This window comes from Sphingomonas sp. UYEF23 (genome assembly GCF_040546165.1).
In the GTDB taxonomy this organism is placed as follows: Bacteria; Pseudomonadota; Alphaproteobacteria; order Sphingomonadales; family Sphingomonadaceae; genus Sphingomonas; species Sphingomonas glacialis.
On the sequence record NZ_JBEPNG010000010.1, the window covers coordinates 55,102 to 112,772 of the forward strand.

The following is a 57,671-nucleotide window of genomic DNA, read 5'->3' on the forward strand; positions in this document are numbered from 1 at the left end:
GAAGGAAGAGCGCGGCAACAAGGGTGCCGCGCTGACGACCTATCTGTCGCTCGCCGGCCGCTATTGCGTGCTGATGCCCAACACGTCGCATGGCGGCGGGATCAGCCGCAAGATTTCGAACGCGGGCGATCGCAAGCGTCTGAAGTCGATCATGGCCGACATGAAGCTGCCCCCGTCGATGGGCTGCATCGTGCGCACCGCCGGCCTCCAGCGCACGCGCCAGGAGATCAAGCGCGACTTCGATTATCTCGCCCGGCTGTGGGACGGGATCCGCGAGACCACGCTCACCTCGTCGGCGCCTGCGCTCGTCTATGGCGACAGCGACCTGATGAAGCGCGCGATCCGCGACATCTACAACAAGGAGATCGACGAGGTCATCGTCGAGGGCACCGAGGGCTATCAGCACGCCCGCGAGTTCATGAAGCTCCTGATGCCGAGCCATGCGCGCAAGGTGAAGCATTACAGCGACCCCGTGCCGCTGTTCCAGCGCGCCGGCGTCGAGGAGCAGCTTTCGGCGATGTACCACCCGGTGGTGCAGCTCAAGTCGGGCGGCTATCTCGTCATCAACCCGACCGAAGCGCTGGTGTCGATCGACATCAACTCGGGCCGTTCGACGCGCGAGCATTCGATCGAGCAGACTGCGACCGCGACCAACCTCGAGGCTGCCGCCGAAATCGCCCGCCAGCTGCGCTTGCGCGACATGGCCGGGCTCGTCGTCATCGACTTTATCGACATGGACAATGGGTCCAATGTCCGGAAGGTCGAGAAGGCGATGAAGGAAGCGCTCAAGAACGATCGTGCGCGCATCCAGATCGGCCGCATCTCGTCGTTCGGGCTGATGGAAATGAGCCGCCAGCGCTTGCGCACCGGCGTGCTCGAAGCCTCGACCCGGCCGTGCCCGCATTGCGAAGGGACGGGCTTCGTCCGCACCGCGTCGTCGTCGGGCATCGCTGCATTGCGCATGCTCGAGGATGAAGCCGCGCAGGGTCGCGGGTCGCAGCTGCTGCTGCGCGCCAGCCAGGAAGCGGCGTTCTACCTGCTCAACCGCAAGCGCGGCGAGCTGGCCGAGATCGAGGAGCGCTACGGCGTGATGATCGAGATCGCGCCTGACGGCGAGCAGGAAGGCGCCCGCGTTTCGGTCGAGGTCTCGGGTCCGCCGCCGGCCTACACGCCGCGCTTCGATGCGCCGATCGAGGAAGTTGAGGACGATTTCGTCGAGGAAGAGATCGAAGACGAGATCGAGGAAGAGGAAGAGGAACAGCCCAAGGCCGCCCGCGAGCCACGCGAGCCGCGGGCTCCGCGCGAGCGTAGCGAAGCGGCGGCTGGCGAGGACGAGGCCGGTTCGCGCCGTCGTCGTCGTCGTCGCGGGCGTCGCGGTCGCGCGCGTCCCGAGGGTGAGGCTGCCGCCGAGGGCGAGGCGCTTGGCGAGGGCGAACTGTCCGACGCCGACGATTCGGTCGAGGCCGAAGCCGAGCTCGAGACGGCCGAGCAGGACGAGGGTGCCGAGGCGGCATTCGCGGCCGACGGTGAAGCCGCGGGCGAAGGCGCCGGTGGCGAAGGTGGGCGTCGTCGTCGCGGACGTCGCGGTCGTCGCGGCGGACGTCGCGCAGAGGGCGAGCAGGTCGCGAGCGAAACCGGCGCGCCCGACGCCGAGGACGCGGTAGCGAGCGAAACCGTCGAAGCCGAGGCACCCGTTGCCGAAGCGCCGATGGTCGAAGCCGAAGCCGAGGCCGAAGCCCCGAAAAAGGGTCGCCGCCGTCCCAAGGCACGCGATGCCGAGGTCAAGGCCAAGCCCGCCAAGGCCAAGCCTGCGGCTGCCCCCGTGGTCGAGGCTCCGGCGGAGGTCGCGGCTGAAGCGCCGGTCGACGCCGACGCCAAGCCGAAGCGCACGCGTCGCAAGAAGGCGGTCGAGCCGGTAGCTGCCGAAGCGGCGCCCGCGGACGAGACCAGCGCGACGATGGACGTGCCGGTCTCGCAGGAGCCCGCGCCGAAGCCCAAGCGCACGCGCAAGCCCAAGGCAGCGGCTGTCGACACCGCGACGCCCGAAGCGGCAGCGCCCGAAGCCGAAGCACCGGCGGTCGTGCTGGCCGATGGCCTCGACGGCGCCGCACCGGCTGATGACGCCGCGGTTGGTCCCGACGGCGGGATCGATCCCGATCCGGGCGAAGCCGGCAGCCCGCGTCGCGGCTGGTGGCAGCGCACGTTCGGCGCATGATGAACGGGCCGCAGTCCCTTCCAGGTGAAGGGACTGCGGCCGCGTCATTCTAGATTTTCACTTTCGTCACCCCGGGCTCGTCCCGGGGGCCACCGGGAAGGCAGTCGGTTGCGTGGCGTACGCGCGGCACGGTGGACCCCGGAACAAGCCCGGGGTGACGGTTGTAGGTACTCGCGGCACTTTGGCCAGCGGCCGGCCCGGTCGATGGGCAAGGCGTCGGTAGGGATGGCGGTCTATGATCCGCCATCCCCCCCAGCCTCAAACCACGCGGTTCGCCACCAGATCATCGACCACCGCCGGATCGGCGAGCGTGCTCGTATCCCCCAGGCTCGACACGTCGCCCTCGGCGATCTTGCGCAGGATGCGGCGCATGATCTTGCCCGAGCGCGTCTTGGGCAGGCCGGCTGCGAAATGCACCTTGTCGGGCGCGGCAATCGGGCCGATTTCCTTGCGCACCCAGCCGACCAGCTCCTTGCGCAGATCGTCGGACGGATCCTGCCCCGAATTGAGCGTCACGTACGCGTAGATGCCCTGGCCCTTGATCTCGTGCGGCATCCCGACGACCGCCGCCTCGGCGACATGCGGATGCAGCACCAGCGCGCTCTCGACTTCGGCCGTCCCCATGCGGTGCCCCGACACGTTGATCACGTCATCGACGCGGCCCGTGATCCAGTAATAGCCGTCCTCGTCGCGCCGCGCGCCGTCGCCCGTCGTATATTTCCCTGGATAGGTGGTGAAATAGGTCTGGAAGAAGCGATCGCTATCGCCCCACACGCCGCGCATCTGGCCGGGCCAGCTCCGCGCGATGACGAGATTGCCCGAGGTCGCGCCGCCCAGCACGACACCCTCGGGATCGAGCAGTTGCGGGTCGATTCCCGGCAGCGGCTTGGTCGCCGAACCGGGTTTCAGCGCGGTGGCGCCGGGCAGCGGCGCGATCATCGCACCGCCCGTCTCGGTCTGCCACCAGGTGTCGATGATCGGGCAGCGCCCTTCGCCGACCACGTCGTGATACCAGCGCCACGCCTCGGGGTTGATCGGTTCGCCGACGGTGCCGAGCAGCTTCAGCGAGCTGCGATCGGTCGCGGTGACGAAGCGGTCGCCTTCCTTCATCAGCGCGCGCAGCGCAGTCGGCGCGGTGTAAAGCGTAGTGACCTTGTGGCGATCGACGATCTGCCACATCCGGCTCGCGTCGGGCCAGGTCGGCAGCCCCTCGAACATCAGCGTCGTCGCGCCGTTGGCGAGCGGGCCGTAGAGGATATAGGTGTGGCCCGTCACCCAGCCGATATCGGCGGCGCACCACCACACATCGCCGGGGCGATAGTCGAAGGCGAGCTCGTGCGTCAGGCTCGCCCACAGCAGATAGCCGCCGCTGGTATGGAGCACGCCCTTGGGCTGCCCCGTGCTGCCCGACGTATAGAGGATGAAGAGCGGGTCCTCGGCACCCATCGGCTCGGGCGGGCAGGTGGCGGCGACACCCTCGGCCGCCTCGTGATACCAGACGTCGCGCTCGTCGTGCATCGTCACCGCGCCGCCAGTCGCCTTGACGACGATGACGGTGGCGAGGCTCGGCGCGTTCGCTGCGGCGGCATCGACATTGGCTTTCAGCGGCACGCGCTTGCCGCCGCGGCGGCCCTCGTCGGCGGTGATGACGATCGTCGACCCGCAATCCTCGATCCGCCCCGCGAGCGCCTCGGGCGAGAAGCCGCCGAACACCACCGAATGGATCGCGCCGACCCGCGCGCAAGCGAGCACTGCGAACGCCGCCTCGGGGATCATCGGCATGTAGATCGTGACGCGGTTGCCCTTCACCACGCCCTGCGCTTTCAGCACGTTGGCGAAGCGGCAGACTTCGGCGTGCAGCTCGGCATAGGTGAAGCGGCGCGGGTCTTCGCTTGGTTCGTCGGGTTCCCAGATCAACGCGGTCTCGCCGCCGCGCTTGGCGAGATGCCTGTCGAGGCAATTGGCCGACACGTTGAGCTTGCCGTCGGCGAACCAGCGGATGTGGAAGTCGCTCTTGTCGAACGACCAGTCGCCCGCGATCTCGGGGCGCTTGATCCAGTCGAGCCGCTTGGCCTGGTCGAGCCAGAAGCTGCCGGGATCGGCGAGCGAGCGCCCGTACATCTGATCGTAGCCCGCGCCATCGACGCCCGCATGCGCGGCCCATTCGGGGGGGACGGGGTAGAGATCCTGATCGGCCATTGCGCGCTCTCCTGCGCGCGCCATGTGCGACGGGAGCGGGCGGCTTGGCAAGGTCAAGTCGCTTTGCGTGCAACACGTTTCGATCTACAACTGATCGCCAGGCAGAGGTGGAGCGCGCGATGACGAAGACGGTCCTGGTTACCGGTGGCAGCGGTTATATTGCAGGCTTCCTGATCCGCCAGCTCGTCGCGCGCGGGTGGCACGTCAACACCACGGTGCGATCGCTCGCGCGCGAGGCCGAGGTCCGCGCGACGCTTGGCGTGGCGCCCGACGCGCTGACGTTTTTCGCCGCCGATCTGCTGAGCGATGCCGGTTGGGCCGAGGCGGTCGCCGGGTGCAGCCATGTCGCGCATGTCGCCTCGCCCTTTCCGGCGGGCGCGCCGAGGAACGACGACGACCTGATCGTCCCGGCGCGCGACGGTGCGCTGCGCGCGCTGCACTTCGCGCAGGCGGCGGGGGTTTCGCGCTTCGTGCTCACCTCGTCGGTCGCGGCGATTGCCTACGGGCACAGCGGCGATGCGCGGCGCTACACCGAAGCTGACTGGACCGATCCGACCGCGCCCGGCGTCGGCGCCTATATCAAGTCGAAGACGATCGCCGAGCGCGCCGCGCGCGACTGGATCGCGGCGCACGGCACGGGGATGGAGTTCTGCTCGGTCAATCCGTCGGCGGTGCTGGGGCCACTGCTCAGCGACGATTTCTCGAGCTCGATCCAGTTCGTCCAGCGGCTGCTCGACGGGTCGGTGCCGGGGACGCCGCGGCTCGGCTTCGCGGTGGTCGATGTGCGCGATCTTGCCGATCTGCATGTGCTCGCGCTCGAGACGCCGGGGCTCGACGGCGAACGCTTCATCGGCGCAGGCCCGTTCCTGTGGATGAACGAGGTCGGCGCGATCCTGCGCGATGGCCTCGGCCTGCAAGCGCGCAAGGTGCCGAAGCACGGCATCCCCGATTTCGTCGTACGCTTGCTCGCTCTGTTCGATCCGACGATCCGCCAGGTCACCGGCGAGCTCGGCCGGACGCGTGCGCTCGATGCCGGCCACGCGCTCGCGCGGCTCGGGTGGCAGACGCGCGATGCGCGCACGACGATTCTCGATACCGCGCACAGCTTGCTCGAGCGCGGGATCGTCCGAGTTTGAGCGCGGCGGCAGGCGCGAAATCCTCGCTGTTGCGTCGCGGACGCTAAGATTGCGGCTTTCCGCGCCGCGCTCATCTGATAGCAGGGGCGCATGATGTATCGCTCTGCTCTTCCTGCCCCTGCGCGTACCGCATTGCCGGAGTCGAACCGTGGCCACTGATACCCCGCTCGATCGTTTCAAGGCGGTGCTCGGCGGCACTGCGCGCGCGGTCGCGCACGAGCCCGAGATCGAGCTCGCCTTCACCGCCGACGCGCCCGCGCAGAGCGGCAAGCACATCAAGGTGCCAATGCCCGCGCGCACGCTCCCGCCCGAGCAAGTCGCCGAGGCGCGTGGGTTCGCCGATGGCTTCGCGCTGCGGCTGCGGCACCACGACACCGCGCTCCACGCCAAGACCGCGCCCGGCGAGGCGGTCGCGCGCGCGGTGTTCGACGCGGTGGAGACCGCGCGGGTCGAGGCGCTCGGCAGCCGCGGCTATGCCGGGATCACCGCCAATCTCGACCGCGCGCTCGAGACGCGGCTGCGCGCCGATCCGATCACGCGCGCACGAAACCGCGACGAAGTCCCGCTGTCGACCGCGCTCGCGCTGATGGTGCGCGAGCGGCTAACGGGTGCGGCGCCGCCCGAGGGCACGGTCGCGGGGCTCGACTTGGTGCGCGACTGGATCGAGCAGAAGGCGGGGCGCGACCTCGATGCGCTTGGCCTTGCGATCGACGATCAGCGCGCCTTTGCGGGCCTTGCCACCAAGCTGCTCGAGGATCTCGAGCTGATCGAAGGCGACATGATCCCCGACGAGGCCGATGAAGGCGGATCGGAGGAAGAGGGCAGCGAAGACCAGCAGGACGATCAGGGCGACGAGGGCGAGGACGAAGGCGAACAGGGCCAGGGCGAGATCGAGGCGCGCGGCTCGGAGAGCGAGGCCGATAGCGAAGAGGGCGAGGGCACCGAGCAGGGCGACGATTCGTTCGACGACATGGATGGCGAACCCGGTGACGAAGGCGAGGAGGGGATGCTCCCCGTCCGCCCCAACCGCCCGCTGTCCGATCCGTCGTCGCAGTTCGAGTATAAGGCGTGGACGACCGCCTATGACGAAGTGATCGCGGCGACCGACCTGTGCGACGCCGACGAGCTCGCGCGGTTGCGCTCGTATCTCGACCAGCAGCTCGTCCATCTCCAGGGCGCGGTGACCAAGCTCGCCAACCGGCTGCAGCGCCGGCTGATGGCGCAGCAGAATCGCAGCTGGGACTTCGACCAGGAGGAGGGCATCCTCGACGCGGCGCGGCTCGCGCGGATCATCGTCAACCCGACGCTGTCGCTGAGCTACAAGATCGAGCGCGAGACCGATTTCCGCGACACCGTCGTCACGCTGCTGATCGACAATTCGGGCTCGATGCGCGGGCGGCCGATCTCGATCGCGGCGATCAGCGCCGACATCCTCGCGCGCACGCTCGAGCGCTGCGGCGTCAAGACCGAGATCCTCGGCTTCACCACGCGCGCCTGGAAGGGCGGGCAAAGCCGCGAGACCTGGCTCGCCGCGGGGCGCCCGCCGCAGCCGGGGCGGCTCAACGACGTGCGCCACATCGTCTACAAGAAGGCCGACGAGCCGTGGCGCCGCGCGCGCCCATCGCTCGGGCTGATGATGCGCGAGGGTCTGCTCAAGGAGAATATCGACGGTGAGGCGCTGCTCTGGGCGCATTCGCGGCTAATCGCGCGGCCCGAGGAGCGCAAGATCCTGATGGTCATCTCGGACGGCGCGCCGGTCGACGATTCGACGCTGTCGGTCAACTCGGGGTCGTATCTCGAGCGCCATCTGCGCCAGGTGATCGGCTGGATCGAGTCGAAATCGCCGGTCGAGCTGGCGGCGATCGGGATCGGGCACGACGTGACGCGCTATTATGCGCGCGCAGTGACGATCATGGATGCCGAGCAGTTGGGCGGGACGATCATCGAGCAGTTGGCGGCGCTGTTCGATACGCCTTGATCCCGCCCGATTTGGCACGGACACCCGGGCATCCAGACGCCGATCGCGATCCCGCTCGTATCGCAGGCGTTTGACCATAGGGAGTTTTGGATGATCCGTGCCGGACAGCGCTATCGCAACCGCAAGGTCGCCCGCGGCGCAAGCGTCATCGCGCTTGCCATCCTTGCGATCGGCGCTGGGGCACCTGAAACCAGCCTCGATGCCGCCTTCACCGGACGATGGCGGATCGACACCATGTCGATCACCGGTGATGTCAAACCGAGCGTCTTTCGGGTGGGGACAGGGGTCTTCAAGCGCGACGACAACGCCCCTGTGAAAGCCGATCGCCAACCCCATCCCATCCCCAGCGATGGCTATGTGGACGAGCAGTCGATCACGATCGAGAACGATCACGTCGTCAAGGAGATCGACAAGATCCGCGGGAAGCTTGCGTATACGGTCGCCTATGTCGTTTCGCCTGATGGCAATACGCTGACGTGGCACGTCGCGAGCTACACCAACCCGAGCGGCCAGGCCGTTACGGGTGAAACGGTGCAGCGCCGTGTCGGGGCACCGGTTAAAGATGCGCATCTGCTGTCTGGCACATGGGTGCGCGTCAGCATTACGTCCGATTCAAAGAACGATACGATCCTCAAGCTAGACGGCAAGCGCTTCAGTTCGCGGACCGACACCGGAAGCGGTTTCGACGCCATCATCGGTGGCCCGCCGGTCAAGTTCGACGGCGATAACTCGGGCGTCCGCGCGCAAATCACCAGACCGCGGCCCGACCTGATTGTCGAGACCGATCTGTCGGTCCGCGGCACCGTCGACGACGTGTTCTCGATGCAGATGATGCCCGACAAGCGGACGATTCACGCGACCGGCGTATACGGCCCTGAGAAACGCTCGACGAGCTTCTACATGCACAAGCAGGGCGGATGACCGTAACCCAACCCGCCGCCGGCTTCATCGGCCCGGTCAAACGCTCGGTGACGATCGCGGGCCATGCCACGTCGATCAGTCTCGAGCCCGTATTCTGGCACGTCCTTGAAGCCGCGGCGGCGCGGCGCGGGCTGCCGCTCAATGCGCTCATCGCGCAGATCGACGCGCTGCGGATCGTTGCCGAGGATCCGCCCAACCTGGCAAGCGCGCTGCGAAGCTGGATCCTTTCCGACCTCCAAGCAATCACTAGTGATACTCATTCGCAACAAGGTTGACAGTGCGAGTGACTCGCAATAGCGGTGTTCCCACAAGGGGAAACCGCTTTGACACCTTCTGCCGTCCGTAAGCCCGTCTATCTCGCTCTCTCGTGCGTCGGCGCGTTCGCTAGCCATCCGGCGTTCGCCGAGGATGCGCCGCCCGCCGCGGCGAACGACATGGATCCCGACGCCAAGCTCGACATCGTCGTCCAGGGCCAGCGCCGCACCGACCCCAAGCAAGTCGCGCCGCTGCTCGACACGCCGAAATCGATCCTCGTGCTCAACAAGGACACGATCGCGCAGACCGGATCGAACAGCCTCGCCGATGCGCTGCGCACCGTCCCCGGCATCACCTTCGGCGCGGCCGAGGGCGGCAACCCGATCGGCGACCGCCCGTTCATCCGCGGGTTCGACAGCCAGGGCAGCCTCTACGTCGACGGCGTGCGCGATCTCGCCTCGCAGAGCCGCGAAGTGTTCGCGGTCGATTCGGTGCAGATCGTGCGCGGCTCGGACTCGACGCTCGGCGGCCGCGGGAGCGCCGGCGGCACGATCAACATCCTCTCGAAGCTCCCACAAGCGAGCAGCTTCGGATCGGCGAGCGTCTCGTACGGCAATGCCGATTACAAGCGCGTCACCGCCGATGTGAACCTGCGCGTCAGCGACACCGCGGCGTTCCGGATCGAGGGCGTGTGGCACGACCAGAACGTCGCCGGGCGCGACGCGGTCTCCGCGCGGCGCTGGGGCATCGCGCCGAGCGTCACCTTCGGGTTCGGCACGCCGACGCGGCTGACAGTCGGCTTCTACCGGCTCGAGAGCCATGAGCTCCCCGACAGCGGTATTCCCTATCTCAACGTCTGCACGGCCACCAATTGCGCGCTGCCCGCGGGCACTGTCTTCACGACGCCCGCGATCGGCACCGTCACGACGCGCGGCGGCCAGACCGGTACGATCTCGCGCAACACCTTCTACGGTCTCAAGAACCGCGACTTCCGCGATGCGACGACCAACCAGGCGACGCTGCGGGTCGAGCATGACTTCGGCGGCGGGATCACGCTGCGCAACACCGCGCGCTTCAACCATGACACGCAGGCCTATATCTTCCTGCTGCCCGACGACAGCACGGGCAACGTCTTCGGCACGACGACGACCAACACTGGCGGCAATCTGACGAGCGGCGGCTATGTCTGGCGGCGCGCGAATACGCGCTATGGCTATAGCAAGGCGCTGATCAACCAGACCGATCTCAGCGGCAGCTTCACGACCGGCAGCATCAAGCACAGCTTCGCGGTCGGCACCGAGCTCGCGTGGGAGAAGACGCGGCGCGGCACCTATGTCGTCGCCTCGGGCTCGACGCTGACGCCGCGCTGCACGACCGCGACGCTCGCCCGCTATTATTGCACGAGCCTGTTCAACCCCAACCCCAACGACCCCTTCGTCAACTACACCAGCGACACGTCGAGCGTGCAGACGCCGATCGTTCGCGGCGCGAGCAACACCGAGACGCAGAACGACGCGCAGACGATCGCGCTCTATGGCTTCGACTCGATCACGCTGCTCCCGCAACTGATCCTCAATGTCGGTGCGCGCTTCGATCGCTTCAAATCGACCGTGACGCTGCCCTTCGCGGTCGGCGCGGTGCCGCTGCGCGTGTCGCGCACCGACGAACTGTTCAACTGGCAGGCCGGCCTCGTGTTCAAGCCGACCAAGGAAACCAGCCTCTACGCCAGCTACGCCACCGCCGCGACGCCGCCCAACAGCCTGCTCGGCGAGGGTCGCGAGGACAATGCGCTGCCGACGACGGTTGCCACGCTTTCGGTGCTCGACTCGCTCAAGGTGCAGAAGACCAAGTCGTACGAGCTCGGCGCGAAGGCGAGCGTGTTCCACGAAAAGCTCGCGCTCGCAGCAGCCGTGTTCCAGACCGACATCCAGAACGCGCGCGTCACCGCCGATGGCGGCAGCGTCGCCTTTATCGGCCGCACGCGGATCCGCGGGCTCGAGCTCACCGCATCGGGCGCGGTGCTGCCGGGATGGACGGTGTTCGGCGGTTACACCTATCTCGATGCCAAGGTGGTCGATGGCGGTCGGAGCGCGCTTGCCGTGGCGGCGAATGGCGCTGCGCCGGCGACCACGGTCTATGTCGCCTCGGCCAATACCGGTCGGCAAGTGCCGCAGATCGCGAAACACAGCTTCACCGCGACGACCAATTACGAAGTCACCAAGCGCTTCCAGCTCGGCGGCAGCGCGATCTACTCGAGCCGCATCTATGGCGGCTATGCCGACAATCGCAGCGCGACGCAGACCGCGGCGGGCGTGGTGACGGTCGCCCCCGCGACGGTCCAGTTCGCGCGCGGCGTCCCCGCCTATTGGCGCTTCGATGCCCGCGCGAGCTATCAGCTGACGCCGAACCTCCAGCTCTCGGTCAACGCGCAGAACCTGACCGACAAGGTCTATTTCAACCAGACCTATACCAACCATTACGCGTCGATCGCCCCCGGGCGCACCGTGTTCGGCACGCTCACGGCAAAGTTCTGATGGAGGATGTCACGGCGCTGTCGCGCGACGAGATCGCCGCGCGGCTGGCGGCACCACCGGCGGAGCGCGCGGCGTTCATCCGCGCCTGTGCCGAGGCAGGCGAGGCCGAGGCGCAGGCGGTGTTCGGACAGATGCTGCTCGACGGGATCGACGTCGCCACGGATCCGCGCGCCGCGCTCGGCTGGTTCACGCGCGCGGCAGCGCAGCATCACCTGATGGCGATCAACATGGTCGGGCGGTGCTACGATCTCGGCTGGGGCACGCCGCCCGACAAGCGCCGCGCGGCGGATTGCTACCGCATCGCGGCCGAGCGTGGGCTCGACTGGGGGATGTACAATTACGCCACCCTGCTCGCGCTCGGCGACGGCGTGGCCGAGGACAGGCCGGCGGCGCTGGCGTGGTTCCGCAAGGCAGCGGCGCTCGGCAGAAATTTGGCAGGGGCCAAGGCGATTAACTTCGTCGGCAGCTTCCACGAGGATGGCTGGGTGGTCGAGCGCGACATGGCAGCGGCAGCGCTCTGTTATGCCCGCGCGGCGCAGGGCGGCGATTTTCGTGGGTGCTTCAACCATGCGCGGATGCTCGGCGCAGCGGGGCGGATCGAAGATGCGATCGGCTGGCTCAAGCGCGCCGGCGCGAGCGCGACGCCGGCGTTCGTCGAGAAAGCCGCGGCGTGGCTTGCGGCCTCCGACATCGGTGCCTTCCGCGTGCGCGGCGTCCAGGCGATCCGGGGGGCCGCATGCTGACGGTCATCCCGGATCTGCTCGACGCAGCGCAGGTCGCCACGCTCCGCGCGATGATCGATGCGGGCGACTGGATCGACGGCAACGCCACGTCGGGGCACCAGTCCGCGCTCGCCAAGCACAATGCGCAACTGCCCGAGGATTCGCAGGCTGCGCGCGCTGGTGGGGCGATCGTGCTCGATGCGCTCGCCGCCTCGCCACTGTTCGTGGCGGCGGCGCTTCCGCTCAAGGTGTTTCCGCCGCTGTTCAACCGCTACGCAGCCGGTGACGGGTTCGGCGCGCATGTCGACAGCGCGATCCGCATCCGCCGCGGCAGCGACTATCGCATCCGCAGCGATCTGTCGGCGACGCTCTTCCTCGCCGATCCCGACAGCTATGTCGGCGGCGAGCTCGTCATCCAGACGCAGTTCGGCGAGCAAAGCGTCAAGCTGCCCGCGGGTCAGTTGGTGCTCTATCCGGCGTCGAGCCTGCACCACGTCGCGCCGGTGACGCGCGGCGTGCGCGTCGCATCCTTTTTCTGGATCCAGTCGATGGTCCGCGACACTGATTCGCGCGCGATGCTGTTCGAGCTCGACACCGCGATCCAGTCGCTCGGCGCGCGTGTCGGGCAGGGGGATGCCGAGATCGTCCGGCTGACCGGCGTTTATCACAATTTGTTGCGCCGCTGGGCGGAGGTTTGAGTGAGCAAGATCGGAATGCGCAACGCCTGGTTCCAGGTGCACAAATGGATCGGCTTGATCCTGGCGGTGGCGATCATCCCGCTGTCGGTGACCGGTGCCGCCCTGGTGTGGGACGATGCGCTCGACCATGCGCTCAACCCGCAGCGCTACGCGACGAGCGGCGACGGGCTGCAGCCGATGCAGCGCTATGTCGCAGCGGCGCGCGGCCTGCTCGCGCCGGGCGACCGGATCGCCTCGGTCGCGCTCCCATCCGCGCCGGGTGAGCCCGTCATCGTGGTGGCGAGCACCGCGTCGACCGCCAAGCGTACCGCCGCCCCGCCGCCCCGCAAGACCGTCTGGATCGATCCGGCGACCGCGCATGTGCTCGACAGCGCGGGTAGCGGCGGCGGGCTGATCCGCACCTTCCACATGATCCACGGATCGCTGCTGATTCCCGGCGTCGGGCGGCAAGTGGTCGGCTGGATCGGGGTGGCGATGCTGTTGTCGAGCGTGTCGGGGCTGTGGCTGTGGTGGCCGACCGTCGGGCGCTGGGCGCGTGGGCTTCGCTGGCGGCGGCATCGCAACACCGATACCAATCTGCATCACCTGCTCGGCTTCTGGATCGCGCTGCCGCTGTTCGTGCTGTCGCTGACGGGGGCTTGGATCTCGTTCCCGCAAGTGTTCGGCGGCGCGCAGGGTGGGGCGGGCGGCAAGCCCGGTGCGCGGGCGGGTGGCCAGCGGCCGCTGCCGCTTGCGACGCCCAAGCTCGCACTCGACGCGGTGATCGCGCGCGGCAATGCCGTGTCGCCGGGTGCCATCACCAAGGTCGATTGGCCGACCGATCAAAAGCCGTCGTGGACGCTCGGCATCGCGCACGATGCCCGCGCCGTGACGGTCGCCGACGGCGATGGTGCCGCAAAGGTCGTGCCCGAGCCACGCGAACAACTCGCGCGGACGATGCGGCGGATCCACGACGGCACCCGGATGGGGATCGTCTGGCAGATCGTGATCTTCCTCGGCGGGCTGTTGCCCGCGATCCTCGCGGTTACCGGGATCATCATGTGGTGGCGGTCGCGCGGCTGGCGCGCGCAGCTCAAGGCGCGCCAGCGCGCCCGAGGTGAAGCTGTTGTCCTAAGCTGATCTGGCTGGCCTACTTCTTAACCGTCACCCCGGGCCCGTCCCGGGGTCCACCGTGCCGCATGAACTGCCGAGGCAGGGCGCGCATCCCGGTGGACCCCGGAACAGGTCCGGGGTGACGGTTGTGGAGGGCTGCTACCGGCCCAGCAGAACGCGCGCCTGGCCCGCAATCTGCGCGAGCATCGCGGCGTTGGGCGCCGGCGCGAGCCGCGCGCGATCGATCACCGCCTTGAACTGCGCGACGCGGCCGGCATTCTCCGCCAGCCAGCCTTCGACCAGCGCCTGCGGATCGCTCCCGTTCCCGTTCGCGCCGCGACCGAGGAACTCGAGCCGCAGCTGCTGGAAATCGCGCGCCAGCCCTGCGATCAGCAACCGCTCCCACGGGTCGCTCGAGGCGATCCGCGCGGCATTGGCCTGCGCCCAGTCGAGACCCAGCGCTTGCCCCAGCCGCGTGAACGCGCGCGTCAGCACCGCCTCGTCGATCCCGAGCCGCTCGCCGAGATCGGCCAGCCCGACCGCGCCATCGAGCTCGAACAGCCGCACGACCTTCTGCACCAATTTGCCCGGCGCGCCTGCGGTCTCGAGCGTCGCGGCGATCCGCGCGCTCTGCGCACTCGCTTCCTCGAGCAGCAGCGCCTTGGTCTGCTTGTCGAGTTCGCGAATGCCCTTCGACAGCCGCGCGAGCACGTCACCCGGACGACTGCCGCCGCGCGTGACGCGCAACAGATCGGCGATCTGCGAGCGCGTCGCCACCGCGACCTCGTCGAACAGCGCGATCCGCGCCGCTTCGGGCATCTCGGCGGTCTCGATCTCGCGCCACAATTCGGGCAGGTCGAACAGCCGTTCGGCGACGACGAAGTTCGCCGCGATGTCGCTCATCGCCGCGCCCTCTTCCTCGGCGAGCTCGAAGGGATAGAGCACGCCCATCCGGTTGACGATCCGGTTGGCAAGCTTGGTCGCGATGATCTCGCCGCGGAGGCGATGCTGGTCGATTGCGCTCGCGAACTTCTTGCGCATCGCCGGCGGGAAGGCGGCGTGGAGATCGGGCAGGAGTTCGGCATCCGCCCCCAGATCCGACCGCTCGATCGCGGCCTGCAGCGCGAGCTTGGCGGTTGCCAGCAGCACGGCGAGCTCGGGCCGCGTCAGCCCGCGCCCTTCGGCCGAGCGGCGCAGCAGATCGTCATTGCCCGCCAGCCCTTCGACGACGCGGTCGAGCGAACCGCTCGCCTCGAAGATCTCGATCAGCCGGACATAGCTTGGCACGTCGCGCGCGCCGTCAGCCTCGGCGATCGACAAAGCGAGCGTCTGCAGGCGATTGTCCTCGAGCACGATGTGCGCGACGTCGTCGGTCATGCTGGCGAGGAAGGTGTTGCGCTTCTCGTAGCCGAGCCGGCCTTCGATCATCTCGCGGTTGAGCGCGATCTTGATGTTGACCTCGTTATCCGAGCAATCGACGCCGGCCGAATTGTCGATGAAGTCGGTGTTGATCCGCCCGCCACGCGCCGAAAAGGCGATGCGCGCGGCCTGCGTGACGCCCAGGTTCGCGCCTTCGCCGATCGCGGTGGCGCGCAGATCCTCGGCGTCGACGCGCAAGCGGTCGTTCGCCGGATCGCCGACCGCGATGTTGTTCTCGGCGCGCGCCTTCACATAGGTGCCGATGCCGCCGAACCAGATCAGGTCGACCGGGGCCTTGAGAATCAGCGAAATCAGCGCACCGGGCTCGATCTCGCTCGCCTCGATACCGAGCGCGGCGCGGATCTGCTTCGACAGCTTGATCACCTTGTCGGTGCGCGCGAACACGCCGCCGCCCTTCGAGATGACCGACGTGTCGTAATCCGCCCACGACGAGCGGGGGAGGGCGAACATGCGCGCTCGCTCGGCCCAGCTTGCCGCGGGATCGGGATCGGGGTCGAGGAAGATGTGGCGATGGTCGAACGCCGCGACGATCTTGAGCGTCTGGCTGAGCAACATGCCGTTGCCGAACACGTCGCCCGACATGTCGCCGCACCCGACGACGCGGATCGGTTGCGTCTGCACGTCGACCCCGCGCTCGGCGAAGTGGCGCTGGACGCTGACCCAAGCGCCCTTGGCAGTGATCCCCATCGCCTTGTGATCGTAGCCGACCGATCCACCACTCGCGAACGCATCGCCGAGCCAGAAATTATGCTCGAGCGCGATCGCATTGGCGACGTCGGAGAAGGTCGCGGTGCCCTTGTCGGCGGCGACGACGAAATAGGGATCGTCGCCGTCATGGATCACGACGTCGGCGGGGTGCACCACCGCGCCCTCGACGATATTGTCGGTGATCGACAGCAGCGTGCGAATGAACACGCGGTAGCTCTCGGTCCCCTCGGCGAGCCACGCATCGCGGTTCGACGCCGACGGGAGCTGCTTGGGGTAGAAGCCGCCCTTCGCGCCGGTCGGCACGATCACGGCGTTCTTGACGCGCTGCGCCTTCATCAGCCCGAGAATTTCCGTCCTGAAATCGTCGCGCCGGTCGGACCAGCGCAGGCCCCCGCGCGCGACTGGGCCGGCGCGCAAATGGATGCCCTCGACGCGCGGTGAATAGACCCAGATCTCGCGCCACGGCACGGGGGCGGGGAGGCCGGGGATGAGGTGGCTGTCGAGCTTGAACGCGAGCGCGATCTGCCCGGCTGAGGCAAACGCGTTCGTGCGCAGCGTCGCTGCGATCACGCTGCGCAAGCTGCGCAGGATGCGATCGTCGTCGATCGCCGAGACCGCGTCGAGCCCGGTGTCGATCGCCGCATCGGCGGCCTCGACGCCTGAGCGCGCGCGCGCCGGATCGTGCGCAGCGGCGAAACGCTCGATCAGCGCCGCGGCGACCTTCGGCGCACGCCGCAGCGCATCGACCACGGTGACGAGACCATAGGTCAGCCCGGCCTGGCGCAGATAGCGGAACCACGCGCGGAACAGCAGCACCGACGCCGGCGCCATCGCGGCATCGACGATCAGCCGGTTGAACGCGTCATTCTCCGCCTTGCCCTCGAGCACCGCCTGGATCGCATCCTCGAGCACCGTCGTATCGGCCGAAAGCCGCACGCCCGCCGCCTCGACGAGGAATTCATGCACGAAGCCCTGCTCGTCATCGGCAAGCGCGGTCGGCAGTTCCTCGATCACGCGGAAGCCGAAATTCTCGAGCACCGGGACCGCGTCGGACAGTGCCAGCGCGCCGCCCTGGCGGTAGATCTTCAACCGCGCCGCGCCGTGTGCGTCGCGGTACATCCGCACCGACCGGTCCTCGGCGTTCTCGAGCCGCGCGAGGCGGATGATGTCCTGCGCGGCTTCCTCGGCGGTGTTGGCGGCGCGATAGCCCGCCGGGAAGGTGGTTGCATGGCGCAACGCAAGCCGCGTGGCGCGCGCCGGCTCGACCAAATCGGCAAGCGCAGCCTCAACCGCAGGCACCCAGCCGCGCACCATCCGCGCGATCCGCGCATCGAGCGTCGCCGTATCGGGCATCACCCCGCCGCCGCGCACGTCGATCGTGAAACGGATGAGCGCGGTGACGTCGTCCATCGCGATCGCCCAGTTGAGCAGCCCGCCATGCGCCGCCTCGACCAGCATGTCCCCGATCGCGATGCGCCGCGCGGTGGTCAGGTCGTCGCGCGGCAGCCAGACGAAGGCGAACAGATGCCGCCCGAGCACGCTGCGCACCAGGACCAATTTCGGCCGCGGGCGGTCCGCCAGCGACATCGCGGTGAGCGCGACCTCTTCGAGCGCTTCGGGGGTGAAGGCGGTGATAAGATCATGCGGCAGCGCGGCGAGCGCGTGCGTCAGCGCCTTGCCGGTATGCCCCTTGGGATCGAAGCCGAACTTCTGCTCGAGCGCGGCCAGATGCTTGCGCAGCACGGGCACATCCTGCGGCGCGGCGTTGAGCGCGCTGCTGGTCCACAGCCCGGCATGGATCGAAACGCCCACGATCTTCTTCTTCTCGCGCACCGGCACGACGGCAAGATCGAGCGGGAGATGGCGATGGACGCTCGAGATGAGATTGGACTTGAGCAGCAGCGGCGCCTCGCCACCCTTTTCGAACCACTGGATCGCGAGTGTGCGCGATGCTTCGGCAAGCATCGGCACCGGCTGCGGATTGCGCGCGAGGCCGAGCGTCGTCTCGGTCGTGCCGCGCCACAGTTCGTGGCCAAGCAAGGTGAAGTTGCGATCGAGCAACCAGGCGAGCATCTCGGCGCCTTCGCCCGCCGGGAGCGTCGCGATGTCGGCTGCCATCGCGTCCTGCAGCGCCTGCCAGTCCTGCACCGCGGCGCGGACATCGGCGAGATTGCGCTCGAGCTCGGCCACCAGATCGCGCCGCTCGCGCGCATCGGCGCGTTCGAGCTCGATATAGATCATCGATTCGGCAGGCCCCGAATCGTCGACGTCGACCAACTGGCCGTCGGCGTCGCGAATCACACCGAGCACGGGGTGGATGATCCGGTCGATCGAAATGTCGTGCGCCCCGATCGTCGCGGCGATCGAATCGACGAGGAAGGGCATGTCGTCATTGACGATCGCCAGCCGCATCCGGCGGCGCGGGTCGGTACCGGGCAGCGGCTCGAGCGCGATCCTGGCGGTGCCGGGACTGCGCCGCTCGGCAGTCGCGGCGACGAACGCGGCAGCGTCGATTCGCTCGGTCTTGCCGAACCCCTGTATTTCGCCCGGAAGAGCACCCTTGGTCAGTCGGGCAGCAAGCGCGTCCGACAGCGATTTCAGCGTGGTTTTAGCCATGCGGGCCCCTATGCGCCCGACGCTGCGCGACCTCAAGACTTGTGGCGGTGCACAATTTTTCGAGGTCGTGCCGCGCGGTGCGCGCGTCAGACCGCGCTGCGCATCGCTCGCTCGGTCAGCGCCGTGTCGTCTCCAAGCGTCGCGACGATGTCGAGCATTCCGCCATCGTTGGCGCGCGCCAGCAACACGACATAGGCGCCGCGCTCGAGCGGGGTTTCGATCGCCACGCTGGCGAGCGTCGGGCGCGAGGCGAGCAAGCCCGCGCTGCTCGCGCGCGGTTTGGCGACGGGCGTCCTTGCGGCGCGTTCGGCTTTGACGATCCCCTTGATGCCACCCTCGAAGCCTTCGAGGAAATCGCCGAGCTGTCCGGTCGCGACGTCGATCCGGCGCGCGTAGGACAGCACCGCGGCATATTCGGTCAACCGCGTCTTGTCGTAATCGGACCCGAAGACGAGCTTGACCACTGGCGTCATAGGCGCGCGGAGCTGGACGACGATCCCGGCCGATTCGAGCAACGCGCGGTAGCTCTGCGGATCGGCATCGGCGGCGGCGGCGAAATCATGCGCCCGCCCGAGCGCACGATAGAGCGTCGCGCGGCCACGGACGTCTGCAGCGCGCACCGCGGCAGCGGTTTGCTGCGCAAGCATCAACTGATCGGCGAGATTGCCGCTGGTAGCCGCGGCGGCCGCATCATCGATGTCATCGGCTTCCGCCGAATCGAATCCAGCACTCGGCCCATCGGCCCAGATCGGTGCTGCCGGCGGCGCCATCGGCGCACTGCTGACCGCCGCTGCGATTTCGGCGTGAAGCTTGGCCTGCGTCTCGGCGTCGACCAGCTCCTTCCAGTTGATCACGCCATAGATGAAGTCGATCGATTCGTCGTCCGACGAGAAGGGCATCAAGATGCCGCGATACAGCGTGTTGTGGCCACGCACGCCGACGAATTCGGCCTCGAAGCCGATCGGCGAGCGATTCGCGATGATCTGCAGATAATGGTCGGTCAGCCGCGACAGCAGCGAGCGGCTGGGCACTTGCGAGATGTGCGTCACCGACGAATCGAGGCTGCACTCCTCGCGCAGCGCGCGGCCGAGATAGGCGATCGCCGGGTTTTCGATCCCGAGCGAGAAATCGAGCAGGACGCTGTGCGGGCCGAAATCGGCGATATTGGCGGGATCGAGATCCTCGATCGAGGGATAGGCGCGACCGCCAAGCAGCGACACCCAATGGTTATAGGCGCGAACGTGCATGCGGCGCTCGTCGGTGCCGACGTCGATCTGTGTCTCGGCAACGCCGTTTCCCGCGCTGTCGACGGGCGTGTCGTCGATCTCGTCGCCCTCGACTTCGCTGTCGAAGCGACCGTCCCCGAATCCGCGAACACTGTCCATTGCACAACCGTCCTATTTGGCCCGCCCCGCCGATCGGGCGACTGTCCTAACCGGCTTGTGCACCGCGCGTGGTAAACGCGGAGTAAAGCCTCGCTTTTTTGCGCGCCATCGCGCCTGGCGCGGCGAAGCGGCTTGTCAGCACGAAAACCACCTGTTAAGCGCCCGCCCTCGCACCCGTTCACCCGAACGGCGCGACGCCGCTTTAGCTCAGTTGGTAGAGCATCGCATTCGTAATGCGGGGGTCACAGGTTCGAGTCCTGTAAGCGGCACCATAGCCTTCCAAGGGCTTGAATACCTTCAGAAACCCCAGAAATGCGTGACTTCGGTGTCCCATCGCGTACATAGCGAGGGTACAAAGTCGCCGATGGGGATCACAGTGCAGCATATCCTCAAACACGGTACCGGGCGCGTAAGCTTCCGGCGTGCCTACCCTGCCGCGCTCCGCCCATACATTGCCGGGGAGCCTGTGCAGCTAAAGGTTTCGCTCGGGATGGAAGGGTCACCGGGTTTCCTTTCTCGCTATGAGGAGGCCGCGGGTCAGTACCGCGATACGGTGGCGATGGCGCAGCGCAAGGCATCGGGGGCTTTCGATCCACTCGACTCCGCGACGATCGCCTATTTAGCCGAAACCTTCCGGGTCCAGCTCCTACAGGCTGATGATGATGCCCGATGGGATACGGAGGAGCGCGAGCTTTACCGTAGTGTCACACAGGACCTTGAGCGCCAGGGCGTGCCTGTTGTGGCGACGTGGAGGGGCCGCGAGGCGCAGCGGTTTGCCGATAAGGCCCGGGCTCGCCTTGCGGAGACCTTGCCGCTCTATCGGGGGCTGAGGGGCGCTGGGGACCTCGACGGCATCATGGTGGTCTGGATGGAGGATGCGCTCGACTTGATCGAGGGGCTGGGGCTGGCTGTCGCGCCCGATGCCCTCGCGCCCTTCAAGCTGTTGTGCAGGGCTTTGAACGATGCGGCCATCTCGGCAGGCGATGCCATGCTGAGGCGCTTGGAGGGCCTTGAGGTCCCTACGCCCGAGGTCCCCCCGGCGCTGGTAGTTCGTCCCGAGCCGGTCCCCGTGGCCGAAGTGGTGCCGACTGTTCCGTTGCTCGCGACCTTTGACAGCTACGCCAAGGCTCAGGGAATGACGCCGGGGGTGCGCGATGAATGGCGGAACTACGTGAGGCTCCTTATCGAGTTTCTCGGGCACGATGACGCGGCGAAGCTAACGGCCACCGATCTGATGGGGTGGCGCGATAAGCTGCTGACTGAGCCGTCGCGCCATGGGGCCGTTCGGAAGCCTATCACCGTCCGAGACAAGTATATCGTCTCCGTAAAGGCGATGCTCGCGTGGGCGGTGGAGGAGCGCAAGCTTCCCGAGAATGTAGCTATCGGCGTGAAGGTTCGGGTACCCCGTGAGGCCAAGCTCAGGGAGTCCGCGTTCACCCCAGAGGAGGCCCGGGCAATCCTTGCGGCGACCTTGGCCCCGGCCGGTTCGCGAATGGCCCCCGGTCACGCTCTGGCGAGGAGGTGGATACCGTGGCTGTGTGCCTACAGCGGCGCTCGGGTGAACGAAATCAGCCAGCTTCGCAAAGAGGATGTGCAGTCGGTCGATGGCGTGTGGGTCCTGCGGATCACACCGGAAGCGGGTACTGTGAAGAGCAAGGCCGCAAGGCTTGTCCCATTGCACTCCCACATCATCGAACAAGGGTTCCTGTCGGTGGTCCATCGGCGGGCCGAGGGGCCGCTCTTCTTTGATCGGTCGCGAACACGGGTTCAGTCGGAGAGCAATCGTCACTTCAAAAAGGTCGGCGAGCGTCTCGCGGCGTGGGTGCGGGCCGATGTAGGCATTACCGATCCGAGCCTCCAGCCTAACCATGGCTGGCGCCACCTATTCAAGGCCCTGTCCTATGAGGCTGGCATAGAGGAGCGGATGGCTGACGCAATACAGGGGCACGCCCCGACCACTACCGGAAGGTCCTACGGCGGGCCCTCAGTCGTCGCAAAGGCCGAGGCGATCGAAAAGCTTCCGCGGTTCGTTGTAGCTGGTAGTTGATCTACAGTTGGCAACTTTCGCTGATTGAGGAATTACTATTTAATTCCGCGGTTTGTATTGCATTGCACCTGAAATAGACTAATCAGGCTTGGCCGATGGGGTCCGGGGGGGGTAGCATGATGAATATCCACTTGAGTGATGGCGAAGCTGCGGACATGGGCGAAGGGTCGTTCGTCGTCATGCAACGCGACGAGTACGGGAAGGCGCAATCGGTGTTCATTACCGCAGAGGATCGGGCGCGGATGGATGCCGTTGACCGGGGGCGGGGTGTGGCAGGCGCATAGGCCGTAGGGGCTCTGTAAGCCCTGTACAGCGCTTCGGGGCCTGTGGGGCGGCAGAGGTGCGGAAAGGGCCGCAAAGGCCTGTGGTGACTCTCAACGGAGTCTGGCGGGGCTATCCGCTGCTTGAGGCGATAAAATGCCCCCGAGGCAACCCGTATGGGGCCTTGGGGGCGATAGTTTGACTAGTGGAGGGAGCCTATCCTTATTTCACTTCCTCCACCGTCCACCCGGCTGCGACGGGCTTAGCGCGGGTCGATGGAGGCGCTGAGCGCTTACGCTGCGCATATCCGCAGCTGCGAGTCATTGGTAGACGGGGTGGGGCTTTGAACTCGCAAGCCGCGCAAGCGTGGGTCCGTGGAAGAGCGTACCATGCCGTTGTGCAAATACTGCGGACATAGCTTCCTAATATATTCGCTTCGATCTATCGTGGGCTATCTAAGGAGAGGATGAAGGATGGGCCTCTATAAGTTCATGCATTTTGCGGATCGGCCGAAAGTTGAGGCCGGTTCATTAAGGTTTGGCCGTATCCGTTATTATCAGCTCTTGGAAGCTATGACAGGCGACAGCCACATCGGGGACAGGGGTGAGGGCAAATCTACAAACTTCGTTCGTCCAATGACATTGAAATCCGATAGCCCTTCAGAGGTTATAGAGCGTCTTAGTGGAATTTTTAGCCTCGGCCCCAATTCAAGTGGAAATTCCATAACAATAACAGGGGGTCTTGAGATACAGCAGCAGGATGACGCCTATGTCTTCAGTATGGCGGAAGGTGATCTGCCTACTCTTGTTTCATCAATGTGCCATGAAGATCGGGCATCCTATGCCTATGATGGGTGCGTAGAGGTGATAGATAGGGCGCGTCTCGTGTCGTTGATACGCGGAACTAAAATTGCCGGTTTGAACGTCGCTGATCACTTCCATGTGGCTATTGATCGCGTGCATTATACAGATGCTGTCGGTGATCATATTTATCAGCCGTTGTTGCCGTCGGTATTCAGGAAGTCCACCACGTATAGTTATCAGTCAGAAGTCAGAATTGCACTACAGCCCAAAACAGGCCTGCATCCGGCCCTGGATAAGGATGCTCTTATTATTCAGGTCAATCCTGAGGGACTGTTTGTCACCCGCGATATTGATGTTTCAGCAGCCAGCCATGTGCCTAAAACTGAGGAAAATTTGGAAGAGGCGCTTGAAATATTGCGTAGCAACTCTTGGCCCGCTCGGTCGGACTGTACCCCGGAGGAGCGGTTGTTGATACGGAATGCTTACTGGGCCCTACGTCAGGCCGGAAAATTCCAAGACGATGAACTGGATAGGGCGTTCTTGGACGACATGCCACCATTTTTCCTGTTTAATCGCCTGTTCTTTGGACTTAAAGCGGCAAAGCTCCATCACGAGTCTTGATAGGGCATCAGGCTCTTTTTGTTTTCAGTGCGTTTTCATCGGAAGCGAGGCTGGAGGCGGAGTCCGAGTTGCCGGAAATTTGGGGCAGCGAACCCGTTAATCCCGAGCCCCGATTTTCTAGGCGATGGCGGTATAATACCAAGCCGGGGAGGGGACCCGCTGGAAAGGCATTGCCATTCATTCGACAGGGCGGCGGCAGCGGGCGATCGGGGGCGGTGGGATCGTGCGGTGCCGGTGGAGGCTGACTGGAAGTGGTCGGGGCTTGGCGGGACATTAGGGCGCCGTGGGGGCGTGTCGGTCCCGCATGGTAACATTAGGCCTGGTTGCCCAAAGGCGCTCAGTTGCCTCATCCCCGTCGACCTCACGATCGCGGAAGCCTGACTTGGCTAGCAATGGGAATTTATTCGTGTGGGGACGCACGATTAGCGATATAAAAATCCACGTTCAAGCCTCTGGGTTCCATGAAGGGTGCCCAATCTTTGAAAGTTCGAGTGCGTTACATCGCTAATCGATAGGGACTGTCTCGACCATCATCGTAGCCTTTTCGATGCGATACCACGAACTAATTCGTCTTGGTGATTTCTTAAATTGGAAGCAACCTCAGAAGCGAATCGTGCCATTGATCTATCGGAAAATTCCCATTCCGCGAGTACGTTGATGGCATGCAGTGGATGTTCTATTGATTCATTGGACTCTGCTGCGATACGCACGCATTTCAATCGTTCATAAGGAGTCAGCGGTCGCACCGGCATTCCCTTTTTGATCCGAGATAAAATTCGGTCGGCCTTGGAACGCGGCACCGCAAGATAATCCATCAAAAAAGATTCTTGTCGTCCCATTTCATCAACGGGAACAAAAGCATTCTCGTGAATCTCAAAAAATATGTATTCTCTATCGCGCAGAAAAATAGCAGCCGCTAAAGATCCTTCTTTTGATGCGCCCATCATGGATTCGTAAATTATAACGGGTCTGTATTTTTTAATGGTCGAATCAGCTCCTAGAAGAACTTTATGATCGTGCCCTTCTACGTCAATCTTTATAACAACATCACCGCGGAGTCGACTAGGTGGCGTTAAGTTCGACATTTCCATCAGCATATCGAGTCTATATCCAGCGACCATCGCTGATGAAGGAACTTTACTTATTGAAGCCCAAGGACCAGAGCTAACAAAATAAAGGACCCTATCTTTATCCGTAACTGCTGCCTGAGTGACGTACAAGTTTGGTAATTTATTTATATAGCGTCCGATCGACAGCTTTATACAATTCTCAGGATGCATCTCGAACGAAAAAACTCTGGTACCTAATTGAGCAACTGGTATTGAGACCGTACCAATATGAGCGCCAACATCAATAAGGTTTCCAGAACCCCTTAGTATTAATTGGATAACGTAAGCTACTACAGATGTGGGGCGCTCTTTATAAAGCCAATTTTCAAATGAATTACGTTTATTGTCAACTATCACGAAGAAGGGCGATCCCTTTCGGTCACGTAGCTCCAATTTTTCATACAATTCGGAAATATCAGGCGATTGTGATAATTTCGGCTTAGCTTTTAATAGATACATGGCTATCTATTACCCCTGTTGCCTACCATAAATGCTTAATTCCACCCCCGGTCATAATCTATGACAAGATCGTCCGGCGCGGCGAGCCCCTCAAATCGGAGGACCGATCTCACCATGTCGCGCAGCGGCGTACTATCGTGGCAACGGTACCTATTGGAAAGGCCATACATTCATGTGATCGGGGCCTAGGAGCTCCGGGAAATGGAGGGAACCGGCTGCCGCGAAAGAACGCCCGCTGCTGAAATGGAACCCATTATTTAAGAAGGCCGGAAATCTGAGCGAAGCGTGGCTGAAGGCGGGGTCCGAGCTAGCGCAAGATTGTTGCAGCGAACCCCGACAATCTGGATCGAGTTTCCACCAATTTCTCAGGTATAATACCCGCTGATAGACCGGAGTCCCTGGGGGCATTGCCATTCATCAAGTGCGGGTGGCGGGGGGCAGGCCATCGGTGGCGCTGGGGTCGTCAGGGCCGTGCGGTGCCGGTGAGTGCTGACGGGAAGCGGTCGGGGATTGGGGGACATTGCGAGCCATAGGGCTCTGTTGCCGTCCCTGCGGCGACATTAGCCCGCTTCGCTAGTCGATCCCTTCGACAATCCTTTCCTTACCAATATATGTGTGGTCTTTCCATGTGGGACCTGTGACAACCGCGTGGTTCAACAGGGAGATGATAAATGAAAATCTCAGTAATCGGTGCGTTAACGCTTTCGCTCATCGCCGCGCCGGCTTTCGCGCAAGGGACGGTCAACGTGCGGGGCCATGTAACTCGCGAAGGCGTCTATGTGCCGCCGAGTGTCCGCACTGCCCCGAACTCCACGACGACGGATAATTGGTCCTCCAAGCCAAATGTGAACCCATATACTGGCAAGGTCGGTACGGTTGATCCCTATGCGCCTAAGCCGCTTCCGAAGCCCAGGGGCTGGTAAGGGCGGAGCGGGGCTGAAGGCGTGGGGGCTCGGAAGGGCGTTATGACCCAGAGGCTCTAGCCCCGTCAGGCCGTCCGGTGCCGGTGGCCTTTGCTTGCAGCCCCCCCCCGGATAGACCCGATTGACGAGTCATACAAATCCGCCTAACGAACGTCAGAGGGATTTGTAGGGACCTAACGATGACCGAGCGGGCTGTGGCTTACTATCGCGTTTCAACGGCTCGGCAGGGTGCGTCCGGCCTTGGGCTCGATGCGCAGCGGGCCGCCGTTGAGGGCCTTTGTGCTGCTCGGGGATGGGAGCTAATCGCTCCACCATTCCAAGAGATTGAGAGCGGAAAGCGGGTGGACCGCCCTGAGTTGCTCAAGGCCTTGGACCGGGCGAAGCTCACAGGGGCCCGCCTGGTGATCGCAAAGCTAGACCGGCTGTCCCGCGATGCCGTGTTCCTGCTGACGTTGCAGAACAGCGGGGTCCGGTTCGTCGCGGCTGACATGCCCGATGCCAATGAGTTGACGGTCGGGATTATGGCGCTGGTGGCCCAGTCCGAGCGCAAGGCAATCTCTACGCGGACCCGTGAGGCCCTTTCGGCGGCTAAGGCCCGCGGGCAGCGGCTGGGCAACCCTAACGGCGCTGCGACCTTCAAGCGGGCCGGGAAGGGCAACACAGCGGCCCTGGAGGCCGTGACGGCCAACGCCACCGCACGGGCTGCTGAGATGGGCCCCACGGTGGAGCGGTTGCGGTCGGCGGGCGTCGTGTCGCTGGGGGGCATCGCTGCGGCCTTGAATGATGACGGCATACTGACGGCGCGGGGCGGGCGGTGGCACGCTTCGTCGGTGCGGAACCTGTTGGCGCGGATCGACGCTAAGAGCGGGGCGGCGGCGTGATCGTTCAGAAATATGCGGGCGTCGTCCGTCAGCTTTCGCGGACGCTTTCAGTGTGTTGTCGTGATAACTCACCTGTGGCACAATTCGATATACGAACACTGGTGCATTGCCCGAACGGAGGCCAAGAGGGACAGTCAGGCACCTTACGGTTTCTGAGGGGACCCTGCCGCCGATTTAGCGGGCGCACTGTGGGGGGCTTGTGATGGATCATGCATGGAAGCCGCAACGCCTAGCCGTGAAGTCCGTTCGGGAGCGTGAGAGCCTCCAGATGCGTGCGGGGCCGTTAGCGCCTCTCCACATCAATGCGCTGGCGGGGGCCATGCTGGGCGGCCAGGAAGTCCCGCCGATTAAAGTCGCACGCATCGGTAAGGCCCTCTTTGTTGTCGATGGTTTCCACCGGCTGGCGGCGGCCCGGAGCCTGGGGCGCGAAGGCATTGAGGCCCTTGTAGCCCCGATGGGTCTGGAGGCTGCTGAAGCCTTTGCGCGGGTGGCAAACGTGGGGCACGGGCGGAACTTGACGCGGCACGACAAGCAGAGGTCGTGGGAGAGTTACGTGAAGGCCGGGGCGCACCTGGACAGCTTGGGGGCCGTCAAGAGCAGCAGGGCAATCGCGGCGGAGCTTCGGGGGATGTACGGCCATGCGACCGTCATGCGGAAGCTTAGGGAGGCAGGCTTCGCGCCGAACCGGGCTCTTGATGCGGCGGAGGGGTCGAAGTGGAGCGGTCGGTACGACAACGATGATGGGGGGGAGGATATTGATGATCTGGCTGACGGGGCGACAGGGCCGCTAGATGCTGAGGGAGTCGTAGAGGCCCTTGGGCACTTGCAGGCCGTAGAGACGCTCTACTTCGGGTCTGGCGATTGGGGCCGGTCGGAGACGCTGGGGGCGGTTCGGAAGCTTCTGGGGCGCTTGGAGGCGAACGTGACCCCAGCAGTCCCCGAGGAGACGGAGATGGATATATGAGAATGAATAGATCGGTGCTTTGAGTGACCAGCTGAGACCCTGAGAAACCGACGGACTTCAGGGCTTTAAGGCTTACAGTCTGTCTCAATGAGACAGTAGGGGAGGATGGCTACCAAAGAGGTTGATCCGCCGCGTCGATAGGGTACAAAGGGGAGGTCAGAAACGAGCGAAACGGGACTCGAAAGTAACGCATTTCCGCCATTTCTGAAGGTAGAGGTCGCATCCTGTAAGCGGCACCAGTACATAAAGAGAACATGCTGGAAAACCGCAGAAATCTGCGGTATATTGCCTGTCGGCGGTCCCATGATTTCTCACTTTGTTCCGCTAAGGCCCGGCAAAAAGGGGCCACGAATCATGGGACCACGAACTTTGCAGAAGGCGTGGCCCCATGCTTACCGTGGTTCAGATCAAGGCACTCAAACCAGCAGAACGACCCTTCAAGGTCTCCGACTCAGACGGTCTTTACGTTCTGGTCCAGCCGTCCGGCGCGCTGCTCTGGCGTTTTCGCTACCGAAGCTCTGGTATTGAGCGCAAACTCTCGCTTGGCAGTTTCCCAGAGGTCTCGCTGGCCCAAGCCCGCCGCAAGCGCGACGAGGCCAAGGCAGAGCTTGAGGACGGTATCGATCCCGTCGAGGAGAAGCGTCAGTCTCGGCTGAAGGCCGAGCTAGCGGCACAGACCACCTTCGGCCTCGTGGCCGAGGAATATATCCAGAAGATGGAGCGCGAAGGCCGCTCGCCGGCCACCATCAAGAAAGCGCGCTGGTTCCTCGAGCTCCTTGCCGGCATTGCCAATCGTCCAATCGCATTGGTGACGCCACACGAGCTTCTCGACGTGCTCAAGCGGGTGGAGCGGCGTGGACATCACGAGACCGCGCTCAGGCTGCGATCGTTTGCGGGCCGGGTTTTTCGCTATGGTTTTGCCACGTTGCGGACCGAGCGTAATCCCGCTGACATTCTGCGGGGCGCGTTGACGGTCCCGAAGGTTAAGCATCACGCTGCCATCATCGAGCCGAAGAAAGTCGGCGAGCTGCTGCGAGCGATCGAGGACTATAGAGGGCGACCCGAAACCCTTCATGCGCTGAGGATTGCGCCGCATGTGTTTCTGCGCCCAGGCGAACTGCGGCAGGCCAAGTGGGATGAGATCGACTTCGCCGAGAAGGTCTGGCGGGTGCCTGCCGAGCGCATGAAGATGAAGCAGCCGCATGCCGTCCCGCTGTCCCGCCAGTCGCTGTTCATTCTCCAGGACCTGCGCTCGCTTGCCCGAACGAGCGAGTATCTGTTTCCGGCGCTCCACACGACGAAGCGGCCGCTTTCCGACAATACGCTGAACGTGGCGCTCCGGCGCCTGGGCTTTGAGAATGACGAGATGACCAGCCATGGGTTCCGGGCCATGGCCAGTACCTTGCTCAACGAGTCAGGGCTTTGGCATCCTGATGCTATCGAGCGCGCTCTCGCGCACGGTCAGAAGGACAGGGTGCGGGCCGCCTATCATCGCGGCGCTCATTGGGCAGAGCGCGTTCGCATGGCGCAATGGTGGTCGGATTATCTCGATCAGCTTCGCATTGGCGGAGAGGTCGTAAAGGGCAGATTTCGGAGCCGAGCATAAGGATGCGGCGGCATTACTAGCGGTGGTCTCACCTGGTACGGCAGCACGCGGTTTGCTGGAACGTCTTTTTGCGCAGCGTGACTGCGTAATTTCGTTGATTTGTGAACTGGATATTAGTTTATGAATCGTATATAATGCTTAGTATGGTTGAGCGTTTGACAGGAAAACTAAATCGGCTGCAGCGTTTGCCCGAGCAAGTACTGGTTGATGCCGCATGGCTAGAGCGCCACGGATACTCATCGTCGCTGCGTAGCCAATACGTTAAGTCGGGCTGGCTCACTCAAGTCGCTCCACGTGTCTATCGTCGTGTGCAGGAACCGTTGTCCTGGCAACAGGCTGTTATGTCGCTGCAGAGCTTCATGGGGTATCCGCTCACCGTCGGCGGGCGCACCGCTCTCGAAGAGCAGGGTTTTTCTCATTACCTCGGCGAGCGGCACGAAGTGCACCTCTACGGCCCCGCCAAGCCGCCTGGCTGGCTCGCAAAGTTGAAGCTTGAGGTGCGATTTGTCTGGCACAATGCAACAAAGCTGTTTCCGGAGGAGCCACTTGATCCATTCGAACCGGCGCCGCCTTCGGAGGACATCCTGCCCAGCAATTTCGTGATGGGCCCCCAAGGTTTGACTTGGCCATTGCGCATGTCGTCCCCTGAGCGTGCCTTTTTGGAACTGCTCGACGAGCTGCCTGATCATGAGAGTTTTCATCAAGTCGATGTGCTCGTGGAGGGGCTGGTCAATCTGAGCCCAACCAGATTGAAGCTGCTGCTAGGCCAGTGCCGCAGCGTGAAAGTGAAACGCCTGTTCTTTTTCTTCGCCGATCGCCACCGCCACGCTTGGCGCCGTCATGTCGATCCTACCGCGTTCGATCTGGGTGCCGGAAAGCGGGCTCTGGTACCGGGCGGTCGCTTGTCGAAAGACTATAATATCACGGTCCCGGAGGATCTGCTTGGCCCTGCTTGATGCCTATCGCCAGCAAGTCGCTTTGCTGGTTCGCGTCCTTCCTTTGGTCGCGAGCGAACCCGAGTTCGCATTGAAAGGCGGAACCGCGATCAACCTGTTCATTCGCGATTTGCCGCGGCTCTCGGTCGATATCGACCTGACCTACCTGCCCGTAACCGACCGGACTTCGTCGCTGCTTGCGATCAATGCTGCAATGTTGCGGATGGCAGGCCAGATCACTGCGGGGATCAAGGGTGCCAAGGTCACCCCGAGCCGGCTCCAACCGGATGATAAGATTACGAAGCTCGTGGTTCGCCATGAGCGCGTGCAGATCAAGATCGAAGTTACACCGGTTCTGCGCGGTGCGGTATACGCCGCCGAAATGCGGGCTGTGACGCCGCGGGTCGAGGAAGCCTTCGGCTTTGCCGAAATCCAGGTGACGTCGTTTGCCGATCTCTACGCTGGCAAGATCGTCGCGGCGCTCGATCGTCAGCACCCGCGCGACCTGTTCGACGTCCGCGATCTTCTCGCGAACGAAGGAATCGATGGTGCTTTGCGATCCGCCTTCCTCATCTACATTCTAAGTCACCCGCGTCCGATCGCGGAACTCCTCGCGCCGAGACGCCGCAACCTCGATGACGAATATGCCCGAGGTTTCGTAGGCATGACCGACGAAGCAGTGCCACTCGAAGCGCTAATCGAGACCAGGGAGGCTATCATCGCCGCCATGATCGGCGACATGCCGGATGCCCATCGTAGCTTCTTGCTAGGATTTAAACGGGGAGCTCCGGACTGGGCCGCAATTGGCATGGAGGAAGCGGCGCAGCTGCCGGCCGTACAATGGAAGATGCGCAATCTGGAGCAGCTTCCTGAGGAGAAGCGTCTTGGCTTGGCCAGTCGTCTGGAGATGGTCCTTTACCCCGACTGAAAGCAAGCGTGTGACGCGGGGTAGTCCGATTCGAGTATCGACAGGAACCCGCGCGGTGATTGCCAGAATATGGACCGCAATATACGGAAAAGCGCATTCCGTATCCTTATGCGCATTTCCGTATAAATTGCGGAGCGGGATCAGTAGAAACTAAATCGCCTGAGGGCGAACGACCTCGGCAGTCATTCAGTCCTGAGGTGCGAGAAAATACACGGGGACCAGCGGCAGCCGCCGTCGCGCTACATCGGCAAGTTTGTCGTAGGTCTCGACCCACAGACTGACAAAGCGCTGTGCATCGATCAGTGTGATCCGCCGGTTCTCTTGGTTGCGTGCGTATTGTTGCGCGTCCTTTGTGAACCCTGCCAGGCAGACATAGAGCCCGACGTCCCCGTTCGCGAGAGACGCGAGGAGTAGGGCAGGTTGGTCATGGGCGGGTTATATCCGTTACATATCGGAGCTTCTCAAGCGGCGGAGCGAGCCCGGTCGGCCGTTTGCGACGGAGCTGTTCATCCAAAGCCGATCCTCCCTCGCGTGCCCTTGTGATCGCATTCGCGCTTAAGTCGGGCGACGATCCCAACCGCATCGACGGAATCGACGTGTCGAAGCTGCCGCGCGACCACCGCGAAATCGCCAGGCGTGAGACCCGTCGCCTCGTGCAGCGCTGCCGGCGCGCTTTTTTGGAAGAAGCGTTCGAACGCAGCTGCGGCCTTGGTCGGCCCCAGCGGGCGCAGGTCGAGTTTGAACACGAAGCGGCGAAGCGCTGCCGGATCGAGACGATGCGCATGGTTGGTAGCGGCGACCACCGGGAGCGGATGATGATCGAGCCAGGTCAGCATTTCGTTGACCTGGCCCGCCTCCCAGCTGTGCGTCGCGGTGGTGCGATCGAACAACAGCGAGTCGACCTCGTCGAACAGCAGCACGCTACCACTCTCGCGCGCTTCGGCGAAGGCCGCTGCGATCGCCGCCTCGGTGCCGCCGACCCAGCGCGACAGCAGGTCCGACGCGCGCTTGATCTCAAGCGGGCGGTCGAGCGCTCGCGCAAGATGATGCGCAAGCGCGGTCTTGCCCGTTCCGGGGGGGCCGGTCAGCAGCAGCGACACGTCGCGCGCATCGGTCGCCGCGAGACGATCGATCAGTGGCCCGAGCGGCAGGTCGGTCTCGAATAGGTCGAGATCGAGCGTATGTTCGACCGTTGGCGGCAGTGCGCTGCCACGCAGTGCTCGTACCAGCGTTTCCGCCGATCGGGCGCCGCCGTCGGTCTCGCCCGCAAGTCGCGCGGATCGCGCCGCGATCCGCAGCACCGTCGCGGTTTCGGGCGCGGCGTCGAGCAGGTGATCGAGCGCGACGCTCGCCATCACACCTTCCTCTTCGACGATCCGCGACAGCATGCGCTGCGCGGCGCTGCGCGAGGGCAAGTCGAGCTTCAACACGTAGCTCATCCGGCGCAAGATCGCCGGGTCGACATTGTCGATCGCGTTGGTGGTCCACAGCACCGGCACGGGATTGGTCTCGAGCAGTCGATTGACGAAGATCTTGCTGCCCTGGCGCTTGGCGAAGAAATCCCCGCCGCTCGGGCGCGCATCACCGATCAGATCCTCCATCTCGTCGAACAGCAATACCGCGCCAGTGCGCCGCGACAACACGCGCTGCGCAAGCTGGAGCGCAGTGACACGATCCCAGCGATTGGGTTCTTCGCCATCCTCGTCCGCTTCGCCAACGCCGTGGAGCGCGAGCCCCGCTTCGGCGGCGAGCGTACGCGCCAGTTCGGTCTTGCCAGTGCCCGGCGGGCCGTGGATCAGGATATTGATCCCGGCCGCGCATTCCGCGACCGCGCCGCGAAGCAGCGACACGAGGAAGTCGACGTCGCGGACGTGTGCGAAATCCGCGCGTACCAGCCGCGTAGGCTGGCGCGCGCCGACCAGTGTGTCGATAATCGCTTCCCCTTGCGCGGGCGCCCTGTCGAGTAGACGTTCGAGCGTCCAGCGCACATCAACCTCGACCTCCCCCTGGCGGTTCGCGCGGAAGCCGGCGAGGCCGAGCTTGAGCACGGCGCTCTGGCGCACGAGGCGATCGGCCTCATGCGGTTCGGCACCCGCCAGCAGCCCGAGCAGCGTCGGCAGGTCGTGGCCATGCTGGCCGAGGAGCTTGGCTAGCGAGGCGACACGCGGCAGCCGGTCGCAAGCGACCAGCAGCGTGAGCAACGCCGCGTCGACCGGCGGCAGCATCAGCAGTTCTGCCAACCGAGCGGCAAGCAAAAGCGCATGCGGTCGCAGCTCTTCAGAGGGCAGTCCTTGCTCGAGCGCGCCAATCAGCGTCGGCCACTCGAGCGCGTCCTCGCTTGCGCCCCCAGTCAGCCACGCGCGATGCGGTTCTGCCCATTCGAGTGTGGCGTTCGCCATCGGTGTGGACGCGGCAAGGCCGCGCCCGGTCCGGAGCAACATGCTCCGGACGATCTCATATTCGGTCATGATTATTCCATCGGCCCCGCCCGGGGCGAACACGGACGCGCGGAAGCGCCGGCTCGATCCGGGACGAATTATCGTCGTGGGTGGGGTGCTGCGGCGGCGTTACCGACCTGCCGCAAGCGCGTGGAAAAGCGCTAGGGCAGGGAGTGCGTGCCGCCGAACACCACGCCCGAAAAGGCGTTGAGGTCCAGCAATGCGTGTCTCCAATGTGCAGGCGAAAAGTACCCGCGGAGCGCCCTTTACGGGAAAACCGAGCGCTCCGCAACGTGAAGGTTTAGCGGATCTCCACGCGATGCGTGCCTGACGGCAACTGCAGGAAGGTACAGCGCCGCCCGAGAAACGCCTCGATGATCACCCTGGCTGTCAGGCTGTGCTGGCTCGGCTTGACCGTTGTGAAGCTGCCGCCGCCCGCGAGTGCGAACGGCAAGAGCAACTGGTCCGCGAGATACGGTCCGGCAAAGGCATCCGACGCGAGATAGCCAGCCATCCGCGCGGCGGCGGTCTTTGCGACATGCTCGGCCGAAACGCCGAGCTTACCGAAGCCGCTCACCACTTCGGTGACATGTTCGTAAGCTGCCTCGAGCAACACGATGTTGCCGGGGCCTTGCTCTTCGGGCAACTCGCGGATCGAAAAGGCATCCTCCGGCCAATCCAAGAGCCCACGAGTGGTCTTGATCTCGCGCTCGGCGACATCGAGTGGCAGGCCGGCAAATAGCGCAGTGGCTGAGCGGCCGATCAGCGCGCCGCGATCGACACAGTGGATCTCCGTCAGCGCAGCCGGCTCGATATCGATCTCGATCCGGCCGCCGCCGCGCGGATAAAAGCCGTGCCGTATCAGCCGCGCAGTGACGCGCGGTCCCATCCGGTTGATGACCGGCAGGAAGCTTTTCGCAATAAAGTCGAAGGGCGGTGCGAGCATGTTGTGCGTGCCCCCTTCGAGTACGAGCCGGGAGGGCGCGCCGGCGAGGACAAGCGGCATCAGCACGGTCTGCAACACCAGACCCGTCGATCCTGCGGTGCCGACCGCGAAGCGGTACTCGCCTGGAGTCACCTGGCCTGGACGGAAGGTCAAATCGGACGACTCGACGCTCAACCCTTCGCAGGCCGCGCCGCCGATCACGCATGCGGCTTCGACCGCCGTCACGTGTTGCCGCATCAACCCCGGCTTCTCGCGCTTGCCGCGCGCATTGGTGATCTGGAAGGGCTGGCCGGTGACGAGCGACAGCGCGCACGCGTTGCGCACGACCTGTCCGCCGCCTTCGCCTTCGGATCCGTCGATGATGATCATGGTCTTCTTTCTTGGGATGGCGGCGTGAAGGGCTACCCCTTCACGCACACCACCTGCTTCAACGTATGCACGATCTCGACGAGATCGGCCTGTGCCGCCATCACGGCTTCGATCGGCTTGTAGGCGCGCGGACTCTCGTCGATCACGCCTTCGTCCTTACGACAGGCCACGCCCTCGGTCGCGGCGACATGTTCCGCCACCGTGACTTCGCGCTTTGCCTCGGTGCGCGACATCACACGCCCGGCACCATGGCTGCAGCTGTCGAACGACTCTGCATTGCCGAGGCCGCGCACGAGATACGACTTGGCGCCCATCGAACCGGGGATGATCCCCATCACGCCTTTCGCCGCGCGCACCGCGCCCTTGCGGGTGACGAGCACGTTCTGGCCGAAATGGTTCTCGCGCGTGACGTAGTTGTGATGGCAGTTGATCGCCTCCAGCTCCGCTTCGAACGGCTTGGTGATCACGCGGCGCATCGCGGCGATGACGTTGGTCATCATCATCCGCCGGTTAAGCGCCGCATAGTCCTGCGCCCAGCCGACCGCTTCGACATAATCGTCGAAATGCTCGGTCCCTTCCGGGAAATAAGCGAGGTCCTCGTCGGGCAGATTGACGAACCATTTGCGCATGTCCTGCTTGGCCAGTTCGATGAAGAACGTGCCGATCGCATTCCCCACACCGCGCGAGCCCGAGTGCAGCATCACCCACACGCGCTGCTCGGTATCGAGACACACTTCGATGAAGTGGTTGCCAGTGCCGAGCGTGCCCAGGTGAACGAGGTTGTTCGACTTGGCGAGCTTGGGATATTTCGCGACGATCTGCCCGAAGCGCGTAGCCAGCGTCGCCCATGCCTCGACGATCGCCGTCGGCGGATCACCCCAGGAGCCGGTGTCGCGGTTGCCGCGACCGACCGACCGACCGACCGGCACCGCGCGCTCGATCGCTGCGCGGACGCCTTCCAGATTGTCGGGAAGATCGCTTGCAGTGAGCGAGGTGCGCGCCGCCATCATGCCGCAGCCGATGTCGACGCCAACCGCCGCCGGGATCACCGCACCCTTCGTCGGGATGACCGAGCCGATCGTCGCGCCGATGCCGACATGGACGTCTGGCATAACCGCGACGTGCTTGAACACGAACGGCATCTGCGCTGCGCGCATCAACTGCGCGCGCGCCTTGTCGTCCACGGTGACCCCGCGGGTCCACATCTTGATCGGTACGCCGCCCTCGACGGGCTGAAATTCGAAATTGGCTTCGGTCATCACGTCTATCCTTTGGTCAGGGCGGCAGGATTTGAACCTGCGACCCCCGGCTCCCAAAACCGGTGCTCTGCGCAGACTGAGCTACGCCCTGAGAGGCGGTTCGGGGTGGCCGGCCCATTCCGACCACCCTTGCCGCGCCGTCCCGTCAGCCATGTTCGAGCACCAACGGGACCTGACAACTTTCGCAATCGGCGTGCCAGTTATCCGGCGCTCCAAACCGAAAAATCATAAGTCATTAATAATAAAGCTAAATACGTCATCACCCCGTGATTGCCGACCATTGGAGTCTTGCGGGGTCGGCAGCGAAATCATATCTCTTTAGATAGACCTTTATCCCCTGGGATCGTCATGAAGCCCATAGTTGCAATCGGATTTCTCGGCTCCACGCTCGACGCAGGCAAATTCGATGCGTCGCGCTGGAACAAGTGGCGGCCCTCGGTCGGCCTATGCATGCACGAAGATCTCCGGATCGATCGGTTCGTATTGCTCCATGGTACCCCACATGGTCGCCTCGCTGAATCCGTCGCGAAGGATATCGCCTCGGTCTCGCCCGAGACGCAGGTCGATCGACACCTGATCGACTTTACCAACGCGTGGGATTTCGAGGAGGTTTACGGCAAGCTGCTCGACTTCGCGCGGGCCTATCCGTTCGATCCGGATGCAGAAGATTACCTCGTTCACATCACGACGGGTACGCACGTCGCGCAGATCTGCCTCTTCCTTTTGACCGAAGCGCATTATTTGCCGGGCCGTCTGATCCAGACGCAACCGCAGCGGGGTTCTCCGTCGAATGCGCCAGGAAGCTGGGACATCATCGACCTTGATCTGTCGCGCTATGATAGCATCGCCACGCGCTTCGCCGCGGTCGCCGCCGAGAGTACCTCTTTTCTGAAATCCGGGATCGACACGCGCAATGTCGCCTTTAACCGGATGATCGACGATATCGAACAGGTCGCGGTGCGCTCCAAAGCACCGGTGTTGCTGATGGGGCCGACTGGCGCGGGCAAGAGTCAGCTGGCGCGGCGGATCTACGAACTCAAGCGCCTCAAGCACCAGGTGCGCGGGCCGTTCGTCGAGGTGAATTGCGCGACCCTGAAAGGTGACGGCGCTATGTCCGCGCTGTTCGGGCACAAGAAGGGGGCGTTCACCGGTGCTGCAGCCGACCGGCCCGGCCTGCTCCGCACCGCCGATACTGGCACGCTGTTTCTCGACGAGATCGGCGAACTCGGGATCGACGAACAGGCGATGATCCTGCGCGCGATCGAGGACAAGCGTTTCCTGCCTGTGGGTGCCGACAAAGAGCGGCAACCACCGGCTCTGGGCCGAGACGCTGTCCGACGGCCGCGCCTATGTCCAGCTCGGCGAACTGCTGCTGCCCGGCGAGATTCGCCTCGCGTCCGGCGCTGCGTATGCGAGCCCCGAACTCGTCTGCGCCTGGTCGGACCGGGGGCGCAGCGGGCTCTCCCAGGCGTTCCACGCCCATGTCCGCGCGCGTCCACAGCATGCGCGGCTGCGCGCGAAGCCACGCCCGGTGCATTACAACACTTGGGAGGCGGTCTATTTCGACCATGATCCGGCCAAGCTCATCGCGCTCGCCGAGCGCGCCGCGGCGATCGGGGTCGAGCGCTTCGTGCTCGACGACGGCTGGTTCCCCGCGCGGCGCAACGATCGCGCCGGGCTTGGCGACTGGACCGTCGATCGCAGCGTCTATCCCGAGGGGCTTGCGCCGCTGATCGAGCGCGTGCGCGCGCTCGGGATGGAGTTCGGGCTGTGGGTCGAGCCCGAGATGGTCAATCCCGACAGCGACCTGTTCCGCGCGCATCCCGAATGGGTGCTGGCGACCCCGCCGGCACCGCAGCTCGGCTTTCGCCACCAGCTTGTGCTCGATTTCGGCCGTGCCGAGGTGCGCGACCATCTGTTCGCCGCGATCGACGCGCTGCTGCGCGACCATCCCGTCGCGTATCTCAAATGGGACATGAATCGCGATCTCAGCCACCCCGGCGACGCCGATGGTCGAGCGGAAGCACATGCCCATGTCCTTGGGCTGTACGACCTGCTGGCGCGTCTTCGTGCGGCGCATCCTGCAGTCGAGATCGAAAGCTGTTCCAGCGGGGGCGGCCGCGCCGATCTGGGCATTCTCGACCTGACCGACCGGGTGTGGACGTCGGACACCAACGATGCGCTCGATCGCCTGGCGATCCAGCGGGGGCTGTCGACCTTCCTGCCGGCCGAGGTGATGGGCGCGCATGTCGGCCCGACCGATTGCCACATCACCGGGCGGCGCGTCTCGATGGCGACGCGCGTGGCGACGGCGCTGTTCGGGCATTTCGGTGTCGAGGCCGATCTCGGCGCATTGACCGACAGCGAGGGCGCCGAACTCGCGGCCGGGATCGCGCTCCACAAGCGGCACCGCGCGCTGATCCATTCGGGCGATCTCGTCCGGCTCGATCGCGGGGAAGGCGAGATCGCTTTCGGGATCGTCGCCGCCGACCGTGGCGAGGCGGTGTTCAGTTACACCCAGCTGCGCGAACAGCGCGGCTATTTTGCCGATCCGCTCCGGCTGGCGGGGCTCGATCGCGAGGCGGACTACCGCGTGCGATGGGTTTGGCCGGTTGAGCCCAGCGTCGGGTCGCCGCTATTCGCCGCCTTGCGCGACGGTTTGATCGTGTCGGGCCAGTCGCTGATCGCGGTTGGCCTGCAACCGCCGCGCTTGAAGCCACAAGCGGGGTTCCTGCTCCACGTCGAACGGGTCTGACGTCGGGCGCTGGAGCCCGTCGAAGGTTCCCGCCCGGCTTATCCCTGCACGGGATTGGGGACTTCGATCTCCCGGCGCTGGGCACTCGCGCCCAGCAGGCCGAGCGGACTGGCGAGGCCGCGCAGGGCGTATCCCGCTAGCGCACCTTACTGCGCCATCTGGCGGGGATGCTTGCGTGCCCAATCGCGGTTCAGCGCAAGCGCTGCAAGCGTACAGAGCGCCCCGGACAACAAATAGGCGCCAACCGACATCAATCCGAACGTGCTCGCCAGCCATAGCGCCGCAAGCGGTGCGAAAGCGGCGCCGATGAACCAGGATGCGGTCGCGGTTGTGCCCGCGCCCGTGTAGCGGTGCCGGGGCGAGAAGCTGTCATTGACCGCGCCCGACGACTGGCCGAACGACAGGCCGAGCAGGACGAAGCCCAGCATCATGTACGTCCATTCCCCCGCCGCCCCGCGGTCGAGCAATTGCGGGGCAAAGCCGCTATAAGCGGCGATCAGCGCGGCGGAGACGCCGAGCAAGCTGCGGCGGCCGACCCGGTCGGCGATGACGCCGGACAGCGTTACCGCGATGAGGCAGACCAGCGCACCGACCAGCTCGATCACCAGAAAGCGAACCGGCGGCTCCCCCGAGGTGAGCACGAACCACGACAAGGGGAATACGGTGACGAGATGGAACAACGCGAAGCTCGCCAGCGGCGCGAACGCTCCGAGCACGACCGTACCCCCTTCTTCGCGAACCAGCGCGGAGAGCGACGATGGCTGCAGCTCGCGGCTTTCGAACAGCTGCTTGAACCCTGGTGTCGAGATCAGCCGCAGTCGTGCGAATAACGCCACCACGTTGATGACAAAGGCGACGAAGAAGGGAAAGCGCCAGCCCCAATCGAGGAAATCAGCGGTGCTGAGCGCGCTGAGCAAATACGCGAAGACCGCTGCGGCCACGAACAAGCCGACGGGGGCACCTAGCTGCGGGATCATCGCAAACCAGCCGCGGCGCCCGGCGGGGGCGTTGAGCGACAGCAGTGCCGGAAGGCCGTCCCAGGTGCCGCCGAGCGCGAAACCCTGCCCGATGCGGAACAGCGCCAGCAGGATGACCGCCCAGGCGCCGGCCTGCGCGTGGCTGGGGACGAAGGCGATCGCCGCGGTCGATCCGCCGAGCAGGAACATCGCGGCGGTCAGCTTGACGCCGCGGCCGTGCTTGCGGTCGATCCAGATGAAGGCCAGTGCGCCGATCGGCCGTGCGATGAAGGCAAGCGCAAAGAGTGCGAACGAATAGAGCGTGCCCGTCAAGGCATCGACGTACGGGAAGATGACCGACGGAAAGACCAGCACCGACGCGATCGCAAAGACAAAGAAGTCGAAGAATTCCGACGACCGCCCGATGATCACCCCGACGGCGATGTCGCCCGGTCGGACCTGATGGTCGCGCGCGTTGATCAGCTGCGCGTCGCGCTCCAAGGGGGTCGAGTTCCCCGCGTCGAGTGCCGTCCCTACCATCGCATTCCGTCCTATCTGCTCAGTCGTGTGTGGCAGCGACTGCGGCGGCCGCCGTGATCGATCAGCGATGCCGACAGTCCCGCCATAGCGATTCACAAACCGCAAAACTTTGATCGCGGACAAAGTTCGGCAGTCGATCAGCGGCTACGCGTCGGGCATGGGCAGCACATCATCACATCGCATCCGCACGGCGTTGCGCCTTCCCCTCCTGGGGATTCCGGCATTGCTGAGCGGTTGCAACATGGTGGTGTTGAACCCGACCGGTGATATTGCCCTGCAACAGCGCAACCTCATCCTGTTCGCGACCGGGATCATGTTGATGATCATCGTGCCGGTGATGGTGCTGACGGTGCTGTTTGCCTGGCGGTACCGGCGCGGCAATCCCAACAAGGTCTACGATCCCAATTTCGACCATTCGACCACGCTCGAGCTCGTGATCTGGGCGTGCCCGTTGCTGATCATCATCGCGCTCAGCGTCGTGACCTGGACGAGCACGCATCTGCTCGATCCGTTCCGCCCGCTCGAGCGTCTGTCGGCGGGCCGGCCGATCGCGCCCAACACCAAGCCGCTCGAGGTGCAGGTCGTCGCGCTCGACTGGAAATGGCTGTTCATTTATCCCGAACAGGGCATCGCCACCGTCAACGAGCTGGCGCTGCCGGTGGACGTGCCGGTACACTTCTCGATCACGTCGACGAGCCAGTTCAGCACCTTCTACGCGCCGACGATGGCCGGAATGATCTACGCCATGCCGGGCATGCAGTCCGTGCTCAACGCGGTGCTCAACCAGCCCGGCGACAGCTGGGGCTATTCGGGCAATTATACCGGGCGCGGTCACACCGAGATGCGCTTCAAGCTGCGCGGCATGGCACCGGCAGATTTCGCCCGCTGGGTCGCCCGAGTGAAGGCCAGCAAGGGCACGCTCGCCGCGGCCAATTATGGCGCGCTGGAGCAACCCAGCATCAAGGTGCCGGCGCTGTATTTCGGGTCGGTCATGCCGGGCTTGTTCGACCGCGTGGTCAATCGCTGCGTCGCGCCGGGTACGCCGTGCACGATCGACGTGATGCGCCGCGACATGGCGCGCAGTGGGGGCGATGTTGCGGGCCGCAGCGCCGCGCCGCTGCATGGCACCACGCCGACTCCGGCGCTCTTCAAGGCCCCCGAGGACAAGGGCACGGGGCCCAACGTCACCAAGCCGGCCAAACCCGGCGCACCCGGCGAGCGCAAGCAAGGCGATCCGCGCAATCGCGATCTGTCGGCCACGCAGCCTTTCCTCGCCCCCGGTGCGCTTCGCACCGCGCGGTCTGATCCCCAAGCATCGGGACTTTCATGAGCGATCATCTTCTCAAATCGATCTTCGGGCGGCTGACCTGGGAATCGTTTCCGCTGCACGAACCGATCCTGCTGGGGACGTTCATCGTCGTCGCGGCGCTCGGCCTCGCGCTTGTCGGCGCGCTGACGTACTTCCGGCTGTGGGGCTATCTGTGGACCGAATGGTTCACGAGTGTCGATCACAAGCGGATCGGCATCATGTACGTCATCCTCGGCATCATCATGCTGCTGCGCGGATTTTCGGATGCGCTGATGATGCGCGCACAGCAGGCGATTGCCTTCGGCGACAACCAGGGTTTCCTCGAGGCGCATCATTACGATCAGATCTTCACCGCGCACGGTACGATCATGATCTTCTTCGTGGCGATCCCGCTGGTGGTCGGCCTGGTCAACTTCGTCATGCCGCTGCAGCTCGGCGCGCGCGACGTGGCCTTTCCGTTCCTCAATAATCTCAGTTTCTGGCTGACCGCGGCGGGGGCGGTCCTCGTGATGATTTCGCTGTTCGTCGGCGAGTTCGCCAGCACCGGCTGGCTCTCCTACGCACCGCTCGCCGGGCTGGCGTACAGCCCCGAAACGGGGGTCGATTATTATCTGTGGTCGCTGCAGATCGCCGGTGTCGGCACGACGCTGTCGGCGATCAACATGGTCGCCACCGTCATCAAGATGCGCGCGCCCGGCATGACGATGATGAAGATGCCGGTGTTCTGCTGGACGGCGTTGTGTTCGAACGTGCTCGCCATCGCCATCTTCCCCGCACTGACCGCCGCATTCTTCCTGCTCATGCTCGATCGCTATATCGGCACGCATTTCTTCACCAACGAGCTCGGCGGTTCGCCGATGATGTATTGGAACATGGTGTGGATCTGGGGGCACCCGGAAGTCTATGTCCTCGTCCTCCCCGCATTCGGCATCTATTCGGAAATCACCTCGACCTTCACCGGCAAGCGGCTCTTCGGCTATACGTCGATGGTCTATGCGACCGTGGTGATCACAATCCTGTCGTATCTCGTCTGGCTACACCATTTCTTCACGATGGGGGCGGGGCCGAGCGTCAACAGCTTCTTCGGCATCGCCACGATGGTCATCGCCATCCCGACCGGCGCCAAGATCTTCAACTGGCTGTTCACCATGTACCGCGGCGACATCCGCTTCGAACTGCCGATGATGTGGGTGGTGGCGTTCATGCTGACCTTCGTGGTCGGCGGGATGACCGGCGTGCTGCTGGCGATTCCGCCCGCCGATTTCGTGCTGCACAATTCGCTGTTCCTGGTCGCGCATTTCCACAACGTGATCATCGGCGGCGTGGTGTTCGGGCTGTTCGCGGGAATGGTCTACTGGTTCCCCAAGGCGTTCGGTTTCAAGCTCGACGAGTTCTGGGGCAAGGTCGCCTTCTGGGGCTGGGTGATCGGCTATTGGGTCGCCTGGACGCCGATCTACGTCGTCGGACTGATGGGCACCACGCGTCGCGTGAACCATTTCGACGATCCTACGCTCCAACCCTATTTCATCGTCGCCGCGATCGGTGCGCTCATCATTCTGGTCGGCATCCTCGGCTTCGTGATGAGCATCGTGATGGGCTTCGTGAAGCGCGACCAGCTGCGCGATCTGACCGGCGACCCGTGGGACGGCCGCACGCTCGAATGGTCGACCACCTCGCCGCCGCCGGCGTACAACTTCGCCTTCACGCCGGTGATCCACGATCTGGATGCGTGGTACGACATGAAGAGCCGCGGTTACGAGCGGCCCGCCGGGGGCTATCGCCCGATCCACATGCCGCGCAACACCGGCGCCGGAATCATCTTGGCCGGACTCGCGCTCAGCCTCGGCTTCGGCATGGTGTGGTACATGTGGTGGCTCGCCGCACTGAGCTTTGCCGGGCTGATCGTCGTCGCGGTGGCGCATACCTTCAACTTCGCGCGCGACTATTTCATTCCGGCGGACGAGGTCGCGCTGACCGAGAGCAAGCGCCACCAGCCGGCCGTGGGAGCCTGACATGACCGACCACACGCGCTTCCCGAGCGACGCCGCGCCGAGCTGGCACCTGGCCGAAGACGACGATCACGATTCCGGCGGCAACAGTGCCACCGTGCTCGGCTTCTGGATCTACTTAATGAGCGACGCGCTGATCTTCGCGTCGCTGTTCGCGATGTTCGGCGTGGTCCGGACGAATTATGCCGGCGGGCCGATGCCGCATGAGATCTTCGAGCTGCCGCTCGTCGCGCTCAACACCGCGTTGCTGCTGGCGTCGTCGATCACCTTCGGCCAGGCGATGCCGCATATCGAAGCCGGGCGGGTCGGCGCGACGCGCTTTTGGCTCGCGGTGACCGGCCTGCTCGGCGCTGGGTTCATCGGCATCGAACTGTACGAATTCTCGACGCTGATCGCCGAAGGCGCAGGGCCGCAGCGCAGCGCCTTCCTCTCGGCCTTCTTCACGCTCGTCGGCACGCACGGCGCGCACGTCACGGTCGGGCTGCTGTGGATCGGCGTCATGCTCGTCCAGCTCGGGCAGCACGGCCTCAGCCAGCCGATGAAGCGCCGGCTGATCTGCCTGTCGATGTTCTGGCACTTCCTCGACATCATCTGGATCGGTGTCTTCACCTTCGTCTATCTGTTTGGAGTCCTCCGGTGAGCCAGCCCTCGAACGCGCCAGAAACCGCACATGGCGCCACCTCCGGCCACAGCCAGCGGGGCTACCGCATCGGCACGATCCTCGCGATCATCCTGACGGCGGTGCCGTTCTGGCTGGTGATGTCCGGAGTGCTGCACGATGCGCAGACGACAGCGGCGCTGATCTTCGCCATGGGCTTTGCCCAGATCATCGTTCACGTGCTTTGCTTCCTGCATCTCGACACGCGGTCCGAAGGCGGCTGGACGTTGCTCGCTTTCCTGTTCACCACGGTGATCGTCGTGTTGACGATCGCCGGGTCGATCTGGGTGATGTATCACCTCAATGCCAACATGATGCCGATGCCGATGCCTGGCGGCCTGGTGATCCCGGCGCACTGAGCGCGGACGCCACCCGCGCGCGGGTGCCTCGTTCGCGGCGCGGCCTACCTGCCTGACGCCTTCGGCATATACCTAGCTGTGCCGAATTGATGCAGGTTTATCATCTCGTGGGCGTATGAAACTTCCTATGCTCAGCATGGATATCTGCGCCGATGATACGGCACCCGACTCGAGGGTGTGCGCGAGCGTGATGCGCAGCGAACGCGCGGCATTGGATACGATCGGACGGTATAAAAGCGTTTCTCGTGGCGAAACGGTGATCTGGGCCGGTGACGAAAGCACCATCTGCGGCAATTTGCTGTCCGGCGTGCTCAAGCTCGTCGCCTGCACCACGCAGGGTCGTGAGCAGATCGTCGGGCTGCTGTACCCAGCCGATTTCGTCGGGCAGCCCTACCCAGGGCGCGCTGAATTCACGATCACGGCGATGACGGATGCCGAGTTATGTGTGTACTCGCGCAGAGCATTCGAGCGGCTGCTGACCGATCAGGCCGGGATGGAGCGCTTGTTGCTTCAGCGCACATTGGCAGCCCTGAACGTTGCCCGTCGGCAGATGTGGACGCTGGCCCGGACATCGGCGGCTGAAAAGGTCGCAGGGTTTCTGATCGACATGACCTCACGCACAGCGTCGAGCGGATGCAGGGCGACCTACGACGCCCCGGTGACCTTCGACTTGCCTTTGTCGCGCGGACAGATCGCCGACGTCCTGGGGCTCACCATCCAAACGGTGAGCCGGCAGATGACCCATTTGAAGGCGGCCGGGATTATTCGGCTTCCCGGCGGACGCGCGATCACGATCACGGACTCGATCGGACTGGAAGCGCGGGCGGTCGCCGCTTAGCGGCCTGGCGTACCGCGTCATCGTACCGCGCGCGATCTCGGGTCGCTGCCGAGCAGGGTGCCCGGGGGTATGGTCGCTCGCGCTCCTCGATCCGGGGGCATGGACGCAATATATCCGATCTTCTCGCTTACGCGCGCGGATGACCGATGCGTTTGGCGAGGTCTCCGCGAAGCCGACGGCGTTGCGGTGCCGGCAACCCGACGATGCCTGGACCGCGCCCGCAATCATCGAACGCTGGCTCGGTCGGACCGAGATGTGCATCCGAATGTATGATTGTGCCGCTTAGAGGTTGTCGGCAAGTTCCGTCAGCTATGCTTAACAGATCGTTCAAAGACGTCGATGGAGGTATTCAGACGCGCCTGGCCCAGGGGCCGATCCAGCTGACCCTTGCAACGATTGTGCTTCGGCGTTGAACGCGCTTGTTTTTGACGACGATCTGATCGCCGAGCTCGATCGATCCGTCGGCGCTGCAGGTCGCAATGCCTTGTTGTCCGAACTCGCAGACTGGACCGAAAAGATCGGAGACCGGCTCCATCTGTTGATCGGCGCGGGGGACTTGAAGGGCGCCCGTCAAGAGGCGCATTTGCTACGAAACGCGACCGCCCGTGTCGGTGCCTTCCGCTTGATCGACTGTCTGGTCGAGGTGGAGCTTTATGCTGGTGTGCAGCTGACCGAAGCCGTCTTTGCCTCGAAGCTCGCTGGTGCTGTCGAGGAATTCGTCCAACACGCACGGCTCTTTGCCGGTCAATCGTTCGCCATCAATTCCCATGCGACCGTGGCGGTGATATCGCCGCCGCCGTAAATCGGCGTTAAATCGTATGTACACGGGGGGCGTACACAGGGGCGGCTTTGGCTCACCAACCCGGTGCATCCGGCAAGACATGCAGTCGCATGATTTGTTAACCATTTATCGGCACGTCGTTAGGTAATTATCCGTAGGGGCGAGTATGCGGCACCTTCCTGACAAGGCGATGAATAGGCGCAGTCCCGGCGGCGCCGCGACGCCATATCCGACCACACACTCATGGCGCCCGATGCTCCAAACGTCGCTATGCCAATCCCGATGATACCGACGGCCGAAGATTTACGGATCGCCTCGCTTCGAGAACACGCCATTCTGGGAACTGAGCGCGAAGACCGTTTCGACCGGATCGCGAAGCTTGCAGCGGGGTATTTCAAGGCGCCGATCGCGCTGGTTTCGTTGATCGACGAACAGCGCCAGTGGTTCAAGGCGTGCATCGGCCTCGACGTCGGTGAGACGCCGCGCGATTGGGCCTTTTGCGATCATGCGATCAATCTGGCTCCCGGCTCGGTCATGGTGGTCGAGAACGCGCTTGCCGACGCCAGGTTCAACACCAACCCGCTGGTCTTGGGCGCGCCCGCTATCCGCTTTTATGCTGGGGCTGTCCTGACGACGTCGGACGGGCACAATCTCGGCACCTTGTGCGTCATCGATACGGAGCCCAGGCCGCGTCCCAGCGAGGCGGATATCGACTATCTTCGGTCGCTTGCGCAACTGGTCGTCGACCAGCTCGAACTGTCGAAGGCACGGTCGATCCTCGACGAGCAGAACCGCCTGTTACGGACCGCCGAGGCGATGTCCGGCGTCGGCCACTGGCGCTTCGATCTCGTGGCGCAAAAAGTCATCTGGTCTGACGAAGTCTTCCGAATCCACGGTCTTCCAGTTTCCCAAGCGGTCCCGGACTATGAGGCAATCCAGAAGTTATACCATGAGGACGACCGCGAAACGCTGACGCGGTTCGTCGCGAATGCGGTCGAAACCGGCGAAGGCTATGACTTCGGATTGCGGATCCGTCGGCCCGACGGAGAAATCCGTCACGTGATCGCGCGCGCCGAGTGCTCCGCCGATGCCAGCGGCAAAACGACGTCGCTCTTCGGCGTATTCCAGGACGTTACCGCGCAACATCTGGCCGCCGCATGCGTCGCCGAAAGCGAGCGCCATTACCGGCTGCTCGCAGACAATGTCAGCGACGTGATCGCGCTCTATGGGGCAGACGGCATCTTTCGCTACGTTTCCCCGTCGGTCACTGATTTGCTCGGTTACGCACCCGACGACCTGATCGGCAAAACCCCGTTTGCGTTCATGCATCCGGATGATCACGCGCGCGTCGCCGAAGCGTTCAGCGCGGCATCGGTCGCGGGGGACGGACGGACGATCGAATATCGCGCGCTCACCAAAGCGGGCGAGGCGCGGTGGCTCGAAGCACGTCCGAAATTTCATTGGGATCGCGCGGGCAAGCTGCTCGAAATCTCGGACTCGGTGCGAGACGTGACGGCGCGCGTAATCGCGAAGAGGGCGCTGGAGGACAGCGAGACGCGCTTCAGGCGCCTGGCAGAATCGGCCCCGATCGGCATTTACAGGGCCGACGCCGACGGCAACGTCACCTACGTCAATCGCGAGTGGGTCGCCAAGGTCGGTCTCAGTTTCGAGGAATCGCTGGGCAATGGGTGGATGCGGGCCTTGGCCGATCCGACGCCCTTTATCGAGCGGCCGGCATGGATCGGCTTCGTTCCGCGCGAAGTCCGCGTCCGCCAATCGAAGTTCAAGCGCGCCCATGGCGGAGAGATGTGGGTCGAAACGGTCAACAGCGCCGAATTCGACGACCAAGGTAGCCTGACGGGGTTCATCGGCGCGGTCATCGACATTACCGAGCAGCGTCAGTCGCAGATCGACCTTGCCGAGAGCAAACGCCTTTTCGAGACGCTGGCCAGCCTGTCGCCGGCGGGCATCTTCCGAACCGATTCATCGGGCAACTGCACCTATGTCAACGACGCATGGCTGAAATTGTCGGGGTTGGTCGAAGCCGAGGCGTTCGGGAGCGGTTGGGCGTCGGCAATCCACCCCGATGATCGGGATCGGCTCTTCGGGGATTGGATCGGCGCAGTCGAACAGCGCATCGGTCTGCGGAGCGAATTTCGCTTTCAGCACCGTGATGGTCGCACATGCTGGGTCGAAGTGATCAGCGAACCCGAGATTGACGAGCATGGCAGCCTGGTGGGCTATATCGGCGTCAACATCGACATCACCCAGCGCAAGCTGGCGGAGAAGGCGCTCGGCGAGCGCGAGGAGCAGCTCAGCCTGTTGGCCGCGAACGCCACCGATGCCGTATTTCGGCTAAGCCTCGACGGAACGTGCATCTACGCGTCGCCTTCGGTCGCCAGGTTGCTTGGCGTCGATCCCGCAGGCCTCATCGGCCGGAACATGTTGACCAGATTCCATCCCGATGATGCAGCACGGGTCAATGCGCAGTATAAGCGGCTTGCGACGGGGGATCAGGATCAATTGATCGTCGCGTATCGGGCCGAGCCGATTGACCGGCCCGGAATCTGGGTGTGGCTCGAGGCGAACAGCGGCTTGGTGCGAGATCCGGCGACGGGATTGCCTTCGGAAATCATCGTTTCGGTGCGCGACATATCCGAACGCAAGCGCCTCGAACTCGATCTCGAGCGCGCGCTCGCCGCCGCGGAGGGCGCTGCCGAGGCGAAGACGAGCTTTCTCGCCAATATGAGTCACGAAATCAGGACGCCGATGAACGGTGTGCTCGGGTTTACCGAGTTGCTGCTTGCGGATACGCTGACCCCCGACCAGCGGCGCAAGGTCGAACTCATCGCCGACTCCGGCACCGCCATGATGCGCTTGCTCAACGACATTCTCGATCTGACGAAGATCGAGGCGGGGCAGTTGGTCATCTTTCACGATGTGGTCGACCTGCCGCATCTCGTCGGCGCGTGCATCAAACTGATGGCGCCGCTCGCGCTCGGGAAATCGCTGCCGATCACGTTCTCGATGGCCGACGGCGTTCCCTCGAACATCATCGGCGATGGTCTGCGCTTGCGGCAGATCATCCTCAATCTGCTCGGAAATGCGATCAAGTTCACGACGGTCGGATCGATCACGATCCGGGCCGAGGTGCAGGGCGCGATGCTCTCGCTCAGTGTCGAAGACACGGGCATCGGCATCGATGAGGACCGGCAGGCTGCCGTTATGGGGAAATTCGTGCAGGCCGAGGACGGCACGGCGCGGCGGTTCGGCGGGAGCGGGCTTGGCCTCAGCATCAGCGCGGAGTTGGCGCAGCTGATGGGCGGGACGCTGACCCTTAACAGCACGAAAGCCGTCGGCACGACGCTGACCCTCGCGCTTCCACTCCGCGTGGCCGAAGACCAGGCACGAATTGCACGCACTGCCGATCAGGCGAAGCAGAGCGATGCCATCTCGTCTGACTTGGGCTTGCATATCTTGGTTGCCGAAGATCATGAGATCAATCAGCATTTGGTCAAGGCGATGTTGGCTCGGCTCGGGTGCAAGACCACCATCGCGCAAAACGGTGCCGTCGCCGTGGCCGCTGTCGATGAGATGATCAGGTCAGGCGAGGCGTTCGATCTGGTCCTCATGGATATGCAGATGCCGACGCTCAACGGCGTCGATGCCACGCAGCGCATCCGTGCCGCGGGGGTCGATGCCGCGATGCTTCCGATCGTTGCGTTAACGGCCAACGCCTATGAATCGGACATCGAGATGTGTCGTAAAGCCGGGATGCAGGATCATCTCAGCAAGCCGATTACGATCGACGCCCTTCGCGCCGTGATCCAGAAATACCGTCGTGCGCCCGGTCCGGCACCCGGGGATGCCGCTCCGTTTCGAGTCAGCAGCGCGCTCGCGAAGAAATTCGCGGATCGGACCGACCGCCTGATCGCCAGGATCGAGACCGTCGTCGCGGCCGGAGACCTGGATCCGCAGACCGCGGACGAATTGCAGGACGAGCTCCACAAGCTCGCCGGCAGTGCGGGGTTCTTCGATGACGACGGCATGGGCGAAATCGCTGCCGAATTCGCCGAGACGCTGGCGCGGCTTCCCGTCCCGGAAAAGCTGGCGTTTCTAAGCGCTGGAATGACACGGCTGCGAAGACCGGATCCAGCGGTCGGGTGAGCCGAGCTTGCACCACATTTCAAGGAAGATGGATGGCGACGATCGTAATTGTCGAGGATGACGAACTGGTACAAGAAATCGTTGCGCGGGCGCTGGAAAGCGCGGCGCACACCGTCATTCCCGTCGCGGATGGTTTGGACGCGATCGATTGTCTCTGGGAAAGCGATCCGGATCTCATCATTCTCGATTGCGCGCTACCCGGAAAAGGTGGGCTGCCGATCTTGCAGGAATTGCGCGCTTCGCCGCGGTTTCAGGCGATCCCGGTGCTCATGCTCACCGCGCGCCGGAGCGATTGGCACGCCCGGCTCGCGATGGATGCAGGCGCGAGCGCGTATCTTCGCAAACCCTTCAAAGTGGAAGATTTGCTGCGCATCGTCGGCGAGCTTCTCCAGAAAGCGGATGCGGTGCAGCCCATCGTCGATCGGAGCGGCGCCGAGGCCGAACCGCTGATCGATATCGATTATCTGAGCACACTGCGATCGTCGCTGGGGCTGCACGATACGCACGTCTTGCTTGGCATGATGGCTGACACCTTGGACCAGTCGATCCAAACCCTCGTCCAAGCGCTTGAAGCGGGCGATCGCACGCGAGTCGCGCAAGAAGCCCATGCGCTGGCAGGCGCGGCAACGACCGTTGGTGCGGCGCGATTGGCCGAAATGTGCCGCACGATCGAACGCGCTCCCGACGATCGTAGCGATAGGAGCAACCAGCTGGCGGCGACGGGCAGAGCGACGCGCGAAGCGATCGAAAGCGCCCTGTCCGAAGATGCCGCAGTGTCGCTCTCGGATCCTCTCTCCTAGGGCGTTTCGTCGCCGCGCGCTTCGAGCGCCTGGAAGGCAAGAACGGCTTGCGTCCGGTTGCCGACGGCAAGCTTGCGGAAGATCGCCGCGAGGTGCGATTTGATCGTCGGCTCGGCGAGCCCGAGCTCGTAGGCGATCTGCTTGTTCTGCTGCCCGCCCGCAATCGCCCGCAGCACGCGGAGTTGCGCGGTCGACAGCTCCCCGAGGCGTCGCGCCAGATCTTCGTGCTCGGTTCCCGCCCCGTCGGCCATTGCGGCATCGGGGAACCACTGGCCACCCGCCAGAATCACCCTGATCGCCGCAATCATCTCGTCGATTTCGGCAGATTTCGAAATGAAGCCCTTCGCGCCCAGGCCGCGGCCTTGCCGGATCGTCGTCATGTCGTCGCGACCGGAAACGATGGCGACAGGCGTTGCCGACGAAAGCGAGCGCACCATGGCGAGCCCGGAAAGTCCATTCACGTCCGGCAGCATCAGATCGAGCAAGACGAGGTCGAAACGCCTTTCCCGGAGCGCGGTCTCGACTTCCGTCATGGTGCTTACCGTCGTCACGACCGCCTCGCCATCGACCGCGCGTGAAGCCATGGATGGCGCCGCTGCGCAGATCGGATGGTCGTCGACGACAAGGATCGAGGGTGGCGTTGTCATAGGTCTCTGGGCCCCGGGGTAACGATTCGTTTATCGATCCAACTGCGGCGGTTCCGGCAAGAATCCGCAGCCGTACCGCTAATGTGTCTATCGCTGATCTGAAAGGATTAGTCATCGGTTTGGCGATCTCGTCTTTTCGGATGAAGCCGCCGGATGGCAAGATAGGCTTAACGGGTTCGGCCGTGAATGGCCTGGCTATGACAAAAAACACCTCCTTTTTGCTCGCTTCGACGCCCCGCTGCGCTGGCATTCCCGCGGTCGCGATGACCGCGCTGACGCTGGTCTTCGCGTCCCCCGTCCACGCCGAAGGCGTCAAGGCCGGAACAATCATCAACAACAGCGCGACCGCGACCTATCCCGAGGGCGGGACGCAAGCGACGATCACGTCCAACACGGTTTCGATCCGCGTCGATGAGATGCTCGACGTGGCGGTGGCGGCGCGGGAAACGGCCGACGTGGCGACGACGGCGGGGAGCGCGGCGCAGGTCTTGGCCTTCACGGTCACCAACAAGGGCAACGGTGAGGAAAGCTTCGCGCTGGCGGCTGTCGGGACCGTCACCGGCAACGCGTTCGATCCAACCATCACCCAGCTCGCGATCGATACGAACGGCAATGGCCAGTACGAGCCGGGGGTCGATGCGGTGGTCGCAGCGGGTGGCGCAACGCCGGTGCTGGCGCCGGAAAGCGGCGTCACCGTCTTCGTCGTCTCCTCGATCCCGGCCGACGCTCTTGATGCAAAGCATGGCCTCGTCCGGTTGAGCGCTACGGCAACGATCGGCAGCGGGGCGCCGGGAACGCTGTTTGCCGCGCAAGGCACGGGCGGCGGCGACGCCGTCGTAGGCGCGACCCACGCGATGCGTGACGGTACGAGCGGATTTGTCGTCAGCCGCGGGACCGTCAACCTGGTGAAGTCGGCAACAGTGACCGATCCGTTCGGGGGCACACGCGCCGTGCCGGGATCGATCATCACCTGGCGTCTGGTTTCGACCGTGACGGGCTCGGGCAGCGTTGCGGGCCTGCATGTGATCGACGCGATACCCGCGGGCACCGGCTACCAGGCGAGCTCGCTCACGCTCGACGGCGCCAATCTGTCGGATGCCGCCGACGCCGACGTCGGGACTGCGTCGAGCGCCGGTATCGATGTCGCGCTGGGCGCGCAGACCGCCGGAACGACCCACACCGTCGAATTCAAAACCCGCATCAATTGAGGATGATCGCTATGAAACTCTTTGCTTTTCTCGCTGCTGTCGCTCTGCCCGTGGTCGCCATTGCGGCGACCAACGCGGTGTCGCTCAGCAGCACCGTGACGACCGAGAAAACGGTCCTGACCAACGGGCATCCGGAAACCGTGGTTTCGGACGCGAAACACGTGGTCCCCGGTGACCGGCTGATCCTGGCGACGAATTATCGCAACGTGACCACGCAGCCGGTCGTGCACTTCGTCGTGACCAACCCTGTGCCGAACGGCGTCATCTTCACCGGCGACAGTACGCCTGGAGCACAGGTGTCGGTCGACGGGGGGCGCACCTTCGGGGCGCTTGCCGCGCTCCGGATCGCGGTTGCGGGTGTCGCACCACGACAGGCTCAAGCAACCGACGTTACCCATTTGCGCTGGACGCTGCCCAGCATCGCGCCGGGCGCGAGTGGGTCTCTGAAGTACCGCGGCATCGTCCGCTAACCAACCGCTGCGCGCGCCGGCGGGGCAAGGCGCGCACACCCTAATCGGAGACTATCATGACACGTGCCAGCACCCTGCTGGGCGCGGGGAGCCTTGTCGCGCTCGCCGTACTTGGCTCTACTCCCGCATTCGCGGCCGGGACTCAGGCCGGATCGACCATCACCAACACGGTTCAGGTCAACTACCAAGTGGGCGGCGTGGCCCAGAACCAGATTGCCGCGTCGGACAGCTTCACCGTCGACCGCAAGGTCAATCTCGTGGTTGCGGCGGTCGGAACGTCGACCACCCAGGTTTCACCGGGACAACTCGCCGCAGTCACGGCGTTCTCGGTCACCAATACATCCAACGCCACGCTCGACTTCGCACTCGCCGTTTCGCAGCAGACGGGGGGCGCCGGAGCGCATTCGAACACCGACACGTTCGACGCGACCAATTTGCGCATCTACGTCGATACAAACGCCAACGGCGTCTACGATGCCGGCGACAGCCAGGTCACCTATCTCGACGAGCTGGCAGCCGACACGTCCAAGACGGTGTTCGTCGTTGCCGACATCCCGCTCGGCCGCGCCACCAATGATGTCGCTGCAGTGACGTTGACCGCGACCGGGCGCGAAGGCGGTACGGCAGGGACCCAGGGTAACGCCCTGGTGCAGACCACCGGCAGCAATACCGCTGGCATGGATACCGTGTTCGCCGACGGTGCCGGCGCGACAGACGCCGCGCGAGACGCAGCGTATTCGGCAAAGAACGATTACACCGTCTTTGCCGCCGCGTTGAGCGTGACCAAAGTCAGCCGGATCGTCAGCGATCCGTTCAACGGCACGACCAACCCCAAGATGATCCCGGGCGCGACGATCGAATATTGCATTTCGGTCGCCAATGCGGCCGGCGGTGCAAATGCCACCAACGTGGCGCTGGCGGACGTCTTGCCGACCACGATCACCTACCTCTCGTCGTTCGGCATCTTTCTCAACGGAACCGTGACGGGATCGACCTGCAATGCGGATGGCGCGAGCGGCGGGAGCTTTGCCTCCGGCACCATCACGGGAACGCTGTCGAGCGTCGCTGCGGGCGACGCCCGCACCCTGCTGTTCCGCGCGACCATAAACTGACGAAATTCGCCGGTGGTTCAAATCCTTGCTTCGACCCGGAGCCACCGGCGGACCCGCTCCTGTCTTGAAATCGAGATGCGCAAACTCTTTCTGATCCTCTGTGCATGGATGGTGGCGATCGTGGCGTGCTGCGCCGCGCTGGCAAGCGCATGCCAGGCGCAGACGCGGATCGAGAATGTCGCGCGGGCTGACTGGTCCAACGGCAGCATCGCCTCCAACCCGGTCACCGTTACTGTCGAGGCTATAGCGGTCACGCTGACCACCTACCGTCCAGACGTCGGTTCGCCGCTCGTCTTTTCGGTGCGGACGCCGCTGTGTCAGGCCGTCGCCCCGCAAGCGGCCGCGCCGATCGGTCCGGCAAGCGCAGCCGGGATCGGCGGCGTTACGCCCTCGACGGAGGTTCGGGCCGGCGAACCGTTGATCTTCAAGCTGGCGGCGCCGAGTGCGAACCGCGATCCCCAAGCGATCGATACCGTCACGGTCACCCTGGTGACGACGAGTGGCGATCGCGAAACGCTCGTCGTGTCCGAAAACGCCGTGAACAGTGGCGAATTCGTCGGAATCATCGCCACGCGTGCCGCGCCGCCCGCGCTCGCCACCGGCGATTGCGCGCTGAGCCTGAGCGCGGACGACAAGATTTCGATCGAATGCCGTCGCGACGACACGCAGAAGCCGATCGCAACGGCCATCATCGACACTCTGGTGGATCCCGCCGGAGTGGCGTTCGACAGCGAAGACGGCACTCCGGTCTCCGGCGCGCGCGTCACGATGCTTGATGCCGTGACGGGCCTGCCCGCGGTGGTGTACGCCGCCGACGGAAAGACGCGATATCCGTCGAGCATCGTCACCGGGCAAACCGTGACCGATGGCGCCGGACAGACGTACGCGCTGCCGCCGGGCGAGTATCGCTTCCCACAGGCCAACGCCGGACGCTATCGCCTCAAGGTCGAGGCCCCGGCGCCCTATGTGGCACCATCGAGTTTGACGCCGATCCAGTTCGCCACCTTGCTCCGACCCGGTGGTCAGCCCTTTGTCGTCAACGGCGCGTCTTATGGCGAGGTGTTTACGCTGAGCGGACCGGCGGAAGTTCGGATCGACATTCCGCTCGACCGGCCGCCTGTGGCTATCAACCTCACCAAGACGGCGTCGCGCGGCGTGGCATCGCCGGGCGATCGGGTCGTCTAACCGATCACGGCGCGCAATCCGGACACGACGCATGCCAAGCGCGGCGTCATCCTGACCGACATCCTGCCGACGGTCATGCGTTTGCGACCCGACACGATCCGCGTCGATGGAGCGAGCGATCCCGCCGCGGTGACGATTGCCGCGGACGGACGCACGATCACCGTCGATCTCGGGACGATCGCGGCGGGCGCACAGCGCACGCTTACCTATGTCCTGCAGGTTCGGCCGGATGCCCCGGCAGGGCAAGCGCTCAACCGCGCACGGACGATCGACGTGCGTGGCGCAGAGAGCAATGCCAGCGTCGCCGTCAGGATCGATCGCGACACGATCGCGGCACGCATGACGATCGTCGGCCGGATCATGGCGGGCGGGTGCGCCGCGATCCCGCGGGTTGCGGCAGGCATCGCAGACGTGCGCGTCTTTCTGGAGGATGGCAGCTACGCGATCACCGACCGCGATGGCCGCTATCATTTCGAGGGCGTTTTGCCGGGGCGGCATGTGGTGCAGGTCGATCCGACCAGCCTTTCCCCAGCGAGCAGCTTCGTCGACTGCGTGCGCAGCACGCGGTCGGCGGGCAGCGCCATTTCGCGCTTTGTCGAAGGGCAGGGCGGGGCGCTCGTCACGGCCGATTTCCACGCCGTGATTTCGGCACAGTCCGGGGTGGCGCGCACCGATGTACCAGAACCCGTCTCGGACCGCGTCGCCGCCGCTGGCGAGCGCGACTGGTTCGCCGATGGCAAAGCCGATATCTCCTGGCTCTTCCCGGAACCCGACCACAACCCGCGGGCGCCAGCGGTGCGCGTCGCAATCCGCCATCTGCCAGGCCAGAAACTCACCTTGTTCGCGAACGGCACGCCGGTCGATCCCGTCGCATTCGACGGGAGCCGCACCGAAGCGGCGCAACGCTTCGCCGTCAGCATCTGGCGCGGGGTGCCGCTCGGCGACGGTACGACGCATCTGACCGCCGAAGTCCGTGGCAGCGACGGCGCGCTGGTCACGACGCTGTCGCGCGATGTCCATTTCGTGCGAACGGCGGCGCGCGCGCAGTATCTGCCCGAAAAATCCGTGCTCGTCGCCGACGGCGTCCGCCGCCCGGTCCTCGCGGTCCGCCTCATCGATCGCGACGGCCGCCCGGTTCACGCCGGGACCGTCGGCGATATCGCCGTGTCTGCGCCCTATGCGACGGCGATGGAGATCGACGCCGAACAGGCACGGGCGCTGACCGGGCTCGGCCGGGCCAAACCCGTGTGGCACGTGACGGGCGACGACGGCATCGCCTATATCGCGCTCGCCCCGACCACGGTGAGCGGCGCCGTCACGATCACGTTCAGCTTCCGCGATCGCGATACCGTCCGCTCGCAGCAAGTCGAGACATGGCTCGAACCAGGCGCCCGCGCCTGGACCATCGTTGGCTTGGCCGAGGCCGGTG

General features: G+C 64.4%; 40 protein-coding genes, 2 tRNA genes and 2 pseudogenes (2 of these 44 only partly in view). 33 read left to right on the forward strand and 11 right to left on the reverse strand.

Annotation, left to right across the window (positions count from 1 at the left end):
• On the forward strand, positions 1-2,215 hold the 3' portion of the coding sequence (locus ABIB28_RS16130; RefSeq protein ID WP_354289105.1) for an Rne/Rng family ribonuclease. The gene continues 626 nt to the left of window position 1, outside the view; only the last 2,215 of its 2,841 coding nucleotides appear in the window; its start codon lies beyond the left edge, outside the window; its stop codon occupies positions 2,213-2,215.
• 258 nt (positions 2,216-2,473) lie between these two features.
• Here the strand turns inward: ABIB28_RS16130 and acs are convergent, their stop codons facing one another.
• Positions 2,474-4,414, reverse strand: a complete 1,941-nt coding sequence (gene acs, locus ABIB28_RS16135) for an acetate--CoA ligase (protein WP_354289106.1) — start codon at positions 4,412-4,414, stop codon at positions 2,474-2,476.
• Between the two features lie 119 nt (positions 4,415-4,533).
• Here acs and ABIB28_RS16140 point away from each other — a divergent pair, with 119 nt between their 5' ends.
• The 8 genes from ABIB28_RS16140 (at position 4,534) to ABIB28_RS16175 (ending at position 13,777) form a co-directional block, all read left to right on the forward strand.
• Complete coding sequence (locus tag ABIB28_RS16140; protein ID WP_354289107.1) at positions 4,534-5,550, forward strand: SDR family oxidoreductase; 1,017 nt, start codon at positions 4,534-4,536, stop codon at positions 5,548-5,550.
• A 148-nt stretch (positions 5,551-5,698) separates the two neighbouring features.
• Positions 5,699-7,528, forward strand: coding sequence for a cobaltochelatase subunit CobT (gene cobT / locus ABIB28_RS16145; RefSeq protein ID WP_354289108.1), 1,830 nt, complete (start codon positions 5,699-5,701; stop codon positions 7,526-7,528).
• 90 nt (positions 7,529-7,618) lie between these two features.
• Positions 7,619-8,449: a hypothetical protein gene (locus ABIB28_RS16150; protein ID WP_354289109.1), complete on the forward strand. Its 831-nt coding sequence runs from the start codon at positions 7,619-7,621 to the stop codon at positions 8,447-8,449.
• Positions 8,446-8,724, forward strand: a complete 279-nt coding sequence (locus ABIB28_RS16155) for a ribbon-helix-helix domain-containing protein (RefSeq protein ID WP_354289110.1) — start codon at positions 8,446-8,448, stop codon at positions 8,722-8,724. The genes ABIB28_RS16150 and ABIB28_RS16155 overlap by 4 nt, the downstream gene beginning before the upstream one ends.
• A gap of 48 nt (positions 8,725-8,772) precedes the next feature.
• Positions 8,773-11,238: a TonB-dependent receptor gene (locus ABIB28_RS16160; RefSeq protein ID WP_354289111.1), complete on the forward strand. Its 2,466-nt coding sequence runs from the start codon at positions 8,773-8,775 to the stop codon at positions 11,236-11,238.
• Positions 11,238-11,981, forward strand: a complete 744-nt coding sequence (locus ABIB28_RS16165; RefSeq protein ID WP_354289112.1) for a tetratricopeptide repeat protein — start codon at positions 11,238-11,240, stop codon at positions 11,979-11,981. The genes ABIB28_RS16160 and ABIB28_RS16165 overlap by 1 nt, the downstream gene beginning before the upstream one ends.
• The gene (locus tag ABIB28_RS16170) at positions 11,975-12,658 is read left to right on the forward strand and encodes a Fe2+-dependent dioxygenase (protein WP_354289113.1); all 684 of its coding nucleotides are present in this window, start codon (positions 11,975-11,977) and stop codon (positions 12,656-12,658) included. The genes ABIB28_RS16165 and ABIB28_RS16170 overlap by 7 nt, the downstream gene beginning before the upstream one ends.
• Positions 12,659-13,777, forward strand: a complete 1,119-nt coding sequence (locus ABIB28_RS16175; RefSeq protein ID WP_354289115.1) for a PepSY-associated TM helix domain-containing protein — start codon at positions 12,659-12,661, stop codon at positions 13,775-13,777.
• 132 nt (positions 13,778-13,909) lie between these two features.
• Here the strand turns inward: ABIB28_RS16175 and ABIB28_RS16180 are convergent, their stop codons facing one another.
• Both ABIB28_RS16180 and ABIB28_RS16185 read right to left on the reverse strand, forming a co-directional pair.
• Positions 13,910-18,514, reverse strand: a complete 4,605-nt coding sequence (locus ABIB28_RS16180; RefSeq protein ID WP_354289116.1) for an NAD-glutamate dehydrogenase — start codon at positions 18,512-18,514, stop codon at positions 13,910-13,912.
• An 86-nt stretch (positions 18,515-18,600) separates the two neighbouring features.
• A complete protein-coding gene (locus tag ABIB28_RS16185) occupies positions 18,601-19,899 on the reverse strand; it encodes a PAS domain-containing protein (protein ID WP_354289117.1) in 1,299 nt (432 codons plus the stop codon).
• Positions 19,900-20,095: 196 nt separating this feature from the next.
• Between ABIB28_RS16185 and ABIB28_RS16190 the strand changes: the two genes are divergently transcribed.
• From ABIB28_RS16190 to ABIB28_RS16205, 4 genes are all read left to right on the forward strand, one after another.
• A tRNA-Thr gene (locus ABIB28_RS16190) sits at positions 20,096-20,171 on the forward strand.
• Positions 20,172-20,275: 104 nt separating this feature from the next.
• Entirely contained in the window at positions 20,276-21,946 is a 1,671-nt protein-coding gene (locus ABIB28_RS16195; protein WP_354289118.1) for a site-specific integrase, read from the forward strand.
• A gap of 119 nt (positions 21,947-22,065) precedes the next feature.
• Positions 22,066-22,230: a hypothetical protein gene (locus tag ABIB28_RS16200; RefSeq protein ID WP_354289119.1), complete on the forward strand. Its 165-nt coding sequence runs from the start codon at positions 22,066-22,068 to the stop codon at positions 22,228-22,230.
• A 450-nt stretch (positions 22,231-22,680) separates the two neighbouring features.
• Positions 22,681-23,631, forward strand: coding sequence for a hypothetical protein (locus tag ABIB28_RS16205; RefSeq protein ID WP_354289120.1), 951 nt, complete (start codon positions 22,681-22,683; stop codon positions 23,629-23,631).
• Between the two features lie 530 nt (positions 23,632-24,161).
• Here the strand turns inward: ABIB28_RS16205 and ABIB28_RS16210 are convergent.
• Positions 24,162-25,199 carry an FkbM family methyltransferase gene (locus ABIB28_RS16210; RefSeq protein WP_354289121.1) on the reverse strand — a complete coding sequence of 346 codons (1,038 nt, stop codon included), beginning with the start codon at positions 25,197-25,199 and terminating at the stop codon, positions 24,162-24,164.
• 1,102 nt (positions 25,200-26,301) lie between these two features.
• On the opposite strand from ABIB28_RS16210, the gene ABIB28_RS16215 reads away from it, so the two are divergent.
• From ABIB28_RS16215 to ABIB28_RS16235, 5 genes are all read left to right on the forward strand, one after another.
• Positions 26,302-27,003 (forward strand): recombinase family protein, encoded by a 702-nt coding sequence (locus tag ABIB28_RS16215; protein ID WP_354289122.1) that lies wholly within the window; start codon positions 26,302-26,304, stop codon positions 27,001-27,003.
• 235 nt (positions 27,004-27,238) lie between these two features.
• Positions 27,239-27,967 (forward strand): ParB/RepB/Spo0J family partition protein, encoded by a 729-nt coding sequence (locus ABIB28_RS16220; protein WP_354289123.1) that lies wholly within the window; start codon positions 27,239-27,241, stop codon positions 27,965-27,967.
• 388 nt (positions 27,968-28,355) lie between these two features.
• Positions 28,356-29,573: a tyrosine-type recombinase/integrase gene (locus ABIB28_RS16225; RefSeq protein WP_354289124.1), complete on the forward strand. Its 1,218-nt coding sequence runs from the start codon at positions 28,356-28,358 to the stop codon at positions 29,571-29,573.
• Positions 29,574-29,716: 143 nt separating this feature from the next.
• Positions 29,717-30,529, forward strand: a complete 813-nt coding sequence (locus tag ABIB28_RS16230) for a type IV toxin-antitoxin system AbiEi family antitoxin domain-containing protein (RefSeq protein ID WP_354289126.1) — start codon at positions 29,717-29,719, stop codon at positions 30,527-30,529.
• Complete coding sequence (locus ABIB28_RS16235) at positions 30,516-31,436, forward strand: nucleotidyl transferase AbiEii/AbiGii toxin family protein (protein WP_354289128.1); 921 nt, start codon at positions 30,516-30,518, stop codon at positions 31,434-31,436. The genes ABIB28_RS16230 and ABIB28_RS16235 overlap by 14 nt, the downstream gene beginning before the upstream one ends.
• 186 nt (positions 31,437-31,622) lie before the next feature.
• On the opposite strand, the pseudogene ABIB28_RS16240 reads toward ABIB28_RS16235, so the two are convergent.
• The 5 genes and pseudogenes from ABIB28_RS16240 to ABIB28_RS16260 form a co-directional block, all read right to left on the reverse strand.
• Positions 31,623-31,820: pseudogene (locus ABIB28_RS16240) on the reverse strand (restriction endonuclease); the annotation flags it as partial.
• A 122-nt stretch (positions 31,821-31,942) separates the two neighbouring features.
• Positions 31,943-33,904 carry an AAA family ATPase gene (locus ABIB28_RS16245; RefSeq protein ID WP_354289129.1) on the reverse strand — a complete coding sequence of 654 codons (1,962 nt, stop codon included), beginning with the start codon at positions 33,902-33,904 and terminating at the stop codon, positions 31,943-31,945.
• Positions 33,905-34,175: 271 nt separating this feature from the next.
• Positions 34,176-35,189 carry an RNA 3'-terminal phosphate cyclase gene (gene rtcA / locus ABIB28_RS16250; RefSeq protein ID WP_354289130.1) on the reverse strand — a complete coding sequence of 338 codons (1,014 nt, stop codon included), beginning with the start codon at positions 35,187-35,189 and terminating at the stop codon, positions 34,176-34,178.
• Positions 35,190-35,221: 32 nt separating this feature from the next.
• The gene (locus ABIB28_RS16255; protein ID WP_354289131.1) at positions 35,222-36,448 is read right to left on the reverse strand and encodes an RtcB family protein; all 1,227 of its coding nucleotides are present in this window, start codon (positions 36,446-36,448) and stop codon (positions 35,222-35,224) included.
• A 13-nt stretch (positions 36,449-36,461) separates the two neighbouring features.
• Positions 36,462-36,539: transfer RNA gene (locus ABIB28_RS16260), tRNA-Pro, on the reverse strand.
• Positions 36,540-36,796: 257 nt separating this feature from the next.
• Between ABIB28_RS16260 and ABIB28_RS16265 the strand changes: the two are divergent.
• Together ABIB28_RS16265 and ABIB28_RS16270 are read left to right on the forward strand one after the other, a co-directional pair.
• Positions 36,797-37,693: pseudogene (locus ABIB28_RS16265) on the forward strand (RNA repair transcriptional activator RtcR family protein); the annotation flags it as partial.
• A 43-nt stretch (positions 37,694-37,736) separates the two neighbouring features.
• Complete coding sequence (locus tag ABIB28_RS16270) at positions 37,737-39,203, forward strand: alpha-galactosidase (RefSeq protein WP_354289132.1); 1,467 nt, start codon at positions 37,737-37,739, stop codon at positions 39,201-39,203.
• Positions 39,204-39,349: 146 nt separating this feature from the next.
• Here the strand turns inward: ABIB28_RS16270 and ABIB28_RS16275 are convergent, their stop codons facing one another.
• Positions 39,350-40,699 (reverse strand): MFS transporter, encoded by a 1,350-nt coding sequence (locus ABIB28_RS16275; RefSeq protein ID WP_354289133.1) that lies wholly within the window; start codon positions 40,697-40,699, stop codon positions 39,350-39,352.
• A gap of 241 nt (positions 40,700-40,940) precedes the next feature.
• Here ABIB28_RS16275 and cyoA point away from each other — a divergent pair, with 241 nt between their 5' ends.
• The 8 genes from cyoA to ABIB28_RS16315 all read left to right on the forward strand — a co-directional run bounded on the left by cyoA (position 40,941) and on the right by ABIB28_RS16315 (position 51,620).
• The gene (gene cyoA / locus ABIB28_RS16280) at positions 40,941-42,029 is read left to right on the forward strand and encodes a ubiquinol oxidase subunit II (protein ID WP_502958255.1); all 1,089 of its coding nucleotides are present in this window, start codon (positions 40,941-40,943) and stop codon (positions 42,027-42,029) included.
• Complete coding sequence (cyoB, locus tag ABIB28_RS16285; RefSeq protein ID WP_133186253.1) at positions 42,026-44,020, forward strand: cytochrome o ubiquinol oxidase subunit I; 1,995 nt, start codon at positions 42,026-42,028, stop codon at positions 44,018-44,020. Before cyoA ends, cyoB begins: the two co-directional genes overlap by 4 nt.
• 1 nt (position 44,021) lies before the next feature.
• Positions 44,022-44,657, forward strand: coding sequence for a cytochrome o ubiquinol oxidase subunit III (gene cyoC / locus ABIB28_RS16290; protein ID WP_354289136.1), 636 nt, complete (start codon positions 44,022-44,024; stop codon positions 44,655-44,657).
• Positions 44,654-45,034: a cytochrome o ubiquinol oxidase subunit IV gene (cyoD, locus tag ABIB28_RS16295; protein WP_354289137.1), complete on the forward strand. Its 381-nt coding sequence runs from the start codon at positions 44,654-44,656 to the stop codon at positions 45,032-45,034. The genes cyoC and cyoD overlap by 4 nt, the downstream gene beginning before the upstream one ends.
• 136 nt (positions 45,035-45,170) lie before the next feature.
• Entirely contained in the window at positions 45,171-45,872 is a 702-nt protein-coding gene (locus ABIB28_RS16300; protein ID WP_354289138.1) for a Crp/Fnr family transcriptional regulator, read from the forward strand.
• 409 nt (positions 45,873-46,281) lie between these two features.
• Complete coding sequence (locus ABIB28_RS16305; RefSeq protein WP_322162414.1) at positions 46,282-46,674, forward strand: hypothetical protein; 393 nt, start codon at positions 46,282-46,284, stop codon at positions 46,672-46,674.
• 261 nt (positions 46,675-46,935) lie between these two features.
• A complete protein-coding gene (locus ABIB28_RS16310; protein ID WP_354289139.1) occupies positions 46,936-50,820 on the forward strand; it encodes a PAS domain S-box protein in 3,885 nt (1,294 codons plus the stop codon).
• Positions 50,821-50,852: 32 nt separating this feature from the next.
• Positions 50,853-51,620 carry a response regulator gene (locus ABIB28_RS16315; protein WP_354289140.1) on the forward strand — a complete coding sequence of 256 codons (768 nt, stop codon included), beginning with the start codon at positions 50,853-50,855 and terminating at the stop codon, positions 51,618-51,620.
• Here ABIB28_RS16315 and ABIB28_RS16320 read toward each other — a convergent pair.
• On the reverse strand, positions 51,617-52,267 hold the full coding sequence (locus tag ABIB28_RS16320; RefSeq protein WP_354289141.1) for a response regulator: 651 nt from the start codon (positions 52,265-52,267) through the stop codon (positions 51,617-51,619). The two genes, ABIB28_RS16315 and ABIB28_RS16320, sit on opposite strands and share 4 nt — an antisense overlap.
• A gap of 263 nt (positions 52,268-52,530) precedes the next feature.
• Between ABIB28_RS16320 and ABIB28_RS16325 the strand changes: the two genes are divergently transcribed.
• From ABIB28_RS16325 to ABIB28_RS16345, 5 genes are all read left to right on the forward strand, one after another.
• Positions 52,531-53,475 carry a hypothetical protein gene (locus tag ABIB28_RS16325; protein ID WP_354289143.1) on the forward strand — a complete coding sequence of 315 codons (945 nt, stop codon included), beginning with the start codon at positions 52,531-52,533 and terminating at the stop codon, positions 53,473-53,475.
• An 11-nt stretch (positions 53,476-53,486) separates the two neighbouring features.
• The gene (locus tag ABIB28_RS16330; RefSeq protein ID WP_354289145.1) at positions 53,487-53,945 is read left to right on the forward strand and encodes a hypothetical protein; all 459 of its coding nucleotides are present in this window, start codon (positions 53,487-53,489) and stop codon (positions 53,943-53,945) included.
• A gap of 56 nt (positions 53,946-54,001) precedes the next feature.
• Positions 54,002-55,057 carry a DUF11 domain-containing protein gene (locus tag ABIB28_RS16335; protein ID WP_133186273.1) on the forward strand — a complete coding sequence of 352 codons (1,056 nt, stop codon included), beginning with the start codon at positions 54,002-54,004 and terminating at the stop codon, positions 55,055-55,057.
• A gap of 75 nt (positions 55,058-55,132) precedes the next feature.
• Entirely contained in the window at positions 55,133-56,242 is a 1,110-nt protein-coding gene (locus ABIB28_RS16340; protein ID WP_354289146.1) for a hypothetical protein, read from the forward strand.
• A 75-nt stretch (positions 56,243-56,317) separates the two neighbouring features.
• Positions 56,318-57,671: the beginning of a hypothetical protein gene (locus ABIB28_RS16345; RefSeq protein WP_354289147.1), read on the forward strand. It continues 2,504 nt past the right edge of the window; 1,354 of the gene's 3,858 nt are visible here — the first part of the coding sequence; it begins with the start codon at positions 56,318-56,320; its stop codon lies off the right edge, out of view.

Bases quoted from the DNA above. Each gene is read 5' to 3' on its own strand.
- ABIB28_RS16155 (WP_354289110.1), top strand. From the start codon at position 8,446: ATGACCGTAACCCAACCCGCCGCCGGCTTCATCGGCCCGGTCAAACGC.
- ABIB28_RS16335 (WP_133186273.1), top strand. From the start codon at position 54,002: ATGACACGTGCCAGCACCCTGCTGGGCGCGGGGAGCCTTGTCGCGCTC.
- ABIB28_RS16275 (WP_354289133.1), bottom strand. From the start codon at position 40,699: ATGGTAGGGACGGCACTCGACGCGGGGAACTCGACCCCCTTGGAGCGC.
- ABIB28_RS16165 (WP_354289112.1), top strand. From the start codon at position 11,238: ATGGAGGATGTCACGGCGCTGTCGCGCGACGAGATCGCCGCGCGGCTG.
- ABIB28_RS16185 (WP_354289117.1), bottom strand. From the start codon at position 19,899: ATGGACAGTGTTCGCGGATTCGGGGACGGTCGCTTCGACAGCGAAGTC.
- ABIB28_RS16320 (WP_354289141.1), bottom strand. From the start codon at position 52,267: ATGACAACGCCACCCTCGATCCTTGTCGTCGACGACCATCCGATCTGC.
- ABIB28_RS16315 (WP_354289140.1), top strand. From the start codon at position 50,853: ATGGCGACGATCGTAATTGTCGAGGATGACGAACTGGTACAAGAAATC.
- ABIB28_RS16225 (WP_354289124.1), top strand. From the start codon at position 28,356: ATGCTTACCGTGGTTCAGATCAAGGCACTCAAACCAGCAGAACGACCC.
- ABIB28_RS16200 (WP_354289119.1), top strand. From the start codon at position 22,066: ATGAATATCCACTTGAGTGATGGCGAAGCTGCGGACATGGGCGAAGGG.
- ABIB28_RS16150 (WP_354289109.1), top strand. From the start codon at position 7,619: ATGATCCGTGCCGGACAGCGCTATCGCAACCGCAAGGTCGCCCGCGGC.
- ABIB28_RS16255 (WP_354289131.1), bottom strand. From the start codon at position 36,448: ATGACCGAAGCCAATTTCGAATTTCAGCCCGTCGAGGGCGGCGTACCG.
- ABIB28_RS16245 (WP_354289129.1), bottom strand. From the start codon at position 33,904: ATGACCGAATATGAGATCGTCCGGAGCATGTTGCTCCGGACCGGGCGC.
- rtcA (WP_354289130.1), bottom strand. From the start codon at position 35,189: ATGATCATCATCGACGGATCCGAAGGCGAAGGCGGCGGACAGGTCGTG.
- acs (WP_354289106.1), bottom strand. From the start codon at position 4,414: ATGGCCGATCAGGATCTCTACCCCGTCCCCCCCGAATGGGCCGCGCAT.
- ABIB28_RS16210 (WP_354289121.1), bottom strand. From the start codon at position 25,199: ATGTATCTATTAAAAGCTAAGCCGAAATTATCACAATCGCCTGATATT.
- cyoA (WP_502958255.1), top strand. From the start codon at position 40,941: ATGGTGGTGTTGAACCCGACCGGTGATATTGCCCTGCAACAGCGCAAC.
- ABIB28_RS16215 (WP_354289122.1), top strand. From the start codon at position 26,302: ATGACCGAGCGGGCTGTGGCTTACTATCGCGTTTCAACGGCTCGGCAG.
- ABIB28_RS16180 (WP_354289116.1), bottom strand. From the start codon at position 18,514: ATGGCTAAAACCACGCTGAAATCGCTGTCGGACGCGCTTGCTGCCCGA.
- ABIB28_RS16310 (WP_354289139.1), top strand. From the start codon at position 46,936: ATGATACCGACGGCCGAAGATTTACGGATCGCCTCGCTTCGAGAACAC.
- ABIB28_RS16325 (WP_354289143.1), top strand. From the start codon at position 52,531: ATGACCGCGCTGACGCTGGTCTTCGCGTCCCCCGTCCACGCCGAAGGC.
- ABIB28_RS16140 (WP_354289107.1), top strand. From the start codon at position 4,534: ATGACGAAGACGGTCCTGGTTACCGGTGGCAGCGGTTATATTGCAGGC.
- ABIB28_RS16230 (WP_354289126.1), top strand. From the start codon at position 29,717: ATGGTTGAGCGTTTGACAGGAAAACTAAATCGGCTGCAGCGTTTGCCC.
- ABIB28_RS16205 (WP_354289120.1), top strand. From the start codon at position 22,681: ATGGGCCTCTATAAGTTCATGCATTTTGCGGATCGGCCGAAAGTTGAG.
- cyoC (WP_354289136.1), top strand. From the start codon at position 44,022: ATGACCGACCACACGCGCTTCCCGAGCGACGCCGCGCCGAGCTGGCAC.
- ABIB28_RS16300 (WP_354289138.1), top strand. From the start codon at position 45,171: ATGGATATCTGCGCCGATGATACGGCACCCGACTCGAGGGTGTGCGCG.
- cyoB (WP_133186253.1), top strand. From the start codon at position 42,026: ATGAGCGATCATCTTCTCAAATCGATCTTCGGGCGGCTGACCTGGGAA.
- ABIB28_RS16330 (WP_354289145.1), top strand. From the start codon at position 53,487: ATGAAACTCTTTGCTTTTCTCGCTGCTGTCGCTCTGCCCGTGGTCGCC.
- ABIB28_RS16170 (WP_354289113.1), top strand. From the start codon at position 11,975: ATGCTGACGGTCATCCCGGATCTGCTCGACGCAGCGCAGGTCGCCACG.
- ABIB28_RS16340 (WP_354289146.1), top strand. From the start codon at position 55,133: ATGCGCAAACTCTTTCTGATCCTCTGTGCATGGATGGTGGCGATCGTG.